Genomic DNA, 57,671 nt, shown 5'->3' on the forward strand with positions numbered 1-57,671 from the left:
AGAAGTCAGCCGAGGCCGTAGTAGTTGCTCGAAGCCGGAGTGACGAAGGGCTGAACCTGCCATGAGTGGACAGTCGGGTGTGATCTCTGTTGGAGCGTAAAGCAGAAACTCCGCGCAGCGGGGGTCGAGACCATCAGGAGGTAGGAGCCGGAAGCTCCGAGGGCCGGTCTGGGCGCTTAGATACCACAGGCGACACATCAACGGAACCAAGCTCGCTGAAGCTGTTTATCAGTAGGCAGGAACCGCCGTATACGGAACCGTACGTACGGTGGTGTGAGAGGACGGCGGCCGTGAGGCCGCCTCCTACTCGATCCGCTTGAAGCTTGCAACTCGCAGCTGCCCTTAGAACACCACACCCTGACTGCGCAAGTAGTCGTCATAGGTGCCGCTGAAGTCGACCACGCCATCGGCGCTCAGCTCGATGATGCGGGTGGCCAGGGACGATACGAACTCGCGGTCATGGCTGACGAAGATCAGCGTGCCCGGGTAGTTTTCCAGCGCCAGGTTCAGCGCTTCGATGGATTCCATGTCCAAGTGGTTGGTCGGTTCGTCCATCACCAGCACGTTGGGCTTTTGCAGGATCAGCTTGCCGAACAGCATGCGACCCTGTTCACCACCGGAAATGACCTTGACCGACTTGAGGATCTCGTCGTTGGAAAACAGCATGCGGCCCAAGGTGCCACGCACCAGTTGTTCGCCGCCCTGGGTCCACTGGCCCATCCAGTCGAACAGGTTGACGTCGTCTTCGAAGTCATGGGCGTGGTCCTGGGCGTAGTAGCCCAGTTCCGCGGCGTCGGTCCATTTCACGGTGCCGGCATCGGGTTCCAGTTCATTGACCAGGGTGCGCAGCAAGGTGGTCTTGCCGATACCGTTCGGGCCAATGATCGCCACGCGTTCACCGGCCTCGACGGTGAAACTGAAGTCCTTGAACAGCGGCTTGCCGTCAAAGCCCTTGGCCATGCGCTCGACGATGACCGCCTGGCGGTGCAGTTTCTTGGTCTGTTCGAAGCGAATGAACGGGCTGACACGGCTCGATGGCTTGACCTCCGCCAACTGGATCTTGTCGATCTGCTTGGCGCGGGAGGTGGCCTGCTTGGCTTTCGAGGCGTTGGCCGAGAAACGGCTGACGAACGACTGCAGCTCGGAAATCTGGGCTTTCTTCTTGGCGTTGTCCGACAACAGTTGCTCGCGGGACTGGGTCGCCACGGTCATGTACTCGTCGTAGTTGCCCGGGAACAGGCGCAGCTCGCCGTAGTCCAGGTCCGCCATGTGGGTGCAGACACTGTTCAGGAAGTGACGGTCGTGAGAGATGATGATCATCAGGCTCGAACGCTGGGTCAGCACGTTTTCCAGCCAGCGGATGGTGTTGATGTCCAGGTGGTTGGTCGGTTCGTCGAGCAGCAGCACTTCGGGGTCGGAGAACAGCGCCTGGGCCAGCAACACACGCAGCTTCCAGCCTGGCGACACTTCGCTCATCGGGCCGAAATGCTGTTCGATGCCAATCCCCAGGCCCAACAACAGTTCACCGGCACGGGATTCGGCGGTGTAGCCGTCCATCTCGGCAAATTCGGTTTCCAGTTCGGCCACGGCCATGCCGTCTTCTTCGGTCATTTCCGGCAGCGAATAAATGCGATCGCGTTCGGCCTTGACCTTCCACAGCTCTTCGTGACCCATGATCACGGTGTCGATCACGGTGAATTCTTCGTAGGCGAACTGGTCCTGGCGCAGTTTACCCAGGCGCACATTCGGCTCGAGCATGACCTGGCCGCCGGACGGCTCGAGGTCGCCGCCGAGGATTTTCATGAAGGTCGACTTGCCGCAACCGTTGGCGCCAATCAGACCGTAGCGGTTACCCGCGCCGAATTTGACAGAGACGTTTTCGAACAGTGGCTTGGCGCCGAACTGCATCGTGATGTTAGCTGTAGAGATCAAAGGTTTATCCTGCGGAACATTCAGAGTAGCTAAGGGTGCGGCAGTACCTGTTCAGTACCTGTTTGCGCACGTCCCGACCGCGCAAAGGCGTCGCGGTCGCAAGCGCAAGGGTCCATCCGGCATAAGAGGACAGCAGCAATACGGAGCGCCTGGCCCGGTAGACGTGCGTCGAAGCCGCGTTTGCGGTATCGACCAAAGGGGGCGCGTAATAGTTGGCGGCGATTGTACTGGTCTGGCCGCATAAACGATAGGGTATTGCCCGGGCAAGACAGTTTTTCACAATTGAAGGATAACTTTTGGTTACGAACTGTGGCTAAAATGCCATTTCACCCTGTGCCACCGCCTTGCCGTTTGGCTAGCCCGGGGAAACGATCTGTTCACTCCAGCATTGTGACGGTTTTTCGTGAAGCTCATCATTGTCGCACTCTACATCTTCTCCATTGGCTACGTTCACCTGCGCGGTCGGGTGCGGCATAAGTTCGGACGCCAACTGAGCGATCATTCGTCGTTTCTCGCGCCGATCAATTGCCTGCTTTACTTATGCTCGAAACTGCCCAACAGGCCGTTCCTGAGTCCGGCGCAGTTCCCGGACCTGAGCCCGTTGCAGGTCCATTGGCAAGAGATCCGGGCCGAAGGCCTGGGCCTGCTGCACGCGGGGGAGATCAAGCGTTCCGATCAATACGACGATGTGGGCTTCAACTCGTTCTTCAAGACCGGTTGGAAGCGTTTCTACCTGAAGTGGTACGGCGACAGCCATCCTTCGGCCATGAAGCTATGCCCCCGTACTACCGAGCTGGTACAGAGCATCGGTTCGATCAAGGCGGCAATGTTCGCCGAGTTGCCACCGGGCTCGAAGCTGGTCCGGCACCGCGACCCCTATGCCGGCTCCTATCGGTATCACCTGGGCCTGGAAACGCCCAACGATGCTGGCTGCTACATCAATGTCGATGGCGAGTCCTATCATTGGTGCGATGGCGAGGCGGTGATCTTCGACGAAACGTTCATTCATTACGCCCAGAACACCACCGACCATAATCGCATCATCTTGTTCTGCGACGTGGAGCGGCCCATGAAGTTTCGCTGGGCTAGCGCGTTCAACCGCTGGTTCAGCCGCACCGTGATGGCAGCGGCCGGTGCGCCCAACGACGCGGGCGACAGGACGGGCGCCTTGAACCGGGCGTTCTCCAGGCTCTACAAGATACGGTTACAAGGCAAGGCGCTGAAAAAACGTAACCGCACGCTGTATTACCTGCAGAAGTGGGCGTTCTTTGGCGGCCTGCTGGTGATCTTCATCTGGATTTGAACGCTGGATTTACCTTCATGCCTCGGGCTTTTGCGCATCCAGCTGTTCCCACATCCTGGCTGTGATCCGCTGACGGTGGTGGTAGCCTTCCCAAGGATCGGCGCCCAAGCCCTTGGCCCGTTCCAGAGCGGTATGGATGTCCCATTGCTGTGCGTTGCGCAGGGTTTGCAGCTCGGTCCGGGCGATTGGTACCGAGACTGGCAGGCCTGGCCTGGCGCGCACTGAGTAGGCGGCCACCGTGCTGGCGCCACGGGCGTTGCGCAGGTAGTCGACGAATATTTTTCCGACGCGGTTCTTCGGTCCCATGGTGGCCGTGATGCGCTCTGGCATTTGCCGGGTCAGGAACTGCGAGATAGCCTTGGCGAACGCCTTGGTGGTGTCCCAGCCTTCACTTCTCGCCAAGGGCACGATCACGTGCATGCCTTTGCCACCGCTGGTCTTGAGAAAAGCCTGCAGACCCAATTCGTCGAGCACCGCCAAGGTCATGTGGGTCGCCTCGATCATGGCGCTCCAGGGCAGCGAAGGGTCCGGATCCAGGTCCAGGACAAACAGGTCCGGTGTCTCGATCCGATCGTGGGTCGCGGTCCAGGTGTGCAGTTCCACCGTACCCATCTGCGCCGCGCTGACCAGGGCGTGGATGTCATCGATTTCCATCAGCGCTGCATGGCCCGGGTCCAGTCGCGGATCCAGTTGTTTGATATGGGGAATGTCCAGGCGATCGGCGTGTTTTTGGAAGAACTGCTCTTCGCCGATGCCGTCCGGTGCCCGCAGCAGCGCGACCGGCCGCTGCTTGAGGTGCGGCAGGATCCACGGGGCGATGTCCAGGTAATACTGCGCCAGCTCGGCCTTTTGCACACCACTGACACTGTCGATGACCCGATCGGGGTGGGTGATCGTCACACCGTCGACTTTGGCCGCGCGGGTTTTGCTGCGACGCTGGGTTTTTGCTGTCGTGGATTTTATCGGCAGCGGCTGCTCACGAACAACCTTGTTGGCCGGTGTCTCGGTCGAAGAACCCAGGAAAATGGCCTGCCGCACTTGGTTGTCGCCAGTCCATTCAATGAACTCTACCTCGCAGGTCAAGCCAGGCTCGACCCATTGCACGCCGCGTCCCTGCACACCGTTGAGTGGCAACGCCAGTGGCGAAGTCTCGCGTTGCTGCGCGCACAGTTGCGCATGTAATTGTTGGATTTGCGTCTGGCTGAATCCCGTGCCGACCCGACCGGCGTACACCAACCCCGACGGCCCGTTGACCGCCAGCAACAGCGCGCCGAAACCGCTGCGCCTGCCTTGGGGGCGAGTGAACCCGACGATGACGAAGGCTTGGCGCAACCGGCACTTGAGTTTTACCCAGTCGGCGCTTCGCTGGGACCTATATGGGCTGCCCACGCGCTTGCCGACCACGCTATCCAATGCGAGCGCGATAGCGCTTTCGAACATGTCGTGCGGGCTGGCCGAAAACGACTCGGAAAAGCGCAGGCGCTTGCTGGCGTTGTTGCCAAGGGCTTTTTTCAGGGCCGCACGGCGTTCCTCCACCGGAGCCTGGCGCAGGTCGACGCCATTGAGGAACGGCGCATCGAACAGGAAATACAGCATGTCGACGGTGCGGCTGATGTCGAAAGCCTGGCGCAGGGCCGCGAAATCGGAGCGGCCGGTCTCATCGAGCAGAACCAGTTCGCCGTCGAGCCAACTGTCCCCCAGGTTCAACCCGGCCAGGGCGTCGGCATGCAGCTTCAGCCGCTCGGTCCAGTCCTGGTGATTGCGATTGAACAAGCGGACTTCACCCTGTTCGATGCGGGCCAGCAGTCGATAACCGTGGAATTGGACTTCATAGCGCCATTCGCCGGTGGGCGGTTCCTCCACGGGCGTGGCCAGTTGCGGCGACAGGCGCTCGGGCAGGCGGTTTTGAGGCGCCTTTCGGGCTGTCGTAGCCTCCGACTTGGCGTTGGACAAACGAGCAGATTCACTCTCGGCGTTGGCCATGACAGATTCCCTTGTATCGCGCACGCCAGGGTTTACCCCCGGGAGGCCTTGGTGGCTTTTTTGGCAGGAGCGGATTTGCGGGCTTTCGCAGGTTTTGCAGGGGCCTTCCCGGCGGATTTGTCGGTGGCCTTGCCCTTGCTGCCCAGGCTGCGCTTGAGCAACTCGGTAAGGTCGATGACATCGGCGGTCTTGCGTTGTTCTTCGCCCGGGTCGGTTTCCACCGCTTCGAGGCGGCCTTCGTTGGCCTTTTTCTCCACCAGTTCCATGATTTTGTCTTCGAAACTGTCCCGGTATTCTTGCGGTTCCCAGTCGGCGCTCATGTCTTCCACGAGACGTTTGGCCATTTCCAGCTCGCCCTTGGCCAGGGTTGGGTTTGTCACTTCGTCGCCCAACTCGAGGACATCAAGGTCGCGTACCTCCGCAGGCCAGCGCAGCATCACCAGTACCAGCGCCGATTCAAGGGGCATGAGCGCCGCCAGGTGCTGGCGGGTATGCAGCACGACATGGGCCAGGGCGACCTTGCGGGTCTTGACCAGGGTTTCGCGCAGCAGGGCATAGACTTTGCCACCGCGTTTGTCGGGGGCGAGAAAGTAGGGCGTGTCGATGTTTTGCAACGGGATCTTCTCGCTGTCGACAAAGGCAAAGATATCGATGGTCTGGGTGGATTTGGGGTGGGCGGAACGGATTTCTTCCTCGCTGAGCAGCACGTACTGGCCTTTCTGGTACTGGACGCCTTTGACGATGTCGTCCTTGGTCACTTCCTTGCCCGTGGTCTTGTTGACGCGCTTGTAGCCCACCGGGTCCATGCTGCGTTTGTCCAGCCAGTCAAAATCCACCCCCTGGGACGAAGTGGCCGACACTAGCGCGACAGGAATGTGGACCAGTCCGAAGCTGATTGCGCCTTTCCAGATTGCCCGTGCCATGGTGGTGTTGTCCTTGCCGGTGGATGTCTTTCTGGTGACCTTCGCGCCTTGGGAAAAGTTTCCATTGTGGGGCGAGCAAGCTTGCTCCCACCTGTCTTCGGAGACGCTTCGTTACATCTTCACCGGGATATTTCGCTTAACAAGGGCGAACCTGCGGCGTAGCGTGCTTTCGATATGCCTGAACCCCAGAGGTGTCCCAATGAACAGGCTGATGCTCGTCATCATGACGCTATTACTGACTGCCGCTGCTCAGGCCGCCACGCCCAGCGCAGGCGTAACGGTCCTGGCCCAAAACCTGCCGGGCAACAACAATCCCTATAACAGCCCGACCCGGCGGGCCAATCCCAACAGCATGCAGGGCACCCGGCCCAATGTGCCGACGATTCATGACAACCCGACGGTGCCGGCACCGCGCCCACCGACCCTGGAAAACGGTGGCATCGGCAATGGCTACCCGCGTTCCGGCCAGCCGTCGGGTTCGCCGCGACCGACCATCGAGTCTCCTGCGCCACCGCGCAACAGCCAGAATGGCAACCGCTAGGCGCTGGCGCCCGTTGTTCTCTTTCAACACCGCAGAAGGAAATGTGCATGTTGCGTAAAACACTCCTGGCCGCAGGTTGCGCCAGCGCTGTCCTGGCCCTTGCCACCCCGGCCAATGCCGCGCCAACCCAGTCATTCAAGAGCGAGGAGGGCACGCTGGAAGTGACCACCGTGGTCAAGGGGCTGGAGCACCCTTGGTCTGTCGCATTCTTGCCTGGCCAGCAGGGCATGCTGGTGACGGAGCGACCGGGTAACCTGCGCGTGGTCAGCCCCGATGGCCAATTGTCCGCACCCTTGAGTGGCGTGCCTGAAGTGTGGGCCAAGGGCCAGGGCGGTCTGCTGGACGTGGTGCTGTCGCCCGACTTCAAGCAGGATCGTACCGTCTACCTGTCTTATGCCGAGGCGGGCGCAGACGGCAAGGCCGGCACCGCCGTGGGGCGCGGCCAACTGTCCGACGATCTCAAGAGCCTGAAGAATTTCGACGTGATCTTCCGTCAGCAGCCCAAGTTGTCCACGGGCAACCACTTTGGCTCGCGCCTGGTCTTCGACCGCGACGGTTATCTGTTCATTACCTTGGGGGAAAACAACGAGCGGCCCACCGCCCAGGATCTGGACAAGCTGCAAGGCAAGATCGTGCGCATCTACCCCGACGGTAAGGTGCCCGACGACAACCCCTTCGTCGGCCAGAAAAACGTCCGTCCCGAGATATGGTCCTACGGCATGCGCAACCCCCAGGGGGCGGCCCTCAACCCTTGGAATGGCACGTTGTGGGAGAGCGAACACGGGCCCAAGGGCGGTGATGAGCTGAACATCATCGAGCGCGGCAAGAACTACGGCTGGCCATTGGCGACCCATGGCATCAACTACTCCGGCGCTCCGATCCCCGAAGCCCAGGGCAAGACCGTCGAGGGTGGCCTTGGCCCTCACCACGTCTGGCAGGTCTCACCGGGGCTCAGTGGCATGGCGTTCTACGACCATGGGCGCTTCAAGGCCTGGCAACACAATGTGTTCATCGGCGCCTTGGTGCCAGGGGAACTGATCCGCCTGCAATTGCAAGACGACAAGATCGTCCATGAAGAGCGCCTGTTGGGTGAGCTCAAGGCGCGAATCCGTGATGTTCGCCAGGGCCCGGATGGGTATCTCTATGTGTTGACGGATGAGGACGACGGGGCGTTGTACAAAGTCGGCCTCAAATAGTTGGAGAAAACCGTGGGAACGAGCTTGCTCGCGATTGCTATGGGCCAGCTGGCATTGATGTTGACTGATACTCCGCAATCGCGAGCAAGCTCGCTCCGCAGGGAATGTTGTTCACTTGAGGTCAATGCAGCGAATATCGGATGGCGCTTGATATTGCCCATTGACTTGCGGCCAACGCACCGCTAATTTCCAGGCATGAACTCACCCGTACTGCGCAGCCAGCCAAGCATTATTACCGCCATTCCTTATTTGGCGGGTTAGCTGTCGGCTGCACCCAACCCGCCCTGGAGGCGGGTTTTTTCTTTCTGTCTCCTGGGCTCCGCCTGAACCAGGAGATCGCCATGACCGTTACCCGCACCGAGCAAACCCTGCTTGAGCACTATGTTAAGAAGATTCTCGCCGCGCCGGTCTATGAGCTGGCCGTGCGCACGCCGCTGCAAGCGGCTCCCGCATTGTCCGAGGCCTTGGGTAACCGGATCCTGCTCAAGCGCGAAGACCTGCAACCGACCTTTTCCTTCAAGATCCGCGGTGCCTACAACAAACTCGTGCAACTGACCCCGGAGCAGCGCGCCCGTGGCGTCATCACCGCGTCTGCCGGCAATCATGCCCAAGGTGTCGCGCTGGCGGCACGGGAGTTGGGTATTTCGGCCAGTATCGTCATGCCTGTGACCACTCCACAATTGAAGGTGCTGGGCGTGCGCAACCGAGGCGCCGAAGCGATTCTGCATGGGGAAAGCTTTCCGTTTGCCCTGGCGCACGCGCTGGACCTGGCCGAGCAGAGCGGACGGGAGTTCGTCTCGCCTTTCGATGACCCGGACGTGATTGCCGGGCAGGGCACCGTCGCCATGGAAATCCTGCGCCAGCACCCCGGCCAGTTGGATGCGATTTTTGTCCCGGTCGGTGGCGGTGGGCTGATCGCCGGGATCGCAGCCTACGTCAAGTACCTGCGCCCGGAAGTACGCATCATCGGCGTCGAGTCGCAGCACTCGGCCTGTCTCCAGGCGGCGCTGGCAGCCGGTGAGCGAGTGACCTTGCCCGAGGTGGGAACCTTCGCCGATGGCGTGGCCGTGGCGCAGATCGGCGCCCATGGCCTCGATATCTGCCGTTTCTGTGTCGATGAGGTGATGACTGTGAGCAATGATCAGCTGTGCGCCGCGATCAAGGATATCTATGACGATACCCGCTCCATCACTGAGCCGTCGGGCGCACTGGCAGTGGCAGGCATCAAGCAGTACGTGGCCGGCACGGGGGCGCGAGGCCAGACGCTGGTGGCGATCGATTCCGGTGCCAATATCAATTTTGACAGCTTGCGCCACGTGGCCGAGCGGGCGGCGGTGGGCGCGTTTTGAGTTTTTTACGCTACGTCACACTTTTTTTGAAGCAGGCGACGGATGCCCACTTGCGTCTTCGTATTAGGGGCTACTCTAAGTTGCGAACAGGATAAAAGCGATTGCAGTTTGCATGGGAAAAGTAGCGTTTCCTTGCATTTTGCACGAGCTCTCCGGCGCGGGACGAAGCTAAGTGCTTGATTCAAAACAGTCCGCAAAGTCTTCGATACAGGCATGCTTCTTGCGGGATGATTCAAGAGTTCGCCTGGCGAACTCGTTGACTGAAAACGCTAAAAAGAACGAACGAACGGCACGGTATTCGTAGTCCCAGTCCGCAGGGAAGAAAACGGACGAAAATACCGCCGGCGTGAACATAAGTTGGCCGCCTCAACAGGAGAGAGTCGCCATGTTTCTATCTGCCCTCGAAATGCGAAACATCATTGAAAGCAGCTTGCTGCCCAAGCGCTCGCAATGCACCTTGTCACCTGAGCTCAAGATGACGGTCAAGATCTACGATGATCATGCAACCGATCGCGTTGCATTGGTCAAAACCGACATCGATGCCAATAAACTCACCGGTTGTCGGGCCATCAACGACTTGATCGCGGAGCTGCGTACCGAGCTCGACCATAACCCCGCCGCTGGCAATCACTTTCATCAGCAGCACCAGCGGATGACTGGCCGCTGATAACGGCCTTGTGCTTGTAAGGCTGACGCTCGGGTCCGGTCATGTCCGAACCCGGCGTCCAGTTTTTCAACTGCATTTTTTTAGCTGCGGCGCGCCATTCAGTTCAATTGGTGCCTGTAGGGCAGGTCTGGCCCGGTTTTGCCGCAAGTCAGGGCGGCGGCGCGAATGGCGAATTCAAGCATTGCGCTGATCTGTTCCCGGGTCAGGGTATGCAACCCCTCGATCGAATCCAATTGTTGTTCAGTCAGCCACGCGATCAGCGCGGCCTGGAAGGTGTCGCCTGCACCCACGGTGTCGGCGATCTTCACCGGACAGGACGGCAGCGACCATGAGCCATATTGGCGACTGAAGACCGTAGCGCCCTGGCCGCCACGGGTCAGGAAGACCAATTGGCAGCGGTTCCCCAGCCAACCTTCGATGATCGCCTCGGGCTTCTTGCCGGGGTAGAGCAGGTCCAGGTCTTCGTCACTGACCTTGATCAGGTCGGCATATTGCACCAGCGTTGCAATCCGTGAGCGCCACAGCTCGATATCCGGCTGCGGGTTGAGTCGCACATTCGGGTCGAGGCTGATCAGGCGGCGGCCGCTTTCGCGTTGCATCAGGGCCAGGAGCGTATCGGCGATGGGCTGGACCACCAGCGAGAACGAGCCGAAATGCAAGCCGTGCACCTCGGGGCCCAGGTCCGGTAGATGCGCCAGGCTCAGTTGTCGGTCCGCACAGCCTTCGCCGCGAAAACTGTAGTGGGGCGAACCATTGGCGCCTACGGCAACCATTGCCAGGGTGGTCGGTGCGTCGAAGTCCACCAGGTATTGGGCGCTGACACCTTCATTGAGCAGCACCTGGTGCAAGCGTCGACCCAGGTAGTCGGTGGACAGCCCGGTAAACAGCGCCGATTCAACACCCAGGCGACGCAGCCCCACGGCCACGTTAAACGGTGAACCACCGGCAATGGCCTTGTAGTTCACTTGCGAGGCGGGGCCATCCGCCTCGGTCTCACTGAAAAAATCAAACAGCGCTTCACCACACACCAAATACATAGTTTCCCGCTCTCAAAGGGTTGCGACGTGTTGTCGATAACGTTCATATGCCTGTTGCGACGCCGCGACATGGGCGGCGATTGGCCGGGTTTCGCTGCTCGGATCGAGCTTGACGCAGCGCTCGCACAGCTCGGCCAAGCCCGTCTGTGAACCGGAGTGGCACCATGCCGCCTGGATCGCCGCCCCCAATGCAGCGGCTTCGCTCTGTTCGGTGCAAATGACCGTGGTGTCCATGGTGTCGGCGACGATCTGCCGCCACTGCGCGCTCTTCGAACCTCCGCCGATCAGGCGAATGCTCTGGGCCTGGAGTCCGTTGGCTCGCAGCAGGTCCAAGCCATAGCGCAAACCGAAGGTCGTGCCTTCCACCACGGCGCGACACAGGTTGGCCCGGGTCAGGTTGGTGGTGGTCAGGCCCAGCAAGCTGCCGGTGGCATGGGGCAGGGCAGGCACCCGCTCGCCGTTGAGGAACGGCAGCATGCACACGCCCTCGGCGCCAATCGGGGCCTTGGCCACCAGGGCGTTGAAGGCGTCGATGTCCAGGTCCAGCAGTTCGCGTATCGCGCCAGTGGCGTTGGTCAGGTTCATGGTGCAGATCAGCGGGAGCCAGCCACCGCTGGAGGAGCAGAACGTCGCCACGGACGGCTGTGGGCTGACCGCAGGTTCGGCGGCATAGGCGTACACCGTACCGGAGGATCCGAGGCTCATGGTGATCACACCGGGCTGGATGTTCCCGGTGCCGATGGCGCCCATCATATTGTCGCCGCCACCACTGGCCACCACCGCCTCGGGGTTGATGCCCAGGTGCGCGGCAATGGCCGGCAGGATACGTCCGACGGGCTGATGGGCCTCGATCAGTTCCGGCAGCGCCGCTTGCAAGCGTGCGCTGGGGTCGATGTGTTGTAACAGTTGCACGTCCCATTGGCGGGTGCGTACGTTGAAATAGCCGGTGCCCGAGGCGTCGCCGTATTCGCTGCAATGGCGGCCGGTGAGCCAGTAGTTGAGGAAGTCGTGGGGCAGCAGGACGCTGGCGATGCGTTCGAAAACCTGGGGATGCTGCTCCCGCGTCCAGAGCAGCTTGGAAACCGTGTAGCCCGGCGCGATCACCACGCCGAGGCGTTCGAGGCTGCCGTCTTCACCGCCCAGGTGCGCCAGGAGCCGATCATTTTCCGGTGTTGTCTCGGTGTCGCACCACAGCTTGGCCGGGCGCAAGACCTGGCCCTGGTCATCAAGCAGGACCAGGCCGTGTTGCTGGCCGGAGACGCCGATGCCGAGGACCGCCTGGCCATCGACGCCGGCGGCAGCCAAGGCTTGGTGAGTCGCCTGGGTGAATGCATCGAGCCATTGCTGGGTGTCTTGTTCACGACGACCGTTGGCCCCGCTGATCATGCTGTGGGCAGCGGCGCCCTGGCCGAGTACCTGGCCGCTGATCGCATCCAGGATCAGCGCCTTGGTGCCTTGGGTGCCGCAGTCGATGCCCAGGAACAGTTGTTGGTTTGCCATGGAAATCCTTGATATCAATGAACCGTCAGCACAGAACTGTTTGGACCGGGACATGGTGGAACCTGTGGCGAGGGGATTTATCCCCGCTGGGCTGCGAAGCAGCCCTGACACTGACGACTCGGTGTGTCAGATTCACTGAGTTGTTCGTGTCTTGGGGACGCTTCGCGTCCCAACGGGGATAAATCCCCTCGCCACAAAAAGCGACCGCGTCCGCAGGCTTAGTCCGCGTCAGCCAGCACGCGCTCAAGCGTTCGCGTGACGCCATGCTCGCGCAAGCTGTTGCAGCACCATTCGAATGCTGCCACGAACTCCGGCGAGCGGGGAATGGCGGTGCCAAAGATTTCTTCCACTTCCAGCATCCGCTGGGTCACCAGCGCATCGTCAGCCACCAATGCCTGGCAGAACGCTGCCCGTGGGTCCGGGATAGAATACGTCACGCCGTTCTCGTCCACGCCCTTCAGGTACACGGCCCAGGCCGCCACGACCAGTGCCGCACGACGGGTTTCGCTGCCGTCGGCAATCAAGCGGTTGATGGTCGGGACGGTGAATTTTGGAAACTTCGACGAGCCGTCCGAACAGACCCGCTCCAACTGGTCGGCAATCGCTTGGTTGGAAAAGCGCTCCACCAGGGTGTTCTTGTAGTCGGTCAGGTCGATGCCTGGCACTGGCGCCAGTTGCGGCGTCACGTCCAGGTCCATGTAGGCGCGCATGTAACGCACGAACAGCGGGTCGTTCATGGTCTCGTGGACGAAGCGATAACCCTTGAGAAAGCCCAGGTAGGTCAACGCCAGGTGGCTGCCGTTGAGCAGCTTGATCTTCATCTCTTCATAGGGTGTGACGTCATCGGTGAACTGCACGCCGACCTTTTCCCAGGCCGGGCGACCGTTGACGAACTTGTCTTCCAGGACCCATTGCACGAACGGTTCGCAGACCACCGGCCAAGCGTCGTCGATGCCATGTTCGTCATGCAGTTGCAGGCGATGGGCCACGCTGGTCATGGGCGTGATGCGATCGACCATGGCATTGGGGAAACTGACATTGCGGTCGATCCACTGCCCCAGCTCCGCGTCGCGCAGCGCGGCGAAGGCCAGCAACGCCTTGCGGGTCACGGCGCCGTTGTGGGGCAGGTTATCGCAAGACATCAACGTGAACGCCGGGATGCCCGCCGCGCGACGCTTGGCCAGGGCGGCGCAGAGGAAACCGAAGACGGTTTTCGGAGCGTCAGGATGGGCCAGGTCGTGCTGGATCTGCGGCAAGTGGGCCATGAACTCGCCGTTGCTGTCGTCGATGCAATAGCCGCCTTCGGTGATGGTCAGCGAGACGATGCGGATCTGCGGATCGGCCAGTTTGTCGATCAGCGCCTGGGCGCCATCTTCAGCCAGCAACATGTCATTGATCGCGCCAATCACCCGGACTTCGGTGTCATCGGTGTCGCCCAGTTCGTACAGGGTGAACAGGTAGTCCTGGCTGGCCAGGTCATCCCGGGCACGGCGATCCTCGGCCCGCAGGCCCACGCCGCAGATGGCCCAGTCCAGGTCGGTGCCGGTATTCATCAGCGCATCGGTGTAGTAGGCCTGGTGCGCCCGGTGGAAACCGCCGACACCGATGTGGGCGATGCCCTGGCGGACATCGCCCACAGGGTAGGCGGGCAGGGCGACGCCAGGGTTGAGGTTGTGCAGGTTTTGTCGGTTGAGTTTCATCGCAGGTCTCGGTAATCAGGCGGCGGCGCGCAGCGCGCGGGTCACCGCAACGCCCTCGGCGTCGAATAAGTGGCAGTGTTCAGCGTCCAGGTGCAGGCTCAGTTGCTCGCCGAAACGGCTCGCCAGGTCGCCGCGAACGCGCATGGTCAAGGCTTCGCCGGAGGCCGTGACGACGTGACAGAAGGTGTCGCTGCCCAGCCGCTCGCTGACGTCGGCGGTGACTTGCAACGTGCAGTCGCCCGGTTGCGCCAGGTTCAGGTGTTCCGGGCGAATTCCCAGGGTCACCGCGCCGCCGACGCTCAGGTTGGCACCGCTCAACGGCAGGCTGATACGCGTACCGGCGTCCAGCAGCACTTCACAGCCCTGGCTGTCCAGGCCGGTGACCTTGCCTTTGAGGAAGCCCATTTTCGGCGTGCCGAGGAACCCGGCGACAAACAGGTTGGCCGGCTGGTGATACAGCTCCAGCGGCGAGCCGACCTGTTCGATACGCCCGCCATTGAGCACCACCACCTTGTCGGCCAGGGTCATGGCTTCGACCTGGTCGTGAGTCACGTAGATCATGGTCGCCTGCAACTCTTTGTGCAGGCGTGCCAGTTCCAGGCGCATCTGAACCCGCAGGGCGGCGTCGAGGTTGGACAGCGGTTCGTCGAACAGGAAGATTTTCGGGTTACGCACGATGGCCCGGCCAATCGCTACACGCTGGCGCTGGCCGCCGGACAGTTGCTTGGGCTTGCGCTCGAGCATCGGCCCCAGTTCGAGGATGCGCGCCGCTTCGTTGACCTTCTTCTCGACCTCGGCCTTGGGCACGCCGGCCAGGTCCAGGGCGAAGGACATGTTCTTGCGCACGCTCATGTGCGGGTACAAGGCGTAGGTCTGGAACACCATCGCCAGGTCGCGCTTGGCCGGGCTGACTTCGGTGATGTCCCGGCCATCCAGTTCGATGGTGCCGTCGCTGACCTCTTCAAGGCCGGCGATCAGCCGCAGCAGCGTGGATTTGCCACAGCCCGACGGGCCGACGAAGACCACGAACTCGCGGTCGTTCACCTCAAGGTCGATGCCCTTGATGATGGAGAAACCTTCGAAACCCTTTTGCAGATTCTTGATTTTCAGGTTGGCCATGATGATGGGCCTCCACTTCTGATTATTGTGTAGGGCGCGTTATTTCACCGCGCCGAAGGACAAACCGCGCACCAGCTGTTTCTGGCTGATCCAGCCGAAAATCAGGATCGGCGCGCAGGCCAGGGTCGAAACGGCGGACAACTTGGCCCAAAACAAGCCTTCGGGGCTGGAGTAGGACGCGATCAGTGCCGTCAAGGGCGCGGCTTTGGACGAGGTCAGGTTCAATGACCAGAAGGCTTCGTTCCAGCACAGGATCAGCGACAGCAGCACGGTGGAGGCCAGGCCGCCCTTGGCAATCGGCAGCAGCACACGGACCATCTCCTGCCATAGGGTGGCACCATCCAGGCGGGCGGCCTCGAGGATGTCGCGGGGAATGTCCTTGAAGTAGGTGTAAATCATCCAGACCACGATGGGCAGGTTGATCAACGTGTAGATAACGATCAACGCGAGACGCGTGTCCAGCAGGCCAAATTGCTTGGCCAGCAGGTAAATCGGCATCAGCACGCCCACTGGCGGCAGCATCTTGGTGGAGAGCATCCACAGCAACGTGCCTTTGGTGCGCTGGGTTTCATAGAACGCCATGGAGTAGGCCGCCGGCACTGCAATCAGCAGGCACAGGGCGGTGGCGCTGAAGGAAATCACCACCGAGTTCCAGGCGAAGCTGAAGTAGTTGCTGCGCTCATTGATGTGCAGGTAGTTCTCCAGCGTCGGCGTGAAGATGAACTGCGGTGGCGTGGCGAACGCGTCGATTTCGGTCTTGAAGCTGGTCAGCACCATCCAGAAGATCGGGAAGAAGATCAGGATCGCGATGGCCCAGGCCAGCGTGCCCAGCAGCAGGCTTTGCAGGCGACGGGATTGTTGAAGAGTCATGACGACGGCCTCAGTGCTTGTCGGTGAGGTTTTTGCCGATCATCCGGACCAGGATGATGGCGGCGATGTTGGCAATGACCACGGCAATCAGGCCACCGGCCGAAGCCATGCCGACGTCGAACTGCACCAGTGCCTGGTTGTAGATCAGGTAGGCCAGGTTGGTGGAGGCGTAGCCAGGGCCACCGTTGGTGGTGGTGAAGATCTCGGCGAACACCGACAGCAGGAAGATCGTCTCGATCATCAGCACCACGGCAATCGGGCGGGCCAGGTGCGGCAGGGTCAGGTGCCAGAAAATCGCGATCGGGCCGGCACCGTCCAGGCGCGCGGCTTCTTTCTGTTCCTGGTCCAGTGACTGCATGGCGGTCATCAGGATCAGGATCGCGAAGGGCAGCCATTGCCAGCTCACGATGATGATGATCGACAGCAGCGGGTAATGGGCTAGCCAGTCCACTGGCTGGGCGCCGAACAGTTTCCACACCGAGGCGAGGATGCCCGAGACCGGGTGGAAGATCAGGTTCTTCCAGATCAGCGCGCCGACGGTGGGCATGATGAAGAACGGCGAGATCAGCAGCACACGGACGATGCCGCGACCAAAAAACTCACTGGCCTCCAGCAGCGCGCTGATCAACACCCCCAGCACGATACTGATCAGCAGCACGCTGCCCACCAGCAACAAGGTGTTGGTGGCACCGGGCATGAAACCCGAGTCGGTCAGGAAGTAGGTGAAGTTCTCCAGCCCGACGAATTCGTTTTCGCCGGGGTAGAGCAGGTTGTAGCGGATCATCGAGAAGTAGACGGTCATGCCCAGCGGCACGATCATCCACAGCAGCAACAAGGCCACCGAAGGGCTGACCAGGAACCAACCGGGGTTCGCCAGGCGGATCTTGCGTGCCGGCGGCGGGGCAATCTCGATGGGGGCTTTGGCAGTTGTCGTTGAGCTATTCATGAACGTTTACTCTTCTGCGACGCATTTCCTGTGGCGAGGGAGCTTGCTCCCGCTGGACCGCGCAGCGGGCCTATTTCGACTGGCAATCCGTGGATTGCCAGGGCGGGCTTCGCCCGCAGCGGGAGCAAGCTCCCTCGCCACAATTGGAGAAATGCAGACCTTATTTTGGATACCCGGCGCGTTTCATCTCGCGTTCGGTGGTGGACTGCGCTGCGGTCAACGCCTGGTCCACGGTCTGCTGGCCGGTCAGCGCGCCCGAGAAGAACTTGCCCACTTGGGTGCCAATGGCCTGGAACTCGGGAATGGTCACCAACTGGATGCCGATGTAGGGCACAGGCTTGAGGGTTGGCGCTTTCGGGTCGGCGACTTTCAACGATTCGAGGGTCACTTTGGCAAACGGCGCGGCCTTCATGTACTCGTCGCTGTAGGTCGAGGTGCGGGTGCCTGGCGGTACGTTGGCGATGCCGTCGGTCTTGGCGACCAATTGGCTGTATTCCTTGGACGTCGCCCAAGTGGTAAAGACCGTGGCCGCGTCCTTGGCTTTGGAGCTGGTCGGGATGGCCAGCGACCAGGAGTACATCCACGAGGTGCCCTTGTCGGTTTTTTCGTGGGGGGCGAAGGTGAATCCAACGTGATCGGCCACCTTGCTCTGGGTCTTGTCGGTGACGAACGAACCGGCGACGCTGGCATCGACCCAGATCGCGCATTTGCCGCTGTTGAACAGCGCCAGGTTTTCGTTGAAGCCGTTACTGGACGCACCCGGCGGGCCGGATTTCTTCATGTTGTCGACGTAGAAATTCAGTGCTTCCTTCCACTCGGGCCCATTGAATTGTGGCTGCCACTTCTCATCGAACCAGCGTGCGCCATAACCGTTGGCCAGGGTGGTGATCAGCGCCATGTTCTCGCCCCAACCGGCCTTGCCCCGCAGGCACAGGCCATATTGTTCCTTGGATTTGTCGGTGAGTTTTTCGGCGAATTCACCGATCTGGCTCCAGGTCGGGTGTTCGGGCATGGTCAGCCCGGCGTTCTTGAACAGGTCCGTGCGGTAATAGGTGATCGAGCTTTCGGCATAGAACGGCAGGGCGTACAGCGAGCCTTTGACCGACAAGCCATCGCGCACGGAAGGGAAAACGTCGTCCAGGTCATAGGAGGCCGGCAGGTCCTTCATCGGCTCCAGCCAGCCCTTGGCGCCCCAGAGTGCAGCTTCGTACATGCCAATGGTCAGCACGTCGAACTGTCCGCCCTGGGTGGCGATGTCGGTGGTCAGGCGCTGGCGCAGCACGTTTTCTTCGAGCACCACCCAGTTGAGCTTGATGTCCGGGTGCTCGGCCTCGAAGGTTTTCGAGAGCTTTTGCATGCGGATCATGTCGCTGTTGTTGACGGTGGCAATGGTGAGGGTCTGTGCGCCGAAACTGACGCTGCTGAGGGTCATGCAGGTGGAGACAAGCAGAGCTTTTACCGAAGGTTTCATCGCGCACTCCTTTTCCGCGCCCGAAGGCGGCAGAAGGACAGTTATTGTTTTTGTGTCTTCCGGATGAAGGGAAGAATGTGCGCTGATTACAGCCCTCAATGGACGGCGTGACAAATCATCCGTCGCACTTTCACTGATACTTTTTTGCACTTAAGAAAATTTCTGGTGGGGAATTCATCTGTGGCGAGGGGATTTATCCCCGCTGGGCTGCGAAGCAGCCCCAAAAATGTATCTACCCTGGAGGCGGATCAGAAAACCAGAGGGCCGCTTCGCGCCCCAGCGGGGATAAATCCCCTCGCCACAGGTCCACCCTGTCCCTGATCCAGGCAATTGAGTCGAGAAAATGTCAGCCCTGGTTCTGCTCGGTCAACCGCTGCACCGCCAGTCGCCGGTAGTGGGATGGGGTCATGCCCTTGAGCTGCTGGAAACGCCGGTTGAAATTGGAAATGTTGTTGAAGCCCGATTCAAAGCACACGTCCGTCACCGGTTTATCACCGTCGGCCAGCAACTCGCAGGATTTGCTGATGCGCAGGCGATTGACGAATTCGATGAAGCAGCGACCGGTGGCCTGTTTGAACACCCGGCTGAAATAGGTGGGTTTCATGCCCAGGTGCTCGGCCACTTCTTCCAGGGACAGTTCCCGGGCGTAATGGGCAAAGATGTAGTCCACCGCGCGGTTGGTGCGGTCGATGCTGTGTTCGTCCGCCGTTTGCGCAGAGGTCGCGCCGGACAGCAGTTGGTAGTCATCCGTGGCGGCCAGCAGCTCCATCAGGATGAAAAAATGCCCCAGGCGGCTCATGCCTTGGGAATCGGCGATGCGCTGCATCAGGGTCATGGCCTGGCGGATGGTGCGCTTGCAGCGGAACTCGATGCCGTACTGGGCACGTTCGAGCAGCGGTGCGACAGTCTTGAGTTCAGCGAACACCTGGTGGCCACTTTCGAACAACTCGTCAGTGAAGTTCACCAGCATGTCGCGCTTGTGCACCACTTCGTCTTCGGCCACCTGGCTGATCCAGTTATGGGGCAGGTTGGGGCCGGTGAGGAACAGTGACTGCGGATAGAAGTTGCCGATGTAATCGCCAATGAACACTTTGCCGGAACTGGCGACGATCAAGTGCAGCTCGTATTCCTTGTGGAAATGCCAGCGCACCAGCGGGCAGGGAAAACCGTGCTGACGGTAGATGATGGACAACCCATTATGGTCGTCCATCAACTCGTAGGAGGGGTCGGTGATTCTGGCTGTACGGGTCATGGGCCTGGCGCTTTTATTGTTATCGCCATTGGATAATGCCCCCTTCGCCAGGCGGCTGCCACTCTGACGTCTAACCGTTGCGGTTTTTTTCTTCGATCCACTGGGACATGTATTGGGTGCTTTTGTGCTGGTGGTGACGCAGCATGCTGCCGGTGAAATTGTCCCGACGTCGTTGTGCCAGGTCCGCCCGGCAAGCGTTGATGATGTCGATCAGTGCCGGGCCGTGCACCTGTTGCCGGTAGCGATTTTCCAGCAGGGCGAGGCCAGCATCCTGGGCCTGGGTCCAGCGCGCCTGATCGCGATACAACTGCACCGCCGCATTGGCGATGCCTTCGGCGCTCTGGGCAATTGCGCCGGGCCAGGGCATGTCGCCGTGCATGGCTTCGGCCCCCACGGGCGTGGTGACGTTGGGGGTGCCGCAGAGCATGGCATCGATCAGCTTGCCCTTGATGCCGGCGCCGAAACGCAGCGGCGCCAGGCAGATGCGTGCCGCCGACATCACCTGCAAGGCGTCCTCCGCCCAGTTCATGATGTGAAAACCCTGGGCCGGGTTATGCAGCGCGGCGGCCTTGGGCGGGGTGTAGGCGCCGTACAGGTGCAGCTGCGCGCCGGGTAATTGTTGGCGGATCAGTGGCCAGATGGCGTTTTTCATCCAGAGCACGGCGTCCCAGTTCGGTGCGTGGCGAAAGTTGCCGATGCTCAGGAAATGCGCCCGGTCCTCGAACGGCGCCGACGGCTCGCCGGGCAGGTCCAGCATCAACGGGCACCAGTGCAGCAGGTTGCGGGGCAACCCGAAGTGCTCCACCAACAGTTCGATTTCAACCTCGGACACCATCAGGTTGAGGTCGCAGCGGTACAATGCGGCGATTTCCCGTTTGGCCAGGTCGGTGTCGGCCATCCGCTGGAACTCCTCGTCCAGGGCTGGGGCGAAGAGGTCGCTGAAATCCTCGCCAGCCTCATCCTGCTTCAAGCGGTCTTTCAAGCGCTGGTGCCGAGCGTGGCGCAGGCTCTGCAAGTCTGACGTCTCCAGCACCCGCAGGGCACCGGGGCAGTGCTTCTCGACCCGCCAGCCGAACTGTTCTTCCATCATGAATTGGTCGAACAGCACGATGTCCGGCGCCAGCTCACTGATGAAGGCGTCGAAGCTGCTGCTATTGAGTTCGATCGGTACTTCGCGGATACCCAGCGCGACCAGGTCGGCGCGCTGTTCACCGGGGCCCGCCGGGCTGCTGAAGGTGATGTCCCAGCCTTGCCCGAGGAAGGTGTCGAGGATCTGCATGACATGCCCGCTGGCAGCCGATGAGCGCGGCTCGGGCCAGACATAGCCGATAACCAGGACCTTGGTGGCGGTGGGGTGATGCATGGGCAGGGGGTTCCTCGAAGCGGATCAGGCGCTGTCGGCGCGCGGGGCGCCGATAGTGACCAAGAATACGATCCGGCTCAAGAAAGAATGCGTTTGACCTTGTCTCGCAACTGATCGATGGAGAAAGGCTTGCCGATCACCGACATGCCTTCTGGCACATCGATGCTTTCGGCATAACCGCTGGCAAACAGCACAGGCAGTTGTGGCCGCACGGCTCGGGCCTGTTTCGCCAATTCGCGCCCGTCCATGACCGGCAGGCCGACGTCGGTCATCATCAGTGCGATGGGTTGCGCGTCGTTTTTTAAAAATGCCAGCGCCTGCTCACAACCATCCGCCTCCAGCACCTGGTATTCCAATTCCTCCAGCACGTCGACGATCAGCATCCGCACAATGTCGTCGTCTTCGACGACCAGGATGGTGGGCGGGGTGGCAGGAGGGGGGGTGGACATAGTTGACATTCTCGAAGGTTGGGGTCGGGAAGGGGCTCGAAGAAATCGGTCTCTTTCATAAGCCTCTTTTATGAGTAAGCTCCGAGGCGGCACAAGTTCCCAAGGTTGTACAAGAAAGGATCTATAGTACAAGAGCTGACAAGGATAGTCGCTTCCTTGCTACAAGGTAGATCGTCGCGGGACTTGCGCCTTTGACTCGTCAGATAATGTGGATCCAAGCGCCGTTTTTCGGGCAAACTCCACGGTTTTCAACTGTCCACCAAGGCCCTTTCCATGACTCCTTCGTCTTCGGTCGACGAGCAAAGTTTTCGCAAGCTCCTGAGCCGCAATATCAGCCTGCCGCTGGGCATGGGCGCCCTCAGCGCGGTGTTTTTCATCATCCTTATCACGTACCTGCTCTCAGTGATCCAATGGGTCGGCCACACCGACCGGGTGATCAATAACGCCAACGAGGCGTTCAAGCTGAGCGTGGACCTGGAAACTGGCATGCGTGGCTATCTCTTGAGCGGTGACGAGCATTTCCTCGACCCCTATGAAGTCGCCAAGCCCCGGATCACCGTTGCGCTGGACACTCTGCTGGAATTGACAGCCGACAACCCTGTCCAGACCGACCGCCTGCACAAGATACAAGCGCTCCAGACCGAGTGGGCCAATTACGCCCAGAGCATGATCGACCTGCAACGTACCAGTGGCGATTACCGGGGGGCGGTGAAGGCCGGGCGCGGCAAGCGCCTGACCGACGAGATTCGCCAGTCCTTCGAAGAAATTGTCGAGACCGAGCAGCAACTGCGTGCGGCGCGCAATGCGGAGGTGCGCGCCACCACGGTCTGGAGTATCGCCCTGTATCTGCTGTTCGTCGCCGCAGTCAGTGGATTGCTGGCCTACGTCGGTCGCCGGGATCTGTTGAGCTTGTCCGAGAGCTACAGCGCCAGCCTGAAAGTCCAGCAACGCAGCGCCCTGCACCTGGAGAAGCAGGCTTGGTTGCGCAATGGCCAGACGCAGCTGGCCGAGCAGGTCCTGGGACAGTTGTCCCTGGACTTGTTGGGCCGCAATATCTTGCAGTTCTGTGCGAAGTACCTGGGGGTGGCGGTCGCTGCGCTCTATGTACGGGAAGAAAATGGCCTGCTCAAGCGCGTCGCCAGCTATGGCTTGTCCCGGGAGGATGACGCGCAGCAGCAGGTGATCGTCGACGGTGAAGGTATTGCTGGCCAAGCCGTCCGACAGGGGCGTCTCATTCGGTTGGATGACGTACCGGACGATTACCTGAAAGTCAGCTCCGGATTGGGGCAAGGGCTGCCCAACAGCGTGTTGGTGGCGCCCACCAGTGACGATGACCGGATCAACGGTGTCATCGAATTGGGCTTCCTGCGGCCATTGACCGAGCGCGACATTGAGATGCTGGAGCTGATTTCCGGCAATATCGGCACCTCCATCGAGGCCGCTCGTTATCGCCAGCGCTTGCAGGAAGTGCTGGCCGAAACCCAGCAGTTGAACGAAGAACTGCAAGTGCAGCAGGAAGAGCTCAAGACTGCCAACGAGGAACTGGAAGAGCAGTCGCGCATTCTCAAGGAGTCCCAGGCCCACCTGGAAGCCCAGCAGCAGGAACTGGAGCAGACCAACGAGCAATTGGCCGAACAGCGCGACGCCATGGACCAGAAGAACAGCGAGCTGAACCTGGCCCAGATCCAGTTGCAGGAGCGCGCCGAAGAGTTGCAGCGTTCGAGCAAGTACAAATCCGAGTTCCTGGCCAACATGTCCCACGAGCTGCGCACGCCGCTCAACAGTTCGTTGATCCTGTCCAAACTGCTGTCGGAAAACCCGCAGCAGAACCTCAGCGAGGAACAGGTCAAGTTTGCCGAGTCGATCTACTCCGCCGGCAACGACCTGTTGAACCTGATCAACGATATTCTCGACATCTCCAAGGTCGAGGCTGGAAAGCTGGAAGTGCGCCCGGAGAACACCAGCGTGCAGCGTCTGGTGGAGGGCCTGCGGGACATGTTCGAGCCGTTGGCAGTCGACAAGGGCCTGGAGTTCGAGGTCCAGGTATTGCCCGATGCGCCAGCGATGCTCTACACCGACCGCCAGCGCCTGGAACAGGTGATCAAGAACCTGCTGTCCAATGCCGTGAAATTTACCGAGCAAGGCACCGTCAGCCTATCGGTGGCCGGGCAGCCGGGCTCGGGCATCGCGTTCATGGTGCGCGACTCCGGGATCGGCATCGCCGCCGATCAGCAGCAAAGTATCTTCGAAGCGTTCCGCCAGGCCGATGGCACGACTAATCGTCGTTACGGTGGCACCGGCCTGGGGTTGTCGATTTCCCGGGACCTGGCCACGTTGTTGGGCGGCTCGATCAGCGTTTCCAGCGAGCCGGGGCAGGGCAGCGTGTTTACGCTGGTGATGCCTGAACGTTATGTCGAGCCCGGGGAATCGCCGATAGAACCGTTGACATTCATCCCGACGGCCACCGCGCCAGCGCCGGCTGCACCAAAAACCGCACCGGCACCGCTGATCGCTGAAGTGGATACGCCGATTGCCCGATTTGCCGACGACCGCGACAAGGCGCCGTTCGATACCCGATGCATCCTGGTGATCGAGGACGAGCCCAAGTTCGCCCGCATCCTGTTCGACCTGGCCCATGAGCTCGGTTACCAGTGCCTGGTGGCCCACGGTGCCGATGAAGGCTTCGACCTGGCCTTGCAACTGGCTCCCGACGCGATCCTTTTGGACATGCGCCTGCCGGATCATTCCGGGCTGACGGTGCTGCAGCGGCTGAAGGAGCGGGCCGAAACCCGGCACATTCCGGTGCATGTGATTTCCGTCGAAGACCGCGTAGAAGCCGCCATGCACATGGGCGCCATCGGCTATGCCGTCAAACCGACCACCCGCGAAGAACTCAAGGATGTCTTCGCCCGCCTGGAAGCCAAGCTGACCCAGAAGGTCAAGCGGGTGCTGCTGGTGGAGGACGATGACCTGCAGCGCGACAGTATTACCCGCCTGATCGGCGACGATGATATCGAGATCACCGCTGTTGGCCTGGCCCAGCAAGCCCTGGACCTGCTGCGCACCAACGTCTACGACTGCATGATCATCGACCTCAAGTTGCCGGACATGCTCGGCAATGACCTGCTCAAGCGCATGTCCAGCGAAGACATCTGTTCCTTCCCGCCGGTGATCGTCTACACCGGGCGCAACCTGACCCGCGACGAAGAGGCCGAACTGCGCAAGTATTCGCGCTCGATCATCATCAAGGGTGCCCGTTCGCCAGAGCGCTTGCTGGACGAGGTGACACTCTTTCTGCACAAAGTCGAATCCCGGTTGTCCCATGAACGGCAGCGGATGCTCAAGACCGCCCGTAGCCGCGACAAGGTGTTTGAAGGCCGCAAGGTGCTGCTGGTGGATGACGATGTGCGCAACATCTTTGCCCTGACCAGCGCCTTGGAGGCGAAGGGGGCGATTGTTGTCATTGGCCGTAACGGCCTGGAGGCGATCGATCGCCTGAACGAATTCGACGACATCGACCTGGTGCTGATGGATGTAATGATGCCGGAGATGGACGGTTTCGAAGCCACCGCGCTGATCCGCAAGGACCCGCGCTGGCGCAAGCTGCCCGTTATTGCCGTGACGGCCAAGGCCATGAAGGATGATCAGGAGCGCTGCCTGGCGGCGGGTTCCAACGACTACCTGGCCAAACCGATCGATCTGGATCGTCTGTTCTCGCTGATTCGCGTGTGGTTGCCGAATATGGAAAGAATTTAGTGGAACGTGACACTGACATTGAACTTCGTTTGTTGATCGAAGCGATCTACCTCAAGTACAGCTACGATTTTCGCGACTATTCCGGTGCGTCCATCAAGCGCCGGGTCCACCATGCGCTGAGCCAGTTCGAGTGCAAGACCATTTCGGCCTTGCAGGAGCGCGTGCTGCATAACCCGGGGGCGTTCATGCAGCTGCTGCAACTGCTGACGATCCCGGTCAGCGAGATGTTTCGCGACCCCACGCATTTCCTGGCCATTCGCGAGGAAATCGTGCCGCTGCTCAGGACGTATCCTTCGCTCAAGATCTGGATCGCCGGTTGCAGCACGGGGGAGGAGGTCTACTCCATGGCGATCCTGCTGCGCGAAGAAGGCCTGCTGGACCGCACGCTCATCTATGCCACCGATATCAACCCGCGCTCGTTGGAAAAAGCCAAGCAGGGGATTTTCTCCCTGGAGAACGTGCGTACCTACACCCAGAACTACCAGGCCGCCGGAGGCCGGCGCTCGTTTGCCGATTACTATACCGCCGCCTACGATTATGCGATGTTCGACAAGACCTTGTGCGAGAACGTGACCTTTGCCGATCACAGCCTGGCGACCGACAGTGTCTTTTCAGAAACTCAGTTAATTTCATGTCGTAATGTATTGATATATTTCAATAAAAAGCTACAGGATCGGGCGTTCGGCTTGTTTCATGAGTCCCTTTGTCACCGTGGTTTCCTGGTATTGGGCAGTAAGGAGACGTTGGATTTCTCGGCTTACGGCCATCGATTCGAGCCGTTGGTCAAACAGGAACGGATCTATCGCAAGTTATGAACCAGACGAAGGACAGATCCAACCCGCCCATCGAGGCCATTGTCGTCGGTGCCTCGGCCGGTGGCGTCGACGCGCTGCTCAAGGTCTTCGGACACCTGCGCAAAGGCTTTGGCGTGCCCATTTTGGTGGTATTGCATTTGCCGGACGAGCGCGAAAGCCAACTGGCCCGTGTCTTCGGACATCGTCTGGCGGTGCCGGTGGAGGAAGCCCGGGACAAGCAAGACATCGTGCCGGGAACCTTGTATGTCGCCACGCCCGGCTATCACTTGTCGGTCGAGGCTGACCGTAGCCTGTCGTTGAGCCTGGAGGAGCCGCTGCATCATTCGCGACCGTCCATCGATGTGTTGTTTGAATCGGCCGCCGATGTCTACGGCCAGAAATTGCTGGCCGTGGTGCTGACCGGCGCCAACAACGATGGCGCCTGTGGCTTGGCGAAGGTCAGGGCGCTGGGCGGGATCACGGTGGTCCAGGACCCCAATGAAGCCCAGGTCTCGACCATGCCCGAAGCGGCGCTGGCCTTGCACGAACCCGACCATATCCTTACTTTGCAAGGCATCGGCCAATTGCTGGCCGGGCTGGAATGAACCACATGCCAAGAGATATTCAAGCCAAACTGCTGATCGTCGATGATCTGCCTGAGAATCTGTTGGCCCTGGAAGCGTTGATCAAGGGGGGCGACCGCGAGGTCTTCAAGGCCCTGTCGGCGGACGAAGCACTGTCCCTGCTGCTGCAACACGACTTTGCCCTGGCCATCATCGATGTGCAGATGCCGGACATGAACGGTTTCCAACTGGCCGAGCTGATGCGCGGCACGGAGAAGACCCGCAGCATCCCTATCATTTTTGTCAGTGCCGCAGGTCGTGAACGCAACTATGCCTTTACCGGTTATGAAAACGGTGCGGTGGACTTCCTGCACAAGCCGCTGGACACCCAGGCGGTCAAAAGCAAGGTCAATGTGTTCGTCGAGTTGTACCGCCAACGAAAGGCCATGAAGGAGCAGGTCGTAGCCCTTGAGCAGAGTCGCCGCGAGCAGGAGGTTCTGCTGCAGCAACTTGAGGCCACCCGGGGCGAGCTGGAGCAAGCGGTGCGCATGCGTGACGACTTCATGTCCATCGTCGCCCACGAGGTGCGCACGCCCCTCAATGGCCTTATCCTCGAGACACAACTGCGCAAGATGCACCTGGCCCGGGACAACGCCGCGGCCTTCAGCCTGGACAAGGTGCGGGCAATGGTTGAGCGCGATGAACGGCAGATCAAGAGCCTGATCCGGCTGATCGAGGACATGCTGGATGTCTCGCGGATTCGCACCGGCAAGCTGTCGATTCGTCCGACCCGCTTCAACTTGACAACATTGGTGGAAAATCTGCTGCGCAATTTTCAGCCGCAGATCGCCGTTGCCGAATGCTCGTTGACCTGCCTGGCTGAACCGTCGGTGGAGGGGCTTTGGGATGAGTTTCGTATCGAGCAGGTGATCTCGAACTTGTTGACCAATGCGTTGCGCTACGGCGGCAAGGGCCCGATCGAGGTGCGCGTCTACAAGACGCCCGACCACGCCTGTATCGAGGTCCAGGACCATGGCATCGGTATCAGCGAGGAAAACCAGAAACGTATTTTCCAGCAGTTCGAACGCGTATCGTCCAAGGCGGCTGCAGCCGGCCTTGGGCTGGGGCTGTTCATTTCCGAGCAGATTGTCACGGCCCATGGCGGGACAATCACGGTCAACAGTCGCCTCCATGAAGGGGCCTTGTTTCGTGTTTGCCTGCCTTTGCAGAAAACTGTCTTGGACAAAACCGCCGAACAGACGCAACCTCTGCGAGACCCCAAGGTCGTATCAGCAGCTATTGATCGAACAAAGGCTTCTCATGAGTGAAGATGCGCAAGATGTTGTATTGATCGTCGAGGATGACCCGTCGATCCTGATGGTGTTGTCGGCCTACCTGTCGGGCGAGGGATACCGGGTGCTACAGGCCGAAAACGGTGCCCAGGCGTTCGAGATCCTGGCGAGCAAGCCTCATCTGGACATGATGATTACCGATTTCCGCCTGCCGGGTGGTATCTCCGGGGTGCAGATCGCCGAGCCTGCGGTCAAGTTGCGTCCTGAGCTGAAGGTCATTTTCATCAGTGGTTACGCGCAGGAAGTGCGCGACACTGACAGCCCCATTACCCGCAAGGCGCCGATCCTGGACAAGCCGTTCGACCTGGATGAGTTGCAGCGCATCATGCAGTCGATGTTGTCGTAGGTTTTGTCTGGGCTGGGGACATGGCTTGTGTGGCGAGGGGATTTATCCCCGCTGGGCTGCGAAGCAGCCCCCAAAAGGCCGACGTAATCTACCTGGCACACCGAGTTGAGGTTTCAGGGCTGCTTCGCAGCCCAACGGGGATAAATCCCCTCGCCACAAGCGACATTCAATCGGCTCAAACCGTGATCATCTCCCGCACCTTGGCTGTCAACAAATCAAACGTGAATGGCTTGGTGATCATCTGCATCCCCGGGTCAAGGAAACCGCCGCGTACGGCGGCATGTTCCGCGTAACCGGTGATGAACAGTACCCGCAGGTCCGGGCGGAGCTGCCGGCCGATTTCCGCCAGTTGCCGGCCATTCATGCCGGGCAGGCCCACGTCGCTGATCAGCAGGTCGATGCGTTGGCCTGACTGGAGGATTGGTACGGCGCCGTTGGCGTCGGCCGCTTCCACAAAGGCATAGCCCAACTCGCTCAACACCGCGCTCACCAGTATTCGCACCGCTGGATCGTCCTCGACGATCAGCACGGTCTCACCGTCCTGCGCATGCGGTGCATGTGGGGTGGTGACCTGTGGTTCGTGTATTTCCTCGCCGCGAAAGCGCGGCAGGTAAAGGTTCACAGTGGTGCCTTTGTCGACTTCGCTGTCGATGGTCACATGCCCGCGCGATTGTTTGCTGAACCCATAGATCATCGACAGGCCCAGCCCGGTGCCCTGGCCGATTGGCTTGGTGGTGAAGAACGGATCGAACGCACGACCGATGATCGCTTCGGGCATGCCGCAACCGCTGTCCTGCACGCTCAGCACCACATAGTCGCCGGGTTCCAGGTTGGTGTAGGCGTCGGTAAAGTCGGCGTCCAGGTGCTGGTTGCAGGTCTTTACCACCAGGTTCCCGCCATTGGGCATGGCATCCCGGGCGTTTAGGACCAGGTTGAGCAGGGCGCTTTCCAGCTGGTTGGGGTCGGCTTCGGCGACCCACAACTGCTCGTCCAGCTGCATGTCCAGGCGGATGCTTTCGTTGAGGCTGCGTTGCAGCAACTCGCCCATGGACAGTACCAGCGTATTCATCTGGACGGCCTTGGAGTCCAGTGATTGCCGACGGGAAAACGCCAGCAGGCGATGGGTCAGGCCGGCGGCGCGGTTGGCCGAGGTCACGCCCAGGTCGATCAGGCTGTCCAGGTCCTCGGTGCGGCCCCGGGCCAGGCGCCGGCGCAGCAGTTCGAGGCTGCCGATGATTCCGGTGAGCATGTTGTTGAAGTCGTGGGCGATACCCCCGGTGAGTTGGCCGACTGCTTCCATTTTCTGTGACTGGCGCAAGGCCTCTTCGTTATGGCGCAACTGGGCGGTGCGTTCTTCCACTTGCTGTTCAAGGGTTTCAAGGGTGGTTTGCAGGCGCAGTTCGCTGTTGCTCAGGTCAATCAGGCGGTCGCGGGCTTCGTACTGCCTTCGACGACCTCGCAGGGCGGTGGTCACCAGGCTGATCAGGGTCACTGGATGGAAAGGGCGCTCAAGGAAGGTCACGTTGCCCAGTTGCGTACCGATACGCGCCGCCGGGTTCTGTTCCGGGCCGCCGTGATGGGTCAGCAAGACAATGGGCAGGTCGGACCAGGCCGGCTGCTGCTCGATGTACAGGAACAGCGCTTCCAGATCAGGCCCCACCAGCGCTTCCGAGGAAATCACCAACAGGCCGGCACCTTTTTCCAATTCTTCGCACAAATGGCCCAGATGACGGCAGATGAGACCGGCAAAACCGGCTTCATTGAGGATCATCAAGGCGATCTGGCTGTCCCGTCCCAGCGGTGCGAGGATCAGCGCCCGCTCGGACAGGGGCTCGGCCAGCGTCACCGGTGTTCATCCCTGAGCAGCGGGTTGCTCTCGCCCATATAAGTGGGAACCCCTCGCAAGACGCCTTGGAACGCCTCGAGCGGCTCGCCGATGGTCATGCCCAAGCCGCTGATGCGGTATTCGCGGATGGTCGACTCATGGCTGCCCGTGCGTTTCTTGATGATGGAAATCGCCCGGCGCACCTTGCCCAGTGCTTCGAAATAACGCAAAAGAACCACCGTGTCAGCCAGGTAAGTAATGTCGACGGGCGCTTGCATGTCGCCCACCAGACCGTGCTGTGCAACAGTCATGAAGGTCGCCGCGCCCTTGCGGTTGAGGTAGAGCAACAATTCATGCATGTGCAGGACCAGGGCGTTCTCCTCCGGCATGGCCGCCTGATAGCCATTGATGCTGTCGATGATCACGGTCTTGATGTCTCCCTCATCGACACAACGGCGCACGCGGTGGGAGAACTCGCCAGGGGACAGCTCGGCGGCGTCCACTTGTTCGATCAGCAGGTTGCCGGTCTCTTGCAGGGCTTGCAGGTCGATGCCGATGTTTTTCATGCGTTCGAACAACAAGCCCAGTTCTTCATCGAAGATGAACAGCGCGGCTTTCTCGCCACGATGTACGGCTGCGGCGGCAAAAATCATTGCTATCAGCGATTTGCCGGTCCCCGCCGGGCCGAGAATCAACGTGCTGGAGCCGGTTTCGATACCGCCACCCAGCAGGGCGTCCATTTCGCCGATGCCGCTGGAGAGTTGCTGGCGCAGGTATTGGCCTCGGTGCTCGGCGGCCACTAGGCGTGGGAAGACGTGTACGCCGTCGCCCATGATGGTGAAGTCATGGTAACCGCCGCGGTATTTCTGCCCGCGATACTTGACCACCCGGATCCGCCGCCGTTCGGCGCCATAGTTGGGCGTCAGTTCTTCCAGGCGAATCACCCCGTGGGCGACACTGTGGACGGTCTTGTCCAGGGACTCGGTGGTCAGGTCGTCGAGCAGCAGGACCGTGGCGTCGTAGCGCACGAAGTAGTGCTTGATCGCGAGGATCTGGCGACGATAGCGCAGGGAGCTTTGCGCCAGCAGGCGAATCTCCGACAGGCTGTCGAGCACCACCCGGGTCGGCTTGACCCGTTCGACCACTTCGAAGATCTGCCGGGTCGCTTCGCCCAGCTCCAGGTCCGAGGAATACAGCAGGCTCTGCTGGTGCTCGGCATTGAGCAGGCTTTCGGGCGGGGTCAGTTCGAAAATATGAATGTTGTCGTCCAGCGTCCACCCGTGGGAGGTTGCGCCCTGACGCAGCTCACGCTCGGTTTCCGATAGCGTAATGTACAACGAGCGCTCGCCAGCCTTGGCGCCGGCCAACAGAAAATGCAGCGCGACCGTGGTCTTACCCGTCCCTGGTTCCCCCTCGAGCAGGAACACATGGCCGCGGGACAATCCACCGGAAAGGACATCGTCCAGTCCTTCGATGCCGGTGGCGGCTTTTGCACTGATCAACTCGTTAGATGTAGACAAAAATAGCCCTCTCATGACTAGGGAAGTGGGGCAGCAGGCGGGGTAACGCCTGAATTCAACTGCCTGAACACTTGACCTTTGGCGGTGATGGCGGTTCCGCTTACATCGATAAAACGCGGTGTATTGCACAACTTTCGGTGTGCCACAAAGGGCCTAGAGGCCCTGTTGCAGCGCCGGATCGTCCGGGTTCAACTGTTCAAGTTGCGCCAGCAGGATTTGAACATTCTGTAATTGGCCGGTCTCCTTCCAATAGTTGATCAGCAGCACCCGTGCCTTGCGGTCGGCGGGATAGCGCTGGACGATTTCCTGCAGCTGTTTCTGCGCCGCTTCCACTTCCTGTTCGGCATGCAGGGTGGTCGCCAGGTCATAACGGTAATGGCGGTTCTCGGGCTCCAGCTCCACCGCTTTTGCCAAGCCGAGCACCGCATACTCGTTCTGGCCGTGTTGCAGCAGCCACATGCCCAGCGCATGTTGCAGATAAGCCGACGCTGGCTGGGTTTGCAACTGTCGGGCGAGCAATAATCGCGCGGCTTCGCTTTGGCCCTGTTTGTCCAGTACCTCGATCTGCATGACCAGCGCTGGCAGGTTGTCCGGTTGCAGGCGCAACGCCTGTTCAAGGGCCCGTTGGGCTTTCTTCAGTTCGGCGTTGTGCAGGTGCAGTCGGGCGAGCTGGCAGTGGGTCTCAGCGGTTTTCGGACCGTCCTCGAGCACCTGTTCCCAGGTGTCGATGGCTAACTGCATCGCCCCGAAATACAGGCCGAGATCATCCGGCGACAAGCCCAGCAGCGCGTTCACGGCGGCGAATCGGACGTTCTGGTCATCATCATCCAGGAGCGGGCCGAGCAACAGGCTGCGCTGGCCTGTCGGTACCAGCCCGACGACGCTACCGATGGCGGCTCGACGCACGTCCGGCGATTCGTTGTGCAGGTCCGTGTCCGCCAGCTTCAGGGCTTGGGGGCTGGGGTAGTTGGGCAGTTCGGCGTGCAGCCACACGCGGCGTTTGGGCGAAAGGTCCGGACGCCCCAATTGCTGGTAAAGCATCCGCGCCGCCCCTGGCTGCCCGTTGCGGGCGTGTTCCAAGGCTTCACTGTAGCCACGCTTGATCGCCTCAGGGATTTGCGGCGTGGTGCTGCGCAGCCATAGCGCGACAAGACCGATCAACAACAGGACACAGAGGCTGAGGAGCAGGTTGCGGCGGCGAGGCGAGGGCATGCAGGGAATCCATTACCAGAAGCGTGAAATGCCGCAAGCTTCGACCAGGTGGCGGCTTGAGTCAAACCTTGTCACGGCGGTAACGGACCTGTGGGCGCGAGTTTGCTCGCGATGGCGGTTGCGCATCCGACATCACCGCCAATTGACCCATCGCTGTCGCGGGCAAGCTCCCACAATGGGCCCCTTCACGGTGGGTTGTGGGGCGAAAGGCAAAAAAAGCCCCGCGTTCGAATGAGACGCGGGGCAAAGAATTGGTCGGTTGCGGCCAACCAAAGGAGCTCGGTTGAGAAGGGGGTCAGTTGCTGGCAACGGTCTCCGGTTTCCAGCCGCCGCCCAGGGCCTTGTAGATTGCGACGATGCCGCGGTACAGGTCCACTTCGGCCTGGGCCTGGGTGTCTTCGGCGGCCAGGCGTTCGCGTTGGGCGTCGAGCAGCACGAGGAAGTCCACGGTGCCTTCGCGGTAGCGAATCTCGGCCAGGTCGGCGGCGGCACGGCTCGATTCACTCTGGCGGATCAGCGAGATCAGCCGTTGTTGGCGCTTGCCGTAGTCACTGAAGGCGTTTTCCGATTCTTCCAGGGCCAGCAGTACTTGCTGTTCGTAGGTCGCCAGGGCGCCGTCCGCCTCGGCGTTGGCACCGCGCAAGCGCGCCCGCACGCTGCCCAGGTCGAAAGCGGCCCAGGTAATGCTCGGGCCCAGCGCCCAGGCGTTGGCCGCCGAGGAGCCGATCTGCGAACCGCGTCCAGCCGTGAAACCGAGGAAACCGCTCAGGCTGACCCGTGGGAACAGGTCGGCCTTGGCAACGCCGATGCGCGCCGTGGCAGCGGCCAGTTGGCGTTCGGCACTGAGAATGTCCGGGCGTCGTTGCAGCAGCTCACCCGGGTCGCCGATGGGCAGGGCCTTGGCGATGGCTGGCAACTGTTTCGGGCTCAGGTCCACGCTGAGTTTGTCCGCACGCTCGCCCAGCAACGTGGCGATGCGATTGCGTTGGCGCACCTGTTCGGCCTGCAACTGCGGCACGCTGGCTTCCACCGAGGCCAGGCGCGCATCGGCCCGCACCACATCGAGCTGATCACCGACGCCGGCATCGCGCAGGCTTTCGGTGATCTTGCGCGAATCCTGCTGGTTCTTCAGGTTCGCCAGGGCGATTTTTTCCCGCAGTTGCGCACCGCGCAATTGACCGTAGGCATCCACCAGCTCGGCGATCATGGTCACCTGCAACTGATAGAGATCGGCTTCGGCCGCCTGCTGATCGGCGTCGCTGGCTTCCAGGTTGCGCTGGATGCGCCCGAACAAGTCCAGCTCCCAGGCCATGTCCAGGCCGAGGTCGTAACGCTCGGTGTTGACTCGTTCGTCTGTCTGCCCCGTCGGGATCTGGCCTTTGCCCAGGTTGCTGCTGGCACGGCTGGTGATGGTCGGCATGGCGTCATTGCTGGCGTCATCGCGAATCGCCCGGGCGGCCCGTAAACGGGCGAAGGCCACGCGCAACTCGCGGTTGCCTTCCAGGGATCGGGTCACCAACGCGTTAAGGGTCGGGTCGTCGAACTGCTGCCACCAGATGCCTTCGAACCGGGCACGGTCGAAATTCTTCTGGCCGGCGGCGCCGTCGGTGGCGGTGGTGATATTCGCCGCCTCCGTTTGCGGGGCCTTGTAGTCCGGGCCCACGGCGCAGGCACTCAAGGCCAATACCAGCAAGCTCGGCACGAACGCTTTCAAACTCATTGTTGCGCCTCCAGTTTCAAAGCCCGGGCCGCCTTGCGGGCCTCGCTGCGCTCGACGAAGTTGCGGATCAGTACATAGAACACGGGGGTAAGCAGCAGGCCGAAGAAGGTCACGCCGAGCATCCCGGAGAACACCGCCACACCCATGGCATGGCGCATTTCCGCACCAGCACCGCTGGAGAACACCAGGGGCACCACGCCCATGATGAAGGCGAAGGAGGTCATCAGGATCGGCCGCAGACGCAGGCGGCACGCTTCGAGGACCGCCGCCAGCGGGTTCATGCCTTCGAGCTGTTTATCCTTGGCGAACTCGACGATCAGGATCGCGTTCTTGCAGGCAAGCCCCACCAGTACGATCAAGCCGATCTGGGTAAAGATGTTGTTGTCGCCGCCGGAGAGAATCACCCCGGTAATGGCCGACAGCAGGGTCATCGGTACGATCAGGATCACCGCCAATGGCAGGCTCCAGCTTTCGTACTGTGCCGCGAGCACCAGGAACGCCAGCAGTACGCAGAGCGGGAACACGAACAGCGCGGTGTTGCCCGAGAGGATCTGCTGGTACGTCAGGTCGGTCCACTCGTACGTCATGCCGTTGGGCAATTCGTCCTTGAGCAGTTTCTCGATGGCTTTTTCAGCCTGGCCGGAGCTGTAGCCCGGGGCGGCGGCACCGTTGATTTCAGCGGTGATGAAGCCGTTGTAGTGCATCACGCGGTCTGGCCCCGAGGTATCGCTGACCTTGATGAAGGTCGCCAGCGGGATCATTTCGCCACGGTTGTTGCGCACCTTGAGCTGGCCGATCTGGTCCGACTCGAGACGGAATTGCTGCTCGGCCTGGACGTTGACCTGATAGGTGCGACCGAAGCGGTTGAAGTCGTTGGCATACAGCGAACCCAGGTAGATCTGCAGGGTGTCGAAGATGTCGCTGACGGCCACGCCGTGGGTCTTGGCTTTTTCACGGTCGATGGCGGCATCGACCTGGGGCACGTTCACGGTGTAGCTGGTGAACAACCCGGCCAGTTCCGGCACGCTACGGCTCTTGGTGATGATGTTCATGGTTTCTTTGTACAGCTCGTCGTAGCCCAGGTTGCCCCGGTCTTCGATTTGCAGGCGGAAACCACCGATCGTGCCCAGGCCCTGTACCGGCGGTGGCGGGAAGATCGCCATGTAGGCTTCCTGGATCCCGGCGTACTGGCCGTTCAAGGCGCCGGCGATGGCACCGGCCGACATGCTCGGGTCCTTGCGCTCATCGAAAGGCTTGAGGGTCACGAACACGATGCCGGCGTTCGGGCTGTTGGTGAAACCGTTGATCGACAGGCCCGGGAAGGCCACGGCGCTTTCCACGCCCGGTTGCTTGAGGGCCAGGTCCGACATGCGCTTGATCACGTCTTCGGTACGGTCCAGGCTCGCGGCATCCGGCAGTTGGGCGAAGGCCACCAGGTACTGCTTGTCCTGGCCGGGCACGAAACCGGTCGGGGTGGTGGAGAAACCGAAGAAGGTCAACACCATCAGGCCTGCATAGAGCACCAGGGCGATGCCGCTGCTGCGGATCACGCGGGCAACCGTGCCGACATAGCCATGGCTGGCGCGTTCGAAGAAGCGGTTGAACGGACGGAACAGCCAGCCACCGAAGACCTTGTCCAGGAACTTGGAGAAACGGTCCTTGGGCGCGTCATGGCCCTTGAGCAACACCGCGGCCAAGGCTGGCGACAGGGTCAGGGAGTTGATCGCCGAAATCACCGTGGAGATGGCAATGGTCAGGGCGAACTGTTTATAGAACTGTCCGGTCAGGCCGCTGATGAATGCCGCCGGCACGAACACCGCGCACAGCACCAGGGCGGTGGCGATGATCGGCCCGGTCACTTCCCCCATCGCTTTTTTGGTCGCTTCCACCGGGGCCAGGCCCAGCTCGATGTTCCGCTCGACGTTCTCCACCACCACGATGGCGTCGTCCACCACGATACCGATCGCCAATACCAGGCCGAACAGCGAGAGGGCGTTGAGTGAGAAGCCGAACAGGTGCATCACCGCGAACGTACCGATCAGCGAGACCGGAACCGCTACCAGCGGGATGATCGAGGCGCGCCAGGTCTGCAGGAACAGGATCACCACCAGCACCACGAGAATCAGTGCTTCGAACAGGGTGTGGACCACCGCCTCGATGGAACCGCGGACGAAGATCGTCGGGTCATAGACGATGCTGTAGTCCATTCCCGCCGGGAAGCCTTTCTTCAGTTCTTCCATCTTGGCGCGAACGTCGTTGGAGATCTGGATGGCGTTGGAGCCAGGACGCTGGAAGATCGGGATCGCCACCGCCGGCTGGTTGTCCAGCAGCGAGCGCAGGGCGTACTGGCTGGAGCCCAGCTCCACCCGTGCGATGTCCTTCAGACGAGTGATCTCACCGTTGGCACCGGAACGAATGATGATGTTCTCGAACTCTTCTTCATTGACCAGGCGCCCCTGGGTGTTGATCGACAACTGGAACGCCTGGGCATTCGGCGCCGGTGGCGCACCCAGGGCGCCGGCAGCCACCTGGCGGTTCTGTTCACGGATCGCGGTGACCACGTCGGTGGCGGTCAGGTTGCGTGAAGCGGTCTTGTTCGGATCCAGCCAGACCCGCAGGGAATAGTCACCCATGCCGAACAGCTGCACATCCCCCACGCCGCCCAGGCGCGCCAACTCATCCTTGATGTTGAGCAGGGCGTAGTTGGACAGGTAGAGCATGTCGTAGCGTTTGTCCGGCGAGGTCAAGTGCACGACCATGGTCAGGTCGGGCGACGCCTTGTCCACCGTGATGCCGATCCGGGTCACTTCTTCCGGCAGCTTGGGCTCGGTCCGGGTGACGCGGTTCTGCACCTGCACCTGGGCGTTGTCCAGGTCGGTGCCCAGGGCGAAGGTGATGGTCAAGGTGATCTTGCCGTCAGCGGTGGATTGCGAGGACATGTACAGCATGTTCTCGACACCGGTGATGGCCTGCTCCAGGGGCGCGGCCACGGTTTCGCCGATGACCTTGGGGTTGGCGCCCGGGAAGTTGGCGCGCACGACCACGGTCGGCGGCACGACTTCCGGGTATTCGCTGATCGGCAATTGGAACAGCGAGATGGCGCCGGCGATCAGGATCAGCAGCGAAAGCACTGCTGCGAAGATCGGCCGCGAAATGAAGAACTGGGAAAATTTCATCTTGGATTCAGTCCCTTAACCGCGTGGGGTCGCAGCGGCCAATTTGCCAGCCGTCCCTGACGCGTCCTTGGATGGCGCGACTTGGGGCAGGTTGCTGGCTTCGAGCGCTTTACGTTGTTGTGCCAGGGCGGCGATGGTTTCGTCGCTGGCCATCGGCACGGTTTCAGGCGTGACCGGTGCGCCCGGACGAGCCCGTTGCAGCCCCTTGACGATGATGGTGTCGTTCTTGCTCAGGCCGCTGCGCACGATACGCAGGCCTTCGATTTTCGGACCCAGCTCGACGGCGCGGTAGGCCGGCTTGTTCTCGGCGTCCATCACCAGCACGAATTTCTTGCCCAGGTCGGTGCCGACGGCTTCGTCGTTGATCAGCACGGCGGCGTAAGTACCGCTGCCCACCAGCTTCAGACGGGCATAGAGGCCTGGGGTATAGGCGCCGTCCTTGTTGTCGAACACGGCGCGACCACGGATGGTGCCGGTCTGCGGATTGACTTGGTTGTCGACGAAGTTCATTTGGCCCAGGTGCGGATTGCCGTCTTCGTTGGACAGGCCCATGTAGACCGGCGTGGCCTGGCCGCGCTGGCCCTGGCGGGCAAGTTGGGTGTACTTGAGGAAGACACGTTCGTCGGCGTCGAAGTAGGCGTAGACCTTGTCCGTGGAGACCACGCTGGTCAGCGGGGTGACGTCGGCGGTCACCAGGTTGCCGGCGGTGATGGCTGCCCGGCTGACGCGACCGCTGATGGGCGAGGTCACCCGGGTGAAGCTCAGGTTCAGCTTGGCCAGGTCCAGTTGCGCCTGGATGGCCGCGGCGGCGGCGCGGGCTTCCTGGGCGGCGCTGGTGCGCGAGTCTGCCAGTTCGGCGGAAATGGCGTTGCTCAAGCGCAGGCGTTCGCCACGCTGGGCTTCGTTTTCGCTGCGGGTGGCGGTGGCGCGGGCCTGGGCCAGTTGGGCTTCGAGACGACGTACTTCAGCCTGGAAAGGGCGTGGGTCGATCTGGAACAACAGGTCGCCTTTCTTGACCAGCGCGCCTTCGGTGAAGGCCACTTCGTCGATCTGCCCGGAAACCCGTGGGCGGATCTCGACGGTTTCCGGCGCTTCAAGGCGTCCGGTGAACTCATCCCATTCGTTGACAGGTTGCTCCAATACCTTGGCCACACTGACTTTGGCCGGCGGCATGGACGCTGCCGTGTCGGGAGTCTTGCCGCAGGCGCTCATCACCAGCACCGCCAGCAGCGCGAGGGGAAAACGCAGTTTTGAAAGTGAATGTTCCATGGATAGCATCCGCCAATGTATTGAGAATGGGCGGATGATGCGTGGCGCAAGGCAGAGGAACGAATCGAATGAAGCAAAGGTAACTATCATTCAGAATGATATAAGCCATCGATGAGGGCTCTAGTCCAGCGATGCTATTCATTCGATGTTGAACTGCATGTGGCGAGGGGATTTATCCCCGCTGGGTTGCGAAGCAACCCTGAATCCAGCCACCGCGTCATCTCAGGTTGGTTGCACCCTGCCTTTGGGGCTGCTGCACAGCCCAGCGGGGATAAATCCCCTCGCCACAGCCTACTGCGGCAAATAGAGGTCATGGATATGCTTGACCGTCCCATCCGCGCGAAGCGCTTCAACCGCCTCGCGCAAATCCTCGACCATTGTTGGCGAGCATTGCTTGGAGCAGGCCAGGTATAGATCGGCGCTGCTGCCGACCGAGCTCATGAGCAGTTTGCGTTCAGACACCTTCGGCCAGATGTATCGACTCTCCGGTACACCGTTGAACCACGCATCGATGCGCCCCATCAACAGCATCTGGGCGGGATTGTCACCAATGGCCAGCGGATAGATCTGTTCATCGCTGAAGCCCTCGCTGCGCAGGATATCTTCCTGTGCGCTGCCCAGGCCGACGCCGATCTTGCGGTAGGTTTCCTTCGCTTGGGCGAAGCTGCTCACCCGCCGCTCAAGACTGAAAAAAGCACGCTCCATGGGCATGATCGAAGCGATCCAGGTGAAGCGATCCTCACGGGTGGGGATGCGCGAGAGTGGTGTGATCAAGTGGTCATGTTCTTCACTGACATGTTTTTGTGCTCGTGCCCAGGGAAGCACATGGACCTTTACGGTATACCCGGCCCTGGTCATGGCCGCCACGGCGACATCGCCGACGATTCCGTGGCCCCTGGGGTCGTTGACGAACGTCAGCGGCGGTGCGTCGAGAATGTGCAGTTCAATGATCGGAGATTCAGCGCTCGCCTCATGGCTCGCCAGCAGCGGCAGTAACAGACAAAGCCGGTAAAGCGCTTTGGTTGATGCGTTCAAAACGCGTGTAGTCGGGCTCATGGACGATACTTCAGGCATTGAAAGGGGGGCGCCAATTCCGGTGTACGAGGCGCCGGAAACAACGTCTACAGGCCAGCTTCTTTATATGATGCGGCGCATGATGCAGCGATCCAGCAGGATTCGCCACAACCGTTCCATCCCATCACGTCAGTGCCGCCTTGGTCTGACTGTGTGCTTCTGAAGGTATAGATCATTTGCTCGGCTAAAGCGGCTAATTTGGATGTGTACCTGCACGACGGACCTGCGGTGCATGAGCCTGCCGCGAAAACTCGTCGCTCCCGGTATCGCTTGGACACGGTCTGTAGGGTTTTCTTGCCGCAAGCGCGGCGCTACGATGGCCCAACCTCACACGTTAAGAGGATTCTCGATGAGCCTTTCTCCATTCCACCTGGCGATTCCGGTCTACGATCTTGCCGCCGCCCGTACGTTCTACCGTGAAGTGTTTGGCCTGGAAGAAGGCCGTTCCAGCAGTCAGTGGGTCGACTTCAATTTCTACGGTCACCAACTGGTGATTCATGAGCAACCCAAGACCGCTTTCCAGGAAAGCGCCCAGAGCAATCCGGTGGACGGGCACGATGTGCCGGTCCCGCACTTTGGTGTTGTTTTGGCTTGGGAGGCGTGGGAGGCACTGGCCGGACGATTGAGATCTTTCGGCACGGAGTTTGTGATTGAACCTTACGTGCGCTTCAAAGGGCAGGTTGGCGAACAAGCCACGATGTTCCTGTTCGATCCTTGTGGCAATGCCCTTGAATTCAAGGCGTTCAAGGATATGAGTCAGCTTTTTGCCAAATGATACGGACCAATCGGAGCCCTTGTGGCGAGGGAGCAAGGTGCATGTAACGGACGGACGGCTGTTTTGTGACCATATTCATAGGTGGTCACAAGTTGTCTTCCCTCGCAGGGATGCGTAAGCTGCTCCCATGAATCAGCCAACATCACCTTCGCCCAGCACTCGCGGCCCAGCCGATCATGACATTCGCGACCAGATTGTCGCGGCGGCCAAAGAGCATTTCAGTCAATACGGCTACGCCAAGACCACCGTGTCTGACCTGGCCAAGGCCATCGGCTTTTCCAAGGCTTACATCTACAAGTTCTTCGATTCCAAGCAGGCGATTGGCGAAGCCATTTGCTCCGGCTGTCTTGCGAAGATCGTTGCGGCCGTGGAGGAGGCCATCGGCGAGGAAGGGCTCTCCTCGACCGAGCGCTTTCGCCGCCTGGTCAAGACCCTGATTACCACGGGGGTCGACCTGTTCTTCAATGATCGCAAGCTCTACGACATTGCCGCATTCTCCGCGTCGGAACACTGGCCCAGCTCCCAGGTGTATGACGCACGGATCAAGCAATTCGTGGTGCAGGTCGTACGGGAAGGGCGCGAAAGCGGTGAGTTCGAACGCAAGACGCCCTTGGATGAAACCGTCGAAGCGATACACCTGACCCTTCGGCCTTTCGTCAATCCTCTATTGCTGCAGTACAGCCTCGATCATGTCGAGGTGGCGCCGACGCTCACCGCCAACCTCATCCTGCGTAGCCTGATGCCCTGATGCCTGAGGGACGGCTGCGACGAGCAGTCGTCCCGATTCAGAATCGACTTCCTTGCATTCGGGTTGTACCTGACCGGGTGGTCTCTTTTTGCCTAATGAGTGACTATTGACAATAATGGTCACATGAACAAGTATGGCGTCGACTTTAAAGTGATGCTTCTGCGGGTTCACGTTCAGGCCGTCGGAGGACGTCTAAATGACCAGTTTTGCTCAGGTGCTGGCGCAGTTTGATCCGAGCGTGCCGTTTGTTGCTCCAGCCAATTGGCAGCAGGGCCGGACGATCTTCGGTGGTCTTTCGGCGGCGTTGTCGTTGGAAACTGTTCTGCGCGAACGCCCGCAGGGTTTTCCGCCGTTCAAGTCTGCGCAGGTTTCATTCATAGGGCCGGTCACGCAATCCCAGACGTTCGACAAAAGCGTGTTGCGCGAAGGGCGGTCCGTGACTTCGGTGTCGGTCGACTGTAAGTCCGGTGATGAGCTGGCGTTGCGCACGACCTTGCTGTTCGCCCAACCACGAGCCAGCAGGATTACCCATGAGGCGTGGGGATGTCCGTTGGTAGAGGGGCCGTCGCGATGCGCCACGCTGGAGCTGGACAACAGCATTGCGCCCGCCTGCGCCTTCAACTTCGAAATGCGCCCCGCGGGCGGTTCGCTGCCGGTGTCCGGCGCGGAAAATCCTGAATTATTGATGTGGGTCCGTCATTTGGATGCTCAGGGGGTGGACCCGGCCGTGGCATTGATTGCACTGGCTGACAGTCTGCCGCCCGCCGCCATGACCTGCTTCACGACGCCGGCAGCCATTAGTTCGGCGTCATGGACGATCGATCTGCCGCAGCCCGCCGTTAACGGCGAATGGTTCCTCATCAGTTCTTTCAGTCAGCAAGCCTTGGAAGGCTACTCGCTACAGGATATGGAGATCTGGGACGAAAGCGGTCGGCGAGTACTTTGGGCGCGCCAGACCGTAGCGATTTTTACCTAGTACAAAAACACTGTTCCATACCTAAGCGAATGTTCCTAGAGTTCTAATAATGAAAAAAATCTTGCTCAAGGCCCCCTTGGGGCTCGCCGTTGCGCTTGCAACTTCCCAGGTGTTCGCAAGCGGCTTTGCCCTTAACGAACAGAGCGTCAGCGCAATGGGGTCGGGTTTCGCCGGCCGTTCCTCTTCAGCGGAAGATGCCAGCACCGTCTTTGGCAACCCGGCGGGCATGTCTCGCTTGAAGAAGGAGCAGGTCAGCATCGGCGCTGCGACGCTGTTTGCCAAAAGTGATATCAGCCAGACCCGCAGCACCTTCGGCGGCCAGGAAGACGGTGACATGGTGCCGACCACCACGATACCGATGGGGTACTACGTCAAGCCCGTTGATGAGCACTGGGCCGTCGGTGTTGGTTTCTATGTACCGTTTGGTTTGATCACCGATTATGGAAGCGACTTTGCCGGGCGTTATTACGGCAACAAAAGCGAAGTGACGACGCTGACCTTCCAGCCTACCGTCAGCTATGCCTTCAACGACAAGGTGTCGATCGGGTTCGGTCCGACCATCAACCGGATCAGCGGTGAGATCTCCGGGATGGTGCCCAATCCTCTGAGCCCCGGCAGTAACGACGGGAAACTGAAAAGCAACGGCGACGATACGGCGCTGGGCTTCAACGCCGGCATCCTGGTGCAGGCGACCGATCAGACCCGCCTGGGGCTGACCTATCACTCCAAGGTCAGTTATCACCTGGACGCCAAGTCCAAGCTCTCTGGCGGGATTTTCAGTGTTTTAGGGGTAAGCGGCCGCAGCTATGACGCATCGCTGGATGTGGATCTCCCGGAGTCCGTGGACTTCTCGGTGACTCACCAGCTCAATGATGACTGGACCCTTTACCTGGGAAGCACCTGGACGCGCTGGAGTCGCTTCAAGGAGCTGACCATCGAGAACTCCGGCTTGCCTGCGCTGCTGAGCGGCCAACTTGGCACCATCAGCGAAGAGCAGAACTGGCACGACACTTGGGCCCATGCCATCGGTGCCGCGTATAAACTCAACGATCAATGGGTCCTGCGCGCGGGCTTGTCGGTCGACCAGTCGCCCGCCAACAACACCAACCGTGGGCCTCGGATACCAACCGGCGACCGTACGGTGCTCAGCTTCGGTGCCGGCTGGACGCCGGTGGAAGATGTGACGATCGACGTGGCTTACTCCTACTTGCAGGAAGAGAGCGTGCACATCAACGAAACCTCGTCGACCCGTGGCGCATACAGTTCCAAATACCGGAACAGTGCCAGCGGCTTTGGCACTTCAGTCAGTTATCGCTTCTAGGCCAATAGGCGTGTGCCGGGAGCCCTTGCAGCTCCCGGTCCTTCGCCGCATAGCATTCATACCCCCATGACATTCGCCATGAGACGCTGGTGAAATCGGCGTGGCGTGGCCCAGGTCAACACCGTGAGCGCCTTGTTGCCGAAGCCGGGCACCACACTCATGCGCCCGGCTTGCAGCGCGCGGATGCCTGCGCGAACCACTGGTTGGGGTTGCATCATCACCATTTTCAGCGCTGGCGTGAGGGTCTGGTTGGCACTCTGCGCAAACCCGGTATCCGACATGCCTGGGCACAGCGCGGTCACGACGACACCGTCGCCCTTGAGTTCCTGGTGCAGCGCCTCGGAGAAGCGAAGCACGTAGGCCTTGGCCGCTGAATAAACCGCGAAATTTTTCACGCCTTGATAGGAAAGCAAGCTGGCGACCTGCAAGATGTGGCCGCGGCGGCGGATGCGCATGTCCTGGGCAAAGAGGCGAGTCATGATGGTCAGGCTGGCGATGTCCAGATCGATCATTGCCAGGGATTGGTCAATGGCGTGGTCCAGGAACGGGCCCTGCAATCCATGGCCGGCGTTGTTGATGAGCACATCGACCGCAATACCCTGTTGAACCAGCCGCTTGTGCAGTTCGATGACTGCCGGAATCGACGACAGGTCGACTTGTTCGGTGATCACCTCGGTGCCGAAACGCTCGCGCAGTTCTTTTGACAGCGCTTCCAGTTTGTCCAGCCTGCGGGCTACCAGAACGAGGGATTTTCCCTGCGCTGCGTATTGCCGGGCGAACTCCTCGCCAAAGCCGCTCGAAGCGCCCGTGATGAGCACCCAGGAATTCTCGTTGGTTTTCATGTGGCTGGACTCCGGTTGTAAAGATTGAAAATAGCGTTGATTGCCTGATCGCGAGCAGGCTCCCACGGGGTGGACTGACCCTGTGGGAACTTGCTCGCGATCAGGGCCTGGTGTTCATGTCAGATCATCGGCTCGCTACCGGCTGCGGTGGCTGTGGCGCTTGCCAGCCGCCACCGAGGGCCCTGAATGCTGCGACCGCCGCCCGTGCCGATTCCGTCCGTGCTTGTGCCCGGGCATCGGATGCCTGGAGCAGCGTCTCGTCGGCGTTGAGCACATCGATCAGGCTGGCCGTGCCTTTCTGATAGGCAATAAAGGATGATCGACGCGCCTCGCTCAATGACGCTTCGCCTGCGGTGAGTGTCGTGGCCTGGGCTTCTCGGTTGACCAGGGCGGAGAAGGCATTCTCGACATCCTCGGTGGCGCGTAACGCGGACTGGCGATAAGCAGCCAGTGCTTCGGCTTCCTGTCCCTTGGCCTGGTCGATCTGGGCGTTGATCCGGCCAAAATCGAACAGCCTCCAGCGCAGTCCCAGCGCGCCCGACGCCTGGCTGGCGCCGCCGGAGAAAAGGTGCCCGGCAGAGACCGCAGTGGCGCTGCCGAGCAACGCGCTGAGGGAAAATTTTGGATAGTACTCGGCGACGGCTTCACCGATACGGGCATTGGAGGCGGCGAGACGGCGCTCGGCGACTATGAGGTCTGGCCGGCGGCGCAGTAGATCAGCCGGCGTACCCATCTCGCTGATTTGTGGGGGCAGGGGGATGCTACCCGTCTCGGTCAGTTGCAGGCGGTGGGTACCTGGCGGCGTGCCGAGCATGACATCCAGCGCATTCATGGCGGCATCCAGCCCGGTTTGCAGGACCGGTACCGTTGCCTGGACCTGGGCAAGTTCACCCTCGGTCTGGCGGACCTGATAGCTGGCGGCGAGCCCTTTGCTGTAGAGCAACTGGACTTTTTCCAGCAGGTCCTGCTGGGTCTTGACTTGGTGGTTCGCAATGTCCAGCCGCGCTTGCAAGCCGCGCAGGGTGATGTAGATGTCAGCGGTCTGCGCGGCGACGGCCAGCCTTGTCGCCGCGGCTCCGGCCTCGGAGGCCTGGTATTCGGCCAATGCAGCTTCGCGTCCGCGTCGCAGGCCACCAAAGACATCCAGTTCCCAGCTCGCGCCAAGGTCCAGCTCGTAGCTGTTCCCGTACCGATCAAAGCCAGGGTTCGAGTTGAGCAATTGGCCCTGCGGCGTCTCGACGGATTGATAGGCGCGTGCGGCCTGGCCACTGATATTTCCCGAGGGCAACAGGGCGGCGTCGGCTGCACCAAGGCCGGCCCGCGCCTGAGCAACGCGCGCCGACGCCTGGGCGAGGTCAAGGTTCTGCTCCAGGGCTTTGGCGATAAAGTCGCTCAGCACCGGGTCGCCAAACCCCTCCCACCAGGTGGTGAGGCTGGCCTGTGTTGCACCGCTCCTTTGCTCGACAGAAGACTGGCCCAGGAAACGATCCGACAGGACAGCGTTGGGACGCTGATAGTCCGGACCGACCGCGCAGCCGGCCATCAAGCTGACGCTTACTAATAAAGCAAGGGGGCGGAGGGGTGGCATTGCGGTTTCCTCGGGATCGACATTTGTGACCATATTATAGAATGGTCACAGTCTGTCAATTGGTTGTGAAGTTCGCTCTGTGGATCCAAGGCCCTTTATTTACTGGGGATTATTCGCAAGCTAACAGGGCCAGGAACAAAACTTCAATTGGTGACCATTGACAGAATTGGTCACGAGCGCAAGAATGAGTTCCCAAACCTCTGTCCAGTAAAGGGAACCTATGCTCCGGCTCCGACCTGTCACCCTTGCCGCTTGCCTGTTGCCTCTTGTCCTCACGGCGTGCGGCGACACATCCACTGCCACCGATCCGCGCACGCTTGCTCCTCTGGTGAGGGTTGCCAAGGTGCAGGGGGCCTCCGTCGGCGCTCGCTCTTTCACCGGCGTCGTGGCGGCCCGCGTCCAGAGCGACCTGGGTTTTCGTGTGTCAGGCAAGGTCCTGGAGCGGTTGGTGGATGCCGGTCAGGCGGTCAAGAAAGGCCAGCCGCTGATGCGTCTGGACCCCATCGACCTGGGCTTGCAGGCGCGAGCCCAGCAAGAGGCTGTCATGGCCGCGCGCGCCCGGGCCAAGCAGACCGCGGACGATGAAGCTCGATATCGCGAACTGGTGGCCGCCGGGGCGATTTCGGCGTCGGGCTATGACCAGATCAAGGCCGCCGCCGATACCGCGAAGGCGCAGCTCAGCGCCGCCGAGGCGCAAGCCGACGTGGCCCGCAATGCGTCCGGCTATGCGGTGCTCCTCGCCGACGCCGATGGTGTGGTGATGGAAACGCTCGCCGAGCCGGGGCAAGTCATCAGTCCGGGTCAACCGGTGGTCCGACTGGCGCGAGCCGGGCAGCGCGAAGCCGTCGTGCAACTGCCCGAGACCCTGCGGCCAGCTGTCGGGTCCAGCGCCCAAGCGACGTTGTATGGCAACACCAGTGGGGCGGTCACCGCCAAGCTCAGGCTGCTTTCTGATTCGGCTGATCGGGTGACCCGTACCTTTGAAGCGCGCTATGTCCTGGAGGGCGCCCTGGCTAATGCACCGCTGGGCTCGACCGTCACGCTGCGTATCGCCGAGGGCGTGGCCCAAGGGCCGGTGCTGCAAGTGCCGATTGCGGCGCTGTACGACCCCGGCAATGGCACTGGCGTGTGGGTCATCGACGGCGAGCCGGCAAAAGTGACTTGGCGTCCCGTCCAGGTCTTGGGCTTGAGCGACGACGCGGCGCGCGTTGCAGGCCGTCTCAACGTTGGTGAGCGGATTGTCGGCCTGGGTGCACATCTGCTGCGTGAAGGCGAGCCCGTCCGGCTGCTTGCACCGGGCGATGTGAACGTCGCGGGGACCCGCCAATGAGCTTCAATCTTTCGGCGCTCGCCGTGCGCGAGCGCGCCATCACGGTATTTCTGATTTTCCTGATCGCCGTCGCCGGGACCTTGGCGTTCTTCAAGCTTGGCCGCGCGGAGGATCCGCCGTTCACGGTCAAGCAACTGACCGTCATTACTGCGTGGCCGGGCGCGACAGCGCAGGAGATGCAGGACCAGGTCGCCGAGCCCTTGGAAAAACGCCTGCAGGAGTTGAAATGGTACGACCGCTCGGAAACTTACACTCGTCCCGGTCTGGCTTTCACTATGGTTTCGCTGCTGGACCGCACGCCGCCTTCACAGGTGCAGGAAGAGTTCTACCAGGCGCGCAAGAAGCTCGACGACGAAGCCACCAAGCTGCCGGCGGGTGTGATCGGGCCACTGGTCAACGACGAGTACTCGGACGTGACGTTTGCGCTGTTTGCCCTCAAGGCCAAGGGTGAGCCGCAGCGCCTGCTGGTGCGTGATGCCGAGGTGTTGCGCCAGCGCCTGTTGCATGTGGCGGGGGTGAAGAAGGTCAACATCATCGGCGAACAGGCCGAGCGCATTTTCATTTCCTTTTCCCATGACCGGCTGGCGACCTTGGGGGTCTCCCCCCAGGACATCTTCGCCGCACTGAACAGCCAGAACGTACTGACGCCCGCCGGCTCCATCGAAACCAAAGGGCCACAGGTTTTCCTGCGGGTGGAAGGGGCCTTCGATACCTTGGAGAAAATCCGCGACACGCCGTTGGTAATCCAGGGACGCACGTTGAAGCTCTCGGACGTGGCGACGGTTGAACGTGGCTATGAAGATCCGGCTACCTTCCTGGTGCGCAACAACGGCGAAGAGGCGTTGTTGCTGGGCGTGATCATGCGCGAGGGTTGGAACGGCCTCGATCTGGGCAAGGCGCTCGATGCCGAGACGAGCAAGATCAATGAAGACATGCCACTGGGCATGACGCTGACCAAGGTGACCGATCAGGCCGTGAACATCGATTCGGCCGTCGGCGAGTTCATGGTCAAGTTTTTTGTCGCGCTGCTGGTTGTGATGCTCGTGTGCTTTCTCAGCATGGGCTGGCGTGTAGGCGTTGTGGTCGCAGCGGCCGTACCGTTGACACTGGCCATCGTGTTCGTGGTGATGGCGGCTACCGGAAAGAACTTTGACCGGATCACCTTGGGGTCGCTGATCCTGGCGCTAGGGTTGTTGGTGGACGACGCGATTATCGCGATCGAAATGATGGTGGTGAAAATGGAGGAGGGCTACGACCGGATCAAAGCCTCCGCCTATGCCTGGAGTCACACGGCCGCACCGATGCTGTCCGGTACGCTGGTGACGGCGATTGGCTTCATGCCCAACGGTTTTGCCCAATCGACCGCTGGCGAGTACACCAGCAACATGTTCTGGATCGTGGGCATTGCCCTGATCGCCTCCTGGGTGGTCGCGGTGGCTTTTACCCCTTACCTTGGGGTGAAAATGTTGCCGGACATCAAACCGGTCGAAGGCGGACATGCCGCCATTTACAACACCCGTCACTACAATCGCTTCCGCCAGGTCCTGACGCGGGTTATCAGCCACAAATGGCTGGTGGCAGGCACGGTGATCACGCTGTTCGTCGTGGCCGTCCTGGGCATGGGCCTGGTGAAAAAACAGTTCTTTCCGACTTCAGACCGTCCCGAGGTCATGGTCGAGGTGCAAATGCCCTATGGAACTTCCATCGAGCAGACCAGCGCCGCCACGGCCAAGGTCGAAGCCTGGCTGCAAAAACAGGCGCAAGCGAAAATCGTCACCGCCTATATCGGACAGGGCGCGCCGCGTTTCTTCCTGGCAATGGCGCCAGAACTGCCAGATCCGTCGTTCGCCAAGATCGTCGTGCTGACGGACAGCCAGGAGGCACGGGAAACCCTCAAGTTCCGTCTTCGCGAAGCGGTTGCCGCAGGGCTTGCCCCAGAGGCCCGTGTCAGGGCGACCCAGATTGTGTTCGGTCCGTATTCACCGTTTCCGGTGGCCTACCGCGTGATGGGGCCTGATCCGACGAAACTGCGGGAGATTGCCGCACGCGTACAGGACGTCATGCAAGCCAGCCCGATGATGAGGACGGTCAACACCGATTGGGGTCCGCTGGTGCCGACGCTGCATTTCAACCTGGATCAGGATCGCCTGCAGGCGGTCGGACTGACATCCAGTGCCGTCGCCGAGCAACTGCAATTCCTGCTGGCCGGGGTGCCGATCACGGCGGTTCGTGAGGACATCCGTTCGGTGCAGGTGGTTGGTCGAGCCGCCGGTGACATCCGTCTTGACCCCGCCCGGATCGAAGGTTTTACGCTGGTAGGGGCCGCCGGGCAGCGTATCCCGCTGTCCCAGGTCGGCGAGGTGGATGTACGCATGGAGGATCCGATCCTTCGGCGGCGTGATCGTACGCCGACCATCACCGTGCGCGGCGACGTCGCCGAAGGCTTGCAGCCACCAGACGTATCGAGCGCGATGCTCGCGTTATTGCAGCCGATCCTCGACACGCTTCCTGACGGCTACCGGATCGAGCAGGCAGGGGCGATTGAGGAATCGGGCAAGGCCAACCAAGCAATCCTGCCCCTGCTGCCGATCATGGTGGCGCTGACGCTGCTGATCATCATTGTCCAGGTGCGTTCGATCTCGGCGATGCTCATGGTGTTCTTAACCGCGCCCTTGGGGCTGATTGGCGTGGTGCCTATGCTGCTGATATTCCAACAGCCGTTCGGCATCAATGCCCTGGTCGGGCTGATCGCACTGTCGGGCATCCTGATGCGCAACACGCTGATCCTGATCGGGCAGATCCATCACAACGCCCAAGAAGGGCTGGATCCGTTCAATGCTGTCATCGAAGCCACCGTACAGCGGGCCCGCCCCGTGCTGTTGACGGCGCTGGCGGCGATCCTGGCGTTCATTCCCCTGACGCACTCGGTGTTCTGGGGTACGTTGGCCTACACGCTGATCGGCGGTACCTTCGTCGGCACCCTCATGACCCTGGTGTTCCTGCCAGCGATGTATTCCATCTGGTTCAAGATCCGTCCCGGCCAGCCTGCTCCAATTGAAACAGTACGGCTGATATAAGCGAGTGTTCGTGAGCGACGACCGAGAAATGAAGAGGTTCTTATGAGTACTCCCGAAGGTCAAAAACGAATCGTTGTCACAGGGGTTGGCATTGTCGGCCCCCTGGGTTGCGGTGTAGAAGAGGTATGGCAGCGGTTGCTGGCCGGGCACTCTGGCATTCGTATCCTGCCTGGTGATATCACCGAGGGTACCGGTGTGGCCGTAGGCGGCCAGGTGCCGTCGTTGGAGGAAGACGCCAGCGCTGGCTACGATCCCGAGCGCGTCATCCCGCCCAAGGATCGCAAGAAAATGGATCGTTTCATCGAGTTTGCGCTGGTGGCCGCCCATGAGGCCCTGGAGCAGGCGGGCTGGCATCCGACTGACGCCGTCGACCAGGAACGGACCGCGACGATCATTTCATCGGGCGTGGGTGGGTTTGGCGCCATTGCCGATGCCGTACGCACCACCGACTCGCGGGGGCCGCGTCGGCTGTCACCATTCTCTGCACCGGCGTTTCTCGCCAACATGGCGGCCGGCCACGTGTCCATCCGGCATGGCCTCAAAGGCCCGCTCGGCGCACCGGTAACTGCCTGTGCCGCCGGCGTCCAGGCCATCGGCGATGCGGCCCGGCTGATCCGGAGCGGGGAGGCGGACATTGCCATTTGCGGCGGTACCGAGGCGGCGATCGATCGCGTGACCCTGGGTTGTTTCGCGGCGGCCAGGGCGCTCTCTACCGGTTTTGCCGACCGCCCGCAGGAAGCGTCGCGCCCCTTCGACCGTGATCGCGACGGCTTTGTCATGGCCGAAGGCGCGGGGTTGCTGGTGATCGAGTCGCTGGAACACGCGTTGGCGCGTGGGGCCAAGCCCCTGGCGGAACTGGTCGGCTATGGCACCAGTGCCGATGCCTACCACCTGACGGCCGGCCCGGAAGACGGCAACGGCGCCCGCCGCGCAATGGAGCAGGCGCTGCGCCAGGCCGCTGTCAGCCCGGCCGAGGTGCAGCATATCAATGCCCACGCGACCTCTACTCAGGTCGGCGACAGCGGCGAGCTGGCGGCGATTCGTTCGGTGTTCGGCACCGACTCCGGGGTGGCGATTACCTCGACTAAATCGGCTACCGGCCACCTGCTCGGCGCGGCCGGGGGCATTGAAGCCGTTTTCACGGTATTGGCGCTGCGTGACCAGATCGTGCCGCCGACCCTGAACCTGGTTAATCCTGACGAAGCCGCCGCTGGGCTTGATCTGGTTGGCCTGAAGGCCAGGAAGATGCCGATGACCCATGCGCTTTCCAATGGGTTCGGGTTCGGTGGCGTCAATGCCAGTGTGTTGTTTCGTCGTTGGGAGGCTGAGGCTTGAGTATTTAATCTGGTGTCGCCCATCGCGAAGGGCCATTGCGCGTGGCGTATCACCCGTCACGCCAATTTCGATTTTCCCTTAAGAACTGCAAAACCGTGCCGATACAGCGCGGTAGATCCGATTGTGCGGGCGCTCCAGTGGTGTCCCGCCGAACGATATTCCAGGCGTTCGCGCGCCTGTGCCCTTGTGATTTTTCAGGTTTGACCAGAATCGGACCTCAGGTGATGAACCATGTCAGCCCACGCCAGGACCGAACTGGAAGGCGCCCTTGCCGTCTGCAAAGGTAGTTTTCTTGCCGTTGGTTTTTTCAGTTTTTTCGTCAACTTGCTGATGTTGGTTCCTTCGTTCTACATGCTGCAGGTGTATGACCGCGCGGTAGGCAGCGCCAGCCTGTCGACGCTGTTGATGCTGACGCTGATCATGTTGCTGTTGATGATCACCATGGGTGGTTTGGAATGGGTCCGTTCGCGAATCATGGTGCGGATCAGTACTCGCCTGGACACGCTGCTGAGCCAGCGTCTGTTCGACGCCAGTTTCAAGCAGGCGCTCAATACCAGTGGCATGAATGCCACGGCCCAGCCTTTGAGCGACCTGAATGGTTTGCGCCAGTTCCTGACTGGCAACGGCCTGTTTGCCTTTTTTGACGCGCCGTGGATCCCGATCTACCTGGCTGTCATGTTCATGTTTCATCCTTGGTACGGCTGGATGGGGGTCGTGAGTGCAGCGTTGCTCGGCGCACTGGCCTTTGCCAACGAAAAGCTTACCCACTCACCGCTGCAAGCTGCCAACCGCGAACAGGTGGCGGCCACCGCCCTCACCAACAAGAGCTTGCGCAACGCCGAAGTGGTGCAATCCATGGGCATGCTTGCCAGCCTGCGCCAGCACTGGAGTGGGCGAGCCCACAAGGTCCTTGCGCTGCAAAGCCTGGCCAGTGACCGCGCCGCAACCATGACATCGGTGTCCAGGACATTCCGGCAGATCGTCCAGTCGCTGGTGCTGGGCCTGGGCGCCTATCTGACGATCAATCACGAGATTTCGTCCGGGCTGATGATTGCCGGCTCGATTTTGCTCGGGCGCGCGTTGGCGCCCATCGATCAGTTGATCGGCGTATGGAAAGGCTTTCTGGGCGCCCGCTCGCAATATGCCCGGCTGCACGAATTGCTACTCAAGATTGCCGCCGAGCCTGAACGCATGTCGCTACCGGCACCTGAGGGGGCGATTCGCGTCGAGGGCCTTTCGGCCGGATCCCCCGATGCTCGCAAGCCGATTATTCGCGGCGTGGGCTTTCAGGTCGCCGCGGGTGAAGCAGTGGGCATCATTGGTCCCAGCGGCGCTGGGAAGTCGACCCTGGCCAGGGCACTGCTCGGCGTCTGGCCAAGCCTGGCCGGCACCGTACGCCTGGATGGCGCGGACATCAGCCAATGGCGTAGGGAGGAGTTGGGCCCGTACATCGGCTATCTGCCGCAGGACATCGAGTTGTTCGAGGGCACCATCAGCCAGAACATTTCCCGCTTCGGCCCGGTGAACGCACCTGCCGTGGTCGCTGCCGCGCGCATGGCGGGCGTGCATGAGCTGGTGCTGCAATTGCCCGATGGCTACGACACTCTGATCGGCGCCAATGGCGGTGGATTGTCCGGCGGTCAGCGGCAACGTATCGGCCTGGCGCGCGCCTTGTACGGTGAGCCGCGCCTGGTGGTGCTCGATGAACCCAACTCCAACCTGGATGAGGCCGGCGAAAAAATGCTCGCCGAGGCGCTGCAAAGGCTCAAGCAAAGCAGGGCCACGGTGTTTGTCATTACCCATCGACCTGGGGTATTGGCGCAGGTGGATAAATTGTTGGTGCTCAATCATGGCGAACTGAGTCTGTTCGGGCCGCGGGACCCGGTCCTGGCCCGCTTGCGCGATGCGACACCCGCGGCCCGCCAGGCTGCCGCGATTCAACCGTAGGAAGCGGATAAGCGATTTCATGCAAAACAGCAAACATTCGTCCACCGCGTTGCTTGTCGATGACACGCCGGTAAGGCGCGTCGGCTACCTCATGCTGCTGGTCACCTTCGGCCTGTTCGGTGGCTGGGCTGCGTTGGCCCCGCTCGACAGCTCGGCACTCGCGCCGGGCGTGGTCACGGTCAAAAGCTATCGCAAGACGGTGCAGCACCTTGAAGGCGGCATCGTGCGCGAACTGCGCGTGCATGATGGTGACCAGGTCAAAACCGGCGATGTGTTGCTGGTGCTCGACAACACCCAGGCCCGTTCGGAAATGGAAACGATGCGCAGCCAGTTGATTGCCGCGCTTCAATTGCAGGCCCGGTTGGAGGCTGAGCGTGACGCATTGCCCGAGCCTCTGGCGGTGCCTGCCCTGGATCCCGAGGACCCACGGGTGCAAGAAGCCCGCGACAGTGAGGCCCGGATCTTCCAGACCCGACGGACCTCGTTGCTGGGCGAAATCGGCTTGCAAGAGAAGACCATCGGACAAATCGAAGAACAGATTCGCGGATTCAAGGCCATCATCGCCAGCAAGCAAGCGCTGGCGGCTTCCTATCAAGAAGAAATCGTCGATTTGCGGGCTCTGCTTGCCGAAGGCTACGTGGACAAACAGCGACTGCGCGAGCAGGAGCGCAGCCTCTCTCGCCTGCAAACCGAAATAGCTGAAAGCCAGTCCGAGATTGCGCAAGCGCACGTCCATATCGACGAGGCGAGGTTGAAGATACTGCAGTTGAAAAAGACCTTCGCCAGCGAAGTCGCCGGCCTGTTGGGCGATGCACGGACCAAAGTGTACGAACTGCGCGAGCGACTGGCCACCCTGCAGGACCGCGATCAACGTACCGATATCCTCGCGCCCGAGTCCGGAATGGTCATGGGCATGACGGTCCATACCCTCGGCGCCGTGGTCAGCCCAGGCACTGCGCTGCTGGACATCGTTCCGGCGAACGAAGAGCTGATCATCGAGGCGCAGGTGTCGCCGATGGACATCGACCGCATCGCGTTGGGCAAGCTGGCGGACATTCGCTTCAGCGCGTTCAAGAGCAGCACCACGCCCGTCATCGAGGGGCAGCTGGTGCAGATTTCCGCCGACCGTCTGATCAACAAGGACACAGGCACGGCTTATTACCTGGCACGCGTGGCCTTGACGGACAAAGGGCGCCAGGCATTGGGCAACCTTACCCTGGTGCCGGGAATGCCGGTCGAAGTGCTGGTCAATACGGGCGCGCGAACGCTGTTGCAATACTTGATACAGCCGGCGAGCAATGTGTTCGCCCGTTCGTTGATCGAGGACTGAGATGAAGTTCCTGATCACGATGTGCCTGGCCCTCATGCCGCTGGGAGCGCTCGCTGATGAGACTTATGTCGACCTGTGGCAATTGCACCAGGAAGCGCAGGGCGCTGATCCGCGTGTCCTGCGGGCACAAGCCCTGGTTCGAAGCGGCGAGGGCAAGGAGCGCGCGGCCTTTGGTCAATTATTGCCACAGCTCAACGCCAGCGGCAGTGTCAACCGCAGCCGGCGCGACGACGACCTGAACCGTATCCAGTACAACGGCAAGCGCATGGCCGTGGTGCTCAATCAGGTGATCTACGATCCGCAGGTCTGGCGCAGTTACCAGAAGTACATTGAGTTGGCCCGGCAGAGTGGCTACGAGTCGGTCGATACGCGGGTGCAGGCCAGCATTGATTTGTCCGAGCGTTATTTCGCTGTTCTTGCTGCGGAGGACGAGTTGTCGCTGGTGCGCAGCGAGCTGGAGGCGACCGAACGTAACCTCAAGCGAGTCAAGGCCTTGTACGCGCGGCAGATGGCGATGGTGACCGACACACTCGACCTTGAGGCGCGAGTGGATGCGCTCAAGGCTGACGAGATCGAAGCCAGCAACAAAGTCCTGGTCAGTCGTGAAGCGATTTCCGAACTGGTGGGGCGCGATGTCAGCGAGCGGTTCAAGCGCATCGGCGACAATCCAGCCTTCAGCCTGCCAGCGCAAGCGCAGGACTACTGGGTCCAGACGGCGCTCGACAGCAACCCGGCGCTGCACGCCCGGGAGCACAGTGTTCGCGCCGCCGAGGCGGCCATCGCTGAAAACAAGGCAGGGCATCTTCCTCGGCTGGGCCTGAATTTGACGGCGCAGCGCAGTGACATTGGCTATGAAGGCGCCGTGACGCCTCGCTCGGACAACCTCGTTGCCTCCCTGGATTTACAGATGCCGCTCTACAGCGGCGGTTCCACCCGTGCCCGGGTATCGAGTTCCGAAAGTGACAAGGAAGCCGCCCAGCAGGAGCTGGAAGCCTTGCGTCGCCAGGTCATCAAGGAAACCCGCACTGCTTATCTCGGCATGACGGCCGAGCTCAGCCGGATCAAGGCTACGCGGCGTGCCCTGGAATCGGCTGAAAAGTCTCGGGTCGCCACGGAAAAAGCCTTCGGCTATGGCGTCAAGAATGCAGTCGATGTGCTGGACAGTATCAAGGACGAATTTCGTGCACGGCGTGATTTCTATCAGTCCCAATACAAGTTCGTGACCAGCTTGCTGGTGCTGCATCGCTGGAGCGGAAGATTGGGAGATGGGGATATTCGCCAGGCTAATGAATGGCTGGTTGCGCCATCGTCGTCGGATTCTGGCTCAAAAAGCAGTGGCTAAGTGATATCAATTCCCTTGTTTCTCATGCAAAATACCCACTATGTAGCGGCCGCATCCCAGGAAGGTCCGCAGCTAGCCCACAGGAAGCACACATGCCCAGTCCGTTAGGTTACTCATCCATTTCGTACGCAAAACTGACCGGCAACACACAGGTCAACAGTTTGCTTTACGGCACTTATTGGGCTGGAAATACGAGCACGGGAGCGTTCACCACGTCCCTGACGTACAGCTTCATGACCATGAGTTCGTATTTCGCCAGCGACTACAGCAGCGAAAATGAATATGAAGCCGGCTACGTCCTCTCGTCGGCGCAGAAGAATGGCATTGTCAGTGCGCTAGGCACATGGAGTTCGGTTGCCAACATCAAATTCCAACAGGTGAGCGAGACGGCCAGCAACGTTGGTGACTTGCGATTCGGCGGTTACCTGTACATGGATGATGACACCGCTGCCTGGGGCTATTTTCCTGGTAATACCCCCAGCGCCGGTGATGTCTGGCTGGGGCCAGTCACGAACAACCCAGCGCCTGCCAAGGGCACCTACGATTACTTGGTGTTCACGCATGAGATCGGTCACGCCCTGGGCCTGAAACATCCGTTTTCCCCGAGCTCGTCGAACTCCACGGTGCTCTCCGCTCCGTTCGACGACGTCCGTTACACGATCATGAGCTACAACACCGCTTACTCCTATCAGCCAACCACGCCCATGTTGTTGGATATTGCCGCCATCCAGAGTCTCTATGGCGCAAACACCCAGTGGCAGACAGGTAACAACACCTACAGTTGGGCCGTCGGCCAATCGGTTTTCGAGACGATCTGGGACGCAGGCGGCAACGACACGATCGATGCAAGCA

General features: G+C 60.9%; 43 protein-coding genes (1 of these 43 running past the window's edge). 21 read left to right on the forward strand and 22 right to left on the reverse strand.

Features of this window, described 5'->3' with window-relative positions:
• Positions 1-342: 342 nt before the first annotated feature.
• On the reverse strand, positions 343-1,932 hold the full coding sequence (locus BT116_RS20635) for an ABC-F family ATPase (protein ID WP_003181279.1): 1,590 nt from the start codon (positions 1,930-1,932) through the stop codon (positions 343-345).
• A gap of 403 nt (positions 1,933-2,335) precedes the next feature.
• Between BT116_RS20635 and lpxO the strand changes: the two genes are divergently transcribed.
• Positions 2,336-3,235: a lipid A hydroxylase LpxO gene (gene lpxO / locus BT116_RS20640; RefSeq protein WP_072346757.1), complete on the forward strand. Its 900-nt coding sequence runs from the start codon at positions 2,336-2,338 to the stop codon at positions 3,233-3,235.
• Positions 3,236-3,250: 15 nt separating this feature from the next.
• On the opposite strand, the gene ligD is transcribed toward lpxO, so the two are convergent.
• Entirely contained in the window at positions 3,251-5,218 is a 1,968-nt protein-coding gene (gene ligD / locus BT116_RS20645) for a DNA ligase D (RefSeq protein WP_072346759.1), read from the reverse strand.
• A gap of 32 nt (positions 5,219-5,250) precedes the next feature.
• Positions 5,251-6,141: a non-homologous end joining protein Ku gene (locus BT116_RS20650; RefSeq protein ID WP_072346761.1), complete on the reverse strand. Its 891-nt coding sequence runs from the start codon at positions 6,139-6,141 to the stop codon at positions 5,251-5,253.
• Between the two features lie 199 nt (positions 6,142-6,340).
• Between BT116_RS20650 and BT116_RS20655 the strand changes: the two genes are divergently transcribed.
• The 4 genes from BT116_RS20655 to BT116_RS20670 all read left to right on the forward strand — a co-directional run bounded on the left by BT116_RS20655 (position 6,341) and on the right by BT116_RS20670 (position 9,894).
• On the forward strand, positions 6,341-6,682 hold the full coding sequence (locus BT116_RS20655) for a hypothetical protein (RefSeq protein ID WP_072346763.1): 342 nt from the start codon (positions 6,341-6,343) through the stop codon (positions 6,680-6,682).
• 47 nt (positions 6,683-6,729) lie between these two features.
• Positions 6,730-7,878: a PQQ-dependent sugar dehydrogenase gene (locus BT116_RS20660; RefSeq protein WP_072346765.1), complete on the forward strand. Its 1,149-nt coding sequence runs from the start codon at positions 6,730-6,732 to the stop codon at positions 7,876-7,878.
• Between the two features lie 341 nt (positions 7,879-8,219).
• Entirely contained in the window at positions 8,220-9,227 is a 1,008-nt protein-coding gene (gene ilvA, locus BT116_RS20665; RefSeq protein ID WP_072346767.1) for a threonine ammonia-lyase, biosynthetic, read from the forward strand.
• Positions 9,228-9,612: 385 nt separating this feature from the next.
• Positions 9,613-9,894, forward strand: coding sequence for a DUF1652 domain-containing protein (locus BT116_RS20670; protein WP_072346769.1), 282 nt, complete (start codon positions 9,613-9,615; stop codon positions 9,892-9,894).
• Positions 9,895-9,992: 98 nt separating this feature from the next.
• Here BT116_RS20670 and BT116_RS20675 read toward each other — a convergent pair whose 3' ends face one another.
• The 10 genes from BT116_RS20675 to BT116_RS20720 all read right to left on the reverse strand — a co-directional run bounded on the left by BT116_RS20675 (position 9,993) and on the right by BT116_RS20720 (position 21,601).
• Positions 9,993-10,931, reverse strand: a complete 939-nt coding sequence (locus BT116_RS20675) for a carbohydrate kinase family protein (RefSeq protein ID WP_072346771.1) — start codon at positions 10,929-10,931, stop codon at positions 9,993-9,995.
• 12 nt (positions 10,932-10,943) lie between these two features.
• The gene (gene xylB / locus BT116_RS20680; protein ID WP_072346773.1) at positions 10,944-12,431 is read right to left on the reverse strand and encodes a xylulokinase; all 1,488 of its coding nucleotides are present in this window, start codon (positions 12,429-12,431) and stop codon (positions 10,944-10,946) included.
• A gap of 218 nt (positions 12,432-12,649) precedes the next feature.
• Positions 12,650-14,131, reverse strand: coding sequence for a mannitol dehydrogenase family protein (locus BT116_RS20685; RefSeq protein ID WP_072346775.1), 1,482 nt, complete (start codon positions 14,129-14,131; stop codon positions 12,650-12,652).
• Between the two features lie 15 nt (positions 14,132-14,146).
• Positions 14,147-15,250 (reverse strand): ABC transporter ATP-binding protein, encoded by a 1,104-nt coding sequence (locus BT116_RS20690; RefSeq protein WP_014338172.1) that lies wholly within the window; start codon positions 15,248-15,250, stop codon positions 14,147-14,149.
• 39 nt (positions 15,251-15,289) lie between these two features.
• A complete protein-coding gene (locus tag BT116_RS20695) occupies positions 15,290-16,120 on the reverse strand; it encodes a carbohydrate ABC transporter permease (protein ID WP_003202324.1) in 831 nt (276 codons plus the stop codon).
• A gap of 10 nt (positions 16,121-16,130) precedes the next feature.
• Entirely contained in the window at positions 16,131-17,066 is a 936-nt protein-coding gene (locus tag BT116_RS20700) for a carbohydrate ABC transporter permease (protein WP_053184628.1), read from the reverse strand.
• A 160-nt stretch (positions 17,067-17,226) separates the two neighbouring features.
• Positions 17,227-18,537, reverse strand: coding sequence for an ABC transporter substrate-binding protein (locus BT116_RS20705; RefSeq protein WP_072346777.1), 1,311 nt, complete (start codon positions 18,535-18,537; stop codon positions 17,227-17,229).
• A 346-nt stretch (positions 18,538-18,883) separates the two neighbouring features.
• Complete coding sequence (locus tag BT116_RS20710) at positions 18,884-19,789, reverse strand: AraC family transcriptional regulator (RefSeq protein WP_072346779.1); 906 nt, start codon at positions 19,787-19,789, stop codon at positions 18,884-18,886.
• 70 nt (positions 19,790-19,859) lie between these two features.
• The gene (locus BT116_RS20715; protein WP_072346781.1) at positions 19,860-21,152 is read right to left on the reverse strand and encodes a glycosyltransferase; all 1,293 of its coding nucleotides are present in this window, start codon (positions 21,150-21,152) and stop codon (positions 19,860-19,862) included.
• Between the two features lie 77 nt (positions 21,153-21,229).
• Positions 21,230-21,601, reverse strand: a complete 372-nt coding sequence (locus tag BT116_RS20720; RefSeq protein WP_072346783.1) for a response regulator — start codon at positions 21,599-21,601, stop codon at positions 21,230-21,232.
• Between the two features lie 273 nt (positions 21,602-21,874).
• Here BT116_RS20720 and BT116_RS20725 point away from each other — a divergent pair, with 273 nt between their 5' ends.
• From BT116_RS20725 to BT116_RS20745, 5 genes are read left to right on the forward strand one after another with little or no spacing between them, the layout of a single operon-like run.
• Entirely contained in the window at positions 21,875-25,357 is a 3,483-nt protein-coding gene (locus BT116_RS20725; RefSeq protein ID WP_072346785.1) for a response regulator, read from the forward strand.
• Positions 25,357-26,172, forward strand: coding sequence for a CheR family methyltransferase (locus BT116_RS20730; RefSeq protein ID WP_072346787.1), 816 nt, complete (start codon positions 25,357-25,359; stop codon positions 26,170-26,172). The genes BT116_RS20725 and BT116_RS20730 overlap by 1 nt, the downstream gene beginning before the upstream one ends.
• Positions 26,169-26,756: a chemotaxis protein CheB gene (locus tag BT116_RS20735; protein ID WP_072346789.1), complete on the forward strand. Its 588-nt coding sequence runs from the start codon at positions 26,169-26,171 to the stop codon at positions 26,754-26,756. Before BT116_RS20730 ends, BT116_RS20735 begins: the two co-directional genes overlap by 4 nt.
• 5 nt (positions 26,757-26,761) lie before the next feature.
• Positions 26,762-28,042: a hybrid sensor histidine kinase/response regulator gene (locus BT116_RS20740; protein ID WP_072346791.1), complete on the forward strand. Its 1,281-nt coding sequence runs from the start codon at positions 26,762-26,764 to the stop codon at positions 28,040-28,042.
• On the forward strand, positions 28,035-28,412 hold the full coding sequence (locus tag BT116_RS20745; protein ID WP_072346793.1) for a response regulator: 378 nt from the start codon (positions 28,035-28,037) through the stop codon (positions 28,410-28,412). Before BT116_RS20740 ends, BT116_RS20745 begins: the two co-directional genes overlap by 8 nt.
• A 175-nt stretch (positions 28,413-28,587) precedes the next feature.
• On the opposite strand, the gene BT116_RS20750 is transcribed toward BT116_RS20745, so the two are convergent.
• From BT116_RS20750 to BT116_RS20780, 7 genes are all read right to left on the reverse strand, one after another.
• Complete coding sequence (locus BT116_RS20750) at positions 28,588-30,258, reverse strand: response regulator (protein ID WP_072346795.1); 1,671 nt, start codon at positions 30,256-30,258, stop codon at positions 28,588-28,590.
• On the reverse strand, positions 30,255-31,757 hold the full coding sequence (locus tag BT116_RS20755; protein WP_072346797.1) for an ATPase domain-containing protein: 1,503 nt from the start codon (positions 31,755-31,757) through the stop codon (positions 30,255-30,257). The genes BT116_RS20750 and BT116_RS20755 overlap by 4 nt, the downstream gene beginning before the upstream one ends.
• Before the next feature lie 153 nt (positions 31,758-31,910).
• Positions 31,911-32,969: a tetratricopeptide repeat protein gene (locus BT116_RS20760; RefSeq protein WP_072346799.1), complete on the reverse strand. Its 1,059-nt coding sequence runs from the start codon at positions 32,967-32,969 to the stop codon at positions 31,911-31,913.
• 295 nt (positions 32,970-33,264) lie between these two features.
• Complete coding sequence (locus BT116_RS20765; RefSeq protein ID WP_072346801.1) at positions 33,265-34,689, reverse strand: efflux transporter outer membrane subunit; 1,425 nt, start codon at positions 34,687-34,689, stop codon at positions 33,265-33,267.
• Positions 34,686-37,865 (reverse strand): efflux RND transporter permease subunit, encoded by a 3,180-nt coding sequence (locus BT116_RS20770; RefSeq protein WP_072346803.1) that lies wholly within the window; start codon positions 37,863-37,865, stop codon positions 34,686-34,688. Before BT116_RS20770 ends, BT116_RS20765 begins: the two co-directional genes overlap by 4 nt.
• 15 nt (positions 37,866-37,880) lie before the next feature.
• Positions 37,881-39,134, reverse strand: a complete 1,254-nt coding sequence (gene mexE / locus BT116_RS20775; RefSeq protein WP_072346805.1) for a multidrug efflux RND transporter periplasmic adaptor subunit MexE — start codon at positions 39,132-39,134, stop codon at positions 37,881-37,883.
• Positions 39,135-39,425: 291 nt separating this feature from the next.
• Positions 39,426-40,190 carry a substrate-binding periplasmic protein gene (locus BT116_RS20780; protein WP_072346807.1) on the reverse strand — a complete coding sequence of 255 codons (765 nt, stop codon included), beginning with the start codon at positions 40,188-40,190 and terminating at the stop codon, positions 39,426-39,428.
• 367 nt (positions 40,191-40,557) lie between these two features.
• Here BT116_RS20780 and BT116_RS20785 point away from each other — a divergent pair, with 367 nt between their 5' ends.
• The 4 genes from BT116_RS20785 (at position 40,558) to BT116_RS20800 (ending at position 44,028) form a co-directional block, all read left to right on the forward strand.
• Positions 40,558-40,983, forward strand: coding sequence for a VOC family protein (locus BT116_RS20785; protein WP_072346809.1), 426 nt, complete (start codon positions 40,558-40,560; stop codon positions 40,981-40,983).
• Between the two features lie 127 nt (positions 40,984-41,110).
• A complete protein-coding gene (locus BT116_RS20790; RefSeq protein WP_072346811.1) occupies positions 41,111-41,731 on the forward strand; it encodes a TetR/AcrR family transcriptional regulator in 621 nt (206 codons plus the stop codon).
• A 196-nt stretch (positions 41,732-41,927) separates the two neighbouring features.
• Positions 41,928-42,707 (forward strand): thioesterase family protein, encoded by a 780-nt coding sequence (locus BT116_RS20795; RefSeq protein WP_072346813.1) that lies wholly within the window; start codon positions 41,928-41,930, stop codon positions 42,705-42,707.
• A 49-nt stretch (positions 42,708-42,756) separates the two neighbouring features.
• Positions 42,757-44,028: an OmpP1/FadL family transporter gene (locus tag BT116_RS20800; protein ID WP_072346815.1), complete on the forward strand. Its 1,272-nt coding sequence runs from the start codon at positions 42,757-42,759 to the stop codon at positions 44,026-44,028.
• 56 nt (positions 44,029-44,084) lie between these two features.
• On the opposite strand, the gene BT116_RS20805 is transcribed toward BT116_RS20800, so the two are convergent.
• Together BT116_RS20805 and BT116_RS20810 are read right to left on the reverse strand one after the other, a co-directional pair.
• Positions 44,085-44,870: an SDR family NAD(P)-dependent oxidoreductase gene (locus BT116_RS20805; protein ID WP_072346817.1), complete on the reverse strand. Its 786-nt coding sequence runs from the start codon at positions 44,868-44,870 to the stop codon at positions 44,085-44,087.
• 124 nt (positions 44,871-44,994) lie between these two features.
• Positions 44,995-46,458, reverse strand: a complete 1,464-nt coding sequence (locus BT116_RS20810) for an efflux transporter outer membrane subunit (RefSeq protein WP_072346819.1) — start codon at positions 46,456-46,458, stop codon at positions 44,995-44,997.
• 220 nt (positions 46,459-46,678) lie between these two features.
• Between BT116_RS20810 and BT116_RS20815 the strand changes: the two genes are divergently transcribed.
• The 7 genes from BT116_RS20815 to BT116_RS20845 all read left to right on the forward strand — a co-directional run.
• Entirely contained in the window at positions 46,679-47,788 is a 1,110-nt protein-coding gene (locus BT116_RS20815; protein ID WP_072346821.1) for an efflux RND transporter periplasmic adaptor subunit, read from the forward strand.
• On the forward strand, positions 47,785-50,865 hold the full coding sequence (locus tag BT116_RS20820) for an efflux RND transporter permease subunit (RefSeq protein WP_072346823.1): 3,081 nt from the start codon (positions 47,785-47,787) through the stop codon (positions 50,863-50,865). Before BT116_RS20815 ends, BT116_RS20820 begins: the two co-directional genes overlap by 4 nt.
• A gap of 42 nt (positions 50,866-50,907) precedes the next feature.
• Entirely contained in the window at positions 50,908-52,200 is a 1,293-nt protein-coding gene (gene fabF, locus BT116_RS20825) for a beta-ketoacyl-ACP synthase II (protein WP_072346825.1), read from the forward strand.
• Between the two features lie 231 nt (positions 52,201-52,431).
• Positions 52,432-54,147 (forward strand): type I secretion system permease/ATPase, encoded by a 1,716-nt coding sequence (locus tag BT116_RS20830; RefSeq protein WP_072346827.1) that lies wholly within the window; start codon positions 52,432-52,434, stop codon positions 54,145-54,147.
• A gap of 19 nt (positions 54,148-54,166) precedes the next feature.
• Positions 54,167-55,477: an HlyD family type I secretion periplasmic adaptor subunit gene (locus BT116_RS20835; protein WP_072346829.1), complete on the forward strand. Its 1,311-nt coding sequence runs from the start codon at positions 54,167-54,169 to the stop codon at positions 55,475-55,477.
• Position 55,478: 1 nt separating this feature from the next.
• A complete protein-coding gene (locus BT116_RS20840; protein WP_072346831.1) occupies positions 55,479-56,819 on the forward strand; it encodes a TolC family protein in 1,341 nt (446 codons plus the stop codon).
• 92 nt (positions 56,820-56,911) lie between these two features.
• Positions 56,912-57,671: the start of a M10 family metallopeptidase C-terminal domain-containing protein gene (locus tag BT116_RS20845; RefSeq protein ID WP_072346833.1), read on the forward strand. Its footprint extends 2,999 nt past the window's final position; 760 of the gene's 3,759 nt are visible here — the first part of the coding sequence; the start codon lies at positions 56,912-56,914; its stop codon lies off the right edge, out of view.

The organism is Pseudomonas sp. NFACC16-2 (assembly GCF_900119205.1).
Classification (GTDB): Bacteria; Pseudomonadota; Gammaproteobacteria; order Pseudomonadales; family Pseudomonadaceae; genus Aquipseudomonas; species Aquipseudomonas fluorescens_Q.

Excerpts from the sequence above, each read along its gene's own strand:
- ligD (WP_072346759.1), bottom strand. The coding sequence starts at position 5,218 with ATGGCCAACGCCGAGAGTGAATCTGCTCGTTTGTCCAACGCCAAGTCG.
- BT116_RS20650 (WP_072346761.1), bottom strand. The coding sequence starts at position 6,141 with ATGGCACGGGCAATCTGGAAAGGCGCAATCAGCTTCGGACTGGTCCAC.
- BT116_RS20655 (WP_072346763.1), top strand. The coding sequence starts at position 6,341 with ATGAACAGGCTGATGCTCGTCATCATGACGCTATTACTGACTGCCGCT.
- BT116_RS20660 (WP_072346765.1), top strand. The coding sequence starts at position 6,730 with ATGTTGCGTAAAACACTCCTGGCCGCAGGTTGCGCCAGCGCTGTCCTG.
- ilvA (WP_072346767.1), top strand. The coding sequence starts at position 8,220 with ATGACCGTTACCCGCACCGAGCAAACCCTGCTTGAGCACTATGTTAAG.
- BT116_RS20670 (WP_072346769.1), top strand. The coding sequence starts at position 9,613 with ATGTTTCTATCTGCCCTCGAAATGCGAAACATCATTGAAAGCAGCTTG.
- BT116_RS20675 (WP_072346771.1), bottom strand. The coding sequence starts at position 10,931 with ATGTATTTGGTGTGTGGTGAAGCGCTGTTTGATTTTTTCAGTGAGACC.
- xylB (WP_072346773.1), bottom strand. The coding sequence starts at position 12,431 with ATGGCAAACCAACAACTGTTCCTGGGCATCGACTGCGGCACCCAAGGC.
- BT116_RS20685 (WP_072346775.1), bottom strand. The coding sequence starts at position 14,131 with ATGAAACTCAACCGACAAAACCTGCACAACCTCAACCCTGGCGTCGCC.
- BT116_RS20690 (WP_014338172.1), bottom strand. The coding sequence starts at position 15,250 with ATGGCCAACCTGAAAATCAAGAATCTGCAAAAGGGTTTCGAAGGTTTC.
- BT116_RS20695 (WP_003202324.1), bottom strand. The coding sequence starts at position 16,120 with ATGACTCTTCAACAATCCCGTCGCCTGCAAAGCCTGCTGCTGGGCACG.
- BT116_RS20700 (WP_053184628.1), bottom strand. The coding sequence starts at position 17,066 with ATGAATAGCTCAACGACAACTGCCAAAGCCCCCATCGAGATTGCCCCG.
- BT116_RS20705 (WP_072346777.1), bottom strand. The coding sequence starts at position 18,537 with ATGAAACCTTCGGTAAAAGCTCTGCTTGTCTCCACCTGCATGACCCTC.
- BT116_RS20710 (WP_072346779.1), bottom strand. The coding sequence starts at position 19,789 with ATGACCCGTACAGCCAGAATCACCGACCCCTCCTACGAGTTGATGGAC.
- BT116_RS20715 (WP_072346781.1), bottom strand. The coding sequence starts at position 21,152 with ATGCATCACCCCACCGCCACCAAGGTCCTGGTTATCGGCTATGTCTGG.
- BT116_RS20720 (WP_072346783.1), bottom strand. The coding sequence starts at position 21,601 with ATGTCCACCCCCCCTCCTGCCACCCCGCCCACCATCCTGGTCGTCGAA.
- BT116_RS20725 (WP_072346785.1), top strand. The coding sequence starts at position 21,875 with ATGACTCCTTCGTCTTCGGTCGACGAGCAAAGTTTTCGCAAGCTCCTG.
- BT116_RS20735 (WP_072346789.1), top strand. The coding sequence starts at position 26,169 with ATGAACCAGACGAAGGACAGATCCAACCCGCCCATCGAGGCCATTGTC.
- BT116_RS20740 (WP_072346791.1), top strand. The coding sequence starts at position 26,762 with ATGCCAAGAGATATTCAAGCCAAACTGCTGATCGTCGATGATCTGCCT.
- BT116_RS20745 (WP_072346793.1), top strand. The coding sequence starts at position 28,035 with ATGAGTGAAGATGCGCAAGATGTTGTATTGATCGTCGAGGATGACCCG.
- BT116_RS20760 (WP_072346799.1), bottom strand. The coding sequence starts at position 32,969 with ATGCCCTCGCCTCGCCGCCGCAACCTGCTCCTCAGCCTCTGTGTCCTG.
- BT116_RS20765 (WP_072346801.1), bottom strand. The coding sequence starts at position 34,689 with ATGAGTTTGAAAGCGTTCGTGCCGAGCTTGCTGGTATTGGCCTTGAGT.
- BT116_RS20770 (WP_072346803.1), bottom strand. The coding sequence starts at position 37,865 with ATGAAATTTTCCCAGTTCTTCATTTCGCGGCCGATCTTCGCAGCAGTG.
- mexE (WP_072346805.1), bottom strand. The coding sequence starts at position 39,134 with ATGGAACATTCACTTTCAAAACTGCGTTTTCCCCTCGCGCTGCTGGCG.
- BT116_RS20780 (WP_072346807.1), bottom strand. The coding sequence starts at position 40,190 with ATGAGCCCGACTACACGCGTTTTGAACGCATCAACCAAAGCGCTTTAC.
- BT116_RS20785 (WP_072346809.1), top strand. The coding sequence starts at position 40,558 with ATGAGCCTTTCTCCATTCCACCTGGCGATTCCGGTCTACGATCTTGCC.
- BT116_RS20790 (WP_072346811.1), top strand. The coding sequence starts at position 41,111 with ATGAATCAGCCAACATCACCTTCGCCCAGCACTCGCGGCCCAGCCGAT.
- BT116_RS20795 (WP_072346813.1), top strand. The coding sequence starts at position 41,928 with ATGACCAGTTTTGCTCAGGTGCTGGCGCAGTTTGATCCGAGCGTGCCG.
- BT116_RS20800 (WP_072346815.1), top strand. The coding sequence starts at position 42,757 with ATGAAAAAAATCTTGCTCAAGGCCCCCTTGGGGCTCGCCGTTGCGCTT.
- BT116_RS20805 (WP_072346817.1), bottom strand. The coding sequence starts at position 44,870 with ATGAAAACCAACGAGAATTCCTGGGTGCTCATCACGGGCGCTTCGAGC.
- BT116_RS20810 (WP_072346819.1), bottom strand. The coding sequence starts at position 46,458 with ATGCCACCCCTCCGCCCCCTTGCTTTATTAGTAAGCGTCAGCTTGATG.
- BT116_RS20815 (WP_072346821.1), top strand. The coding sequence starts at position 46,679 with ATGCTCCGGCTCCGACCTGTCACCCTTGCCGCTTGCCTGTTGCCTCTT.
- BT116_RS20820 (WP_072346823.1), top strand. The coding sequence starts at position 47,785 with ATGAGCTTCAATCTTTCGGCGCTCGCCGTGCGCGAGCGCGCCATCACG.
- fabF (WP_072346825.1), top strand. The coding sequence starts at position 50,908 with ATGAGTACTCCCGAAGGTCAAAAACGAATCGTTGTCACAGGGGTTGGC.
- BT116_RS20830 (WP_072346827.1), top strand. The coding sequence starts at position 52,432 with ATGTCAGCCCACGCCAGGACCGAACTGGAAGGCGCCCTTGCCGTCTGC.
- BT116_RS20835 (WP_072346829.1), top strand. The coding sequence starts at position 54,167 with ATGCAAAACAGCAAACATTCGTCCACCGCGTTGCTTGTCGATGACACG.
- BT116_RS20840 (WP_072346831.1), top strand. The coding sequence starts at position 55,479 with ATGAAGTTCCTGATCACGATGTGCCTGGCCCTCATGCCGCTGGGAGCG.